This is a genomic window from Mesorhizobium sp. GW821-FHT07A06 (assembly GCF_059419085.1).
On sequence record NZ_JBWKRC010000001.1, the window covers coordinates 587,892 to 643,300 of the forward strand.

At 63.6% G+C, this 55,409-nt stretch carries 54 protein-coding genes and 1 pseudogene (1 of these 55 only partly in view); 33 read left to right on the top strand and 22 right to left on the bottom strand.

The window, feature by feature from the left end; translation table 11 throughout:
- The first annotated feature begins 83 nt into the window (after nt 1-83).
- From AC07SZ_RS02880 to lpxK, 6 genes are all read left to right on the top strand, one after another.
- Entirely contained in the window at nt 84-1,427 is a 1,344-nt protein-coding gene (locus AC07SZ_RS02880; RefSeq protein ID WP_056562887.1) for a TldD/PmbA family protein, read from the top strand.
- Nucleotides 1,414-2,229, top strand: a complete 816-nt coding sequence (locus AC07SZ_RS02885; RefSeq protein WP_494913158.1) for a 3'(2'),5'-bisphosphate nucleotidase CysQ — start codon at nt 1,414-1,416, stop codon at nt 2,227-2,229. The genes AC07SZ_RS02880 and AC07SZ_RS02885 overlap by 14 nt, the downstream gene beginning before the upstream one ends.
- A 76-nt stretch (nt 2,230-2,305) precedes the next feature.
- Nucleotides 2,306-2,551, top strand: a complete 246-nt coding sequence (locus AC07SZ_RS02890) for a DUF4170 domain-containing protein (protein ID WP_494913159.1) — start codon at nt 2,306-2,308, stop codon at nt 2,549-2,551.
- 5 nt (nt 2,552-2,556) lie between these two features.
- Nucleotides 2,557-3,348 (top strand): lysophospholipid acyltransferase family protein, encoded by a 792-nt coding sequence (locus tag AC07SZ_RS02895; RefSeq protein ID WP_056562879.1) that lies wholly within the window; start codon nt 2,557-2,559, stop codon nt 3,346-3,348.
- A complete protein-coding gene (gene waaA / locus AC07SZ_RS02900; RefSeq protein WP_056562876.1) occupies nt 3,345-4,661 on the top strand; it encodes a lipid IV(A) 3-deoxy-D-manno-octulosonic acid transferase in 1,317 nt (438 codons plus the stop codon). The genes AC07SZ_RS02895 and waaA overlap by 4 nt, the downstream gene beginning before the upstream one ends.
- Before the next feature lies 1 nt (nt 4,662).
- Nucleotides 4,663-5,688, top strand: coding sequence for a tetraacyldisaccharide 4'-kinase (gene lpxK / locus AC07SZ_RS02905; protein ID WP_494913160.1), 1,026 nt, complete (start codon nt 4,663-4,665; stop codon nt 5,686-5,688).
- Nucleotides 5,689-5,798: 110 nt separating this feature from the next.
- On the opposite strand, the gene AC07SZ_RS02910 is transcribed toward lpxK, so the two are convergent.
- Nucleotides 5,799-6,032, bottom strand: coding sequence for a DUF2093 domain-containing protein (locus tag AC07SZ_RS02910; protein WP_056562870.1), 234 nt, complete (start codon nt 6,030-6,032; stop codon nt 5,799-5,801).
- A gap of 77 nt (nt 6,033-6,109) precedes the next feature.
- Here AC07SZ_RS02910 and AC07SZ_RS02915 point away from each other — a divergent pair, with 77 nt between their 5' ends.
- Nucleotides 6,110-6,745 (top strand): hypothetical protein, encoded by a 636-nt coding sequence (locus AC07SZ_RS02915; protein ID WP_494913161.1) that lies wholly within the window; start codon nt 6,110-6,112, stop codon nt 6,743-6,745.
- Here AC07SZ_RS02915 and AC07SZ_RS02920 read toward each other — a convergent pair.
- A complete protein-coding gene (locus AC07SZ_RS02920; protein ID WP_494913162.1) occupies nt 6,698-7,723 on the bottom strand; it encodes a LysR substrate-binding domain-containing protein in 1,026 nt (341 codons plus the stop codon). The two genes, AC07SZ_RS02915 and AC07SZ_RS02920, sit on opposite strands and share 48 nt — an antisense overlap.
- A 90-nt stretch (nt 7,724-7,813) precedes the next feature.
- Between AC07SZ_RS02920 and AC07SZ_RS02925 the strand changes: the two genes are divergently transcribed.
- From AC07SZ_RS02925 to AC07SZ_RS02935, 3 genes are all read left to right on the top strand, one after another.
- The gene (locus AC07SZ_RS02925; RefSeq protein ID WP_494913163.1) at nt 7,814-8,707 is read left to right on the top strand and encodes a DMT family transporter; all 894 of its coding nucleotides are present in this window, start codon (nt 7,814-7,816) and stop codon (nt 8,705-8,707) included.
- Nucleotides 8,708-8,817: 110 nt separating this feature from the next.
- Complete coding sequence (locus AC07SZ_RS02930) at nt 8,818-9,099, top strand: hypothetical protein (protein ID WP_494913164.1); 282 nt, start codon at nt 8,818-8,820, stop codon at nt 9,097-9,099.
- Nucleotides 9,093-9,575, top strand: a complete 483-nt coding sequence (locus tag AC07SZ_RS02935) for a hypothetical protein (RefSeq protein ID WP_494913165.1) — start codon at nt 9,093-9,095, stop codon at nt 9,573-9,575. Before AC07SZ_RS02930 ends, AC07SZ_RS02935 begins: the two co-directional genes overlap by 7 nt.
- A 42-nt stretch (nt 9,576-9,617) precedes the next feature.
- Here AC07SZ_RS02935 and mutL read toward each other — a convergent pair whose 3' ends face one another.
- Together mutL and AC07SZ_RS02945 are read right to left on the bottom strand one after the other, a co-directional pair.
- The gene (gene mutL, locus AC07SZ_RS02940) at nt 9,618-11,507 is read right to left on the bottom strand and encodes a DNA mismatch repair endonuclease MutL (RefSeq protein WP_494913166.1); all 1,890 of its coding nucleotides are present in this window, start codon (nt 11,505-11,507) and stop codon (nt 9,618-9,620) included.
- Nucleotides 11,508-11,565: 58 nt separating this feature from the next.
- A complete protein-coding gene (locus tag AC07SZ_RS02945; RefSeq protein WP_494913167.1) occupies nt 11,566-12,528 on the bottom strand; it encodes a GlxA family transcriptional regulator in 963 nt (320 codons plus the stop codon).
- 112 nt (nt 12,529-12,640) lie between these two features.
- On the opposite strand from AC07SZ_RS02945, the gene AC07SZ_RS02950 reads away from it, so the two are divergent.
- A complete protein-coding gene (locus tag AC07SZ_RS02950) occupies nt 12,641-12,949 on the top strand; it encodes a putative quinol monooxygenase (RefSeq protein WP_056562850.1) in 309 nt (102 codons plus the stop codon).
- Nucleotides 12,950-12,999: 50 nt separating this feature from the next.
- Here AC07SZ_RS02950 and AC07SZ_RS02955 read toward each other — a convergent pair whose 3' ends face one another.
- Nucleotides 13,000-13,902, bottom strand: coding sequence for a LysR substrate-binding domain-containing protein (locus tag AC07SZ_RS02955; protein WP_494913168.1), 903 nt, complete (start codon nt 13,900-13,902; stop codon nt 13,000-13,002).
- A gap of 89 nt (nt 13,903-13,991) precedes the next feature.
- On the opposite strand from AC07SZ_RS02955, the gene AC07SZ_RS02960 reads away from it, so the two are divergent.
- The 4 genes from AC07SZ_RS02960 to AC07SZ_RS02975 all read left to right on the top strand — a co-directional run bounded on the left by AC07SZ_RS02960 (nt 13,992) and on the right by AC07SZ_RS02975 (nt 18,425).
- Nucleotides 13,992-15,542, top strand: coding sequence for a trimethylamine methyltransferase family protein (locus AC07SZ_RS02960; RefSeq protein ID WP_494913169.1), 1,551 nt, complete (start codon nt 13,992-13,994; stop codon nt 15,540-15,542).
- Between the two features lie 43 nt (nt 15,543-15,585).
- The gene (locus AC07SZ_RS02965; protein ID WP_494913170.1) at nt 15,586-17,235 is read left to right on the top strand and encodes an ABC transporter substrate-binding protein; all 1,650 of its coding nucleotides are present in this window, start codon (nt 15,586-15,588) and stop codon (nt 17,233-17,235) included.
- Nucleotides 17,236-17,332: 97 nt separating this feature from the next.
- Complete coding sequence (locus tag AC07SZ_RS02970; protein ID WP_056562835.1) at nt 17,333-17,812, top strand: DUF3828 domain-containing protein; 480 nt, start codon at nt 17,333-17,335, stop codon at nt 17,810-17,812.
- Nucleotides 17,813-17,816: 4 nt separating this feature from the next.
- Nucleotides 17,817-18,425, top strand: coding sequence for a hypothetical protein (locus AC07SZ_RS02975; RefSeq protein ID WP_494913171.1), 609 nt, complete (start codon nt 17,817-17,819; stop codon nt 18,423-18,425).
- A gap of 8 nt (nt 18,426-18,433) precedes the next feature.
- Here AC07SZ_RS02975 and queF read toward each other — a convergent pair whose 3' ends face one another.
- Complete coding sequence (gene queF / locus AC07SZ_RS02980; protein ID WP_056562829.1) at nt 18,434-18,895, bottom strand: preQ(1) synthase; 462 nt, start codon at nt 18,893-18,895, stop codon at nt 18,434-18,436.
- Between the two features lie 141 nt (nt 18,896-19,036).
- Here queF and AC07SZ_RS02985 point away from each other — a divergent pair, with 141 nt between their 5' ends.
- On the top strand, nt 19,037-21,082 hold the full coding sequence (locus AC07SZ_RS02985) for an oxidoreductase (RefSeq protein WP_494913172.1): 2,046 nt from the start codon (nt 19,037-19,039) through the stop codon (nt 21,080-21,082).
- 12 nt (nt 21,083-21,094) lie between these two features.
- On the opposite strand, the gene AC07SZ_RS02990 is transcribed toward AC07SZ_RS02985, so the two are convergent.
- Nucleotides 21,095-22,114, bottom strand: a complete 1,020-nt coding sequence (locus AC07SZ_RS02990; protein WP_494913173.1) for a LacI family DNA-binding transcriptional regulator — start codon at nt 22,112-22,114, stop codon at nt 21,095-21,097.
- A 114-nt stretch (nt 22,115-22,228) separates the two neighbouring features.
- Between AC07SZ_RS02990 and AC07SZ_RS02995 the strand changes: the two genes are divergently transcribed.
- The 3 genes and pseudogenes from AC07SZ_RS02995 to AC07SZ_RS03005 all read left to right on the top strand — a co-directional run.
- A complete protein-coding gene (locus tag AC07SZ_RS02995) occupies nt 22,229-23,422 on the top strand; it encodes a phytanoyl-CoA dioxygenase family protein (protein ID WP_494913174.1) in 1,194 nt (397 codons plus the stop codon).
- Between the two features lie 225 nt (nt 23,423-23,647).
- Nucleotides 23,648-24,073 (top strand): MarR family winged helix-turn-helix transcriptional regulator, encoded by a 426-nt coding sequence (locus AC07SZ_RS03000; protein WP_056562814.1) that lies wholly within the window; start codon nt 23,648-23,650, stop codon nt 24,071-24,073.
- Between the two features lie 76 nt (nt 24,074-24,149).
- Nucleotides 24,150-24,371, top strand: a pseudogene (locus tag AC07SZ_RS03005) (type II toxin-antitoxin system Phd/YefM family antitoxin); the annotation flags it as partial.
- A 250-nt stretch (nt 24,372-24,621) separates the two neighbouring features.
- Here AC07SZ_RS03005 and AC07SZ_RS03010 read toward each other — a convergent pair.
- Together AC07SZ_RS03010 and AC07SZ_RS03015 are read right to left on the bottom strand one after the other, a co-directional pair.
- On the bottom strand, nt 24,622-25,359 hold the full coding sequence (locus tag AC07SZ_RS03010; protein ID WP_081294699.1) for a polysaccharide deacetylase family protein: 738 nt from the start codon (nt 25,357-25,359) through the stop codon (nt 24,622-24,624).
- Between the two features lie 75 nt (nt 25,360-25,434).
- A complete protein-coding gene (locus AC07SZ_RS03015; RefSeq protein ID WP_494913175.1) occupies nt 25,435-27,504 on the bottom strand; it encodes a putative bifunctional diguanylate cyclase/phosphodiesterase in 2,070 nt (689 codons plus the stop codon).
- Between the two features lie 309 nt (nt 27,505-27,813).
- Here AC07SZ_RS03015 and AC07SZ_RS03020 point away from each other — a divergent pair, with 309 nt between their 5' ends.
- A complete protein-coding gene (locus tag AC07SZ_RS03020) occupies nt 27,814-29,001 on the top strand; it encodes a glycine C-acetyltransferase (protein ID WP_494913176.1) in 1,188 nt (395 codons plus the stop codon).
- Between the two features lie 52 nt (nt 29,002-29,053).
- On the top strand, nt 29,054-30,088 hold the full coding sequence (gene tdh / locus AC07SZ_RS03025; RefSeq protein WP_056562803.1) for an L-threonine 3-dehydrogenase: 1,035 nt from the start codon (nt 29,054-29,056) through the stop codon (nt 30,086-30,088).
- Between the two features lie 31 nt (nt 30,089-30,119).
- On the opposite strand, the gene AC07SZ_RS03030 is transcribed toward tdh, so the two are convergent.
- The 4 genes from AC07SZ_RS03030 to AC07SZ_RS03045 all read right to left on the bottom strand — a co-directional run bounded on the left by AC07SZ_RS03030 (nt 30,120) and on the right by AC07SZ_RS03045 (nt 32,952).
- Nucleotides 30,120-30,764, bottom strand: a complete 645-nt coding sequence (locus tag AC07SZ_RS03030; protein ID WP_494913177.1) for a CDP-alcohol phosphatidyltransferase family protein — start codon at nt 30,762-30,764, stop codon at nt 30,120-30,122.
- Nucleotides 30,765-30,771: 7 nt separating this feature from the next.
- Entirely contained in the window at nt 30,772-31,722 is a 951-nt protein-coding gene (locus tag AC07SZ_RS03035; RefSeq protein WP_494913178.1) for a phosphatidate cytidylyltransferase, read from the bottom strand.
- Nucleotides 31,719-32,357 carry a lysophospholipid acyltransferase family protein gene (locus AC07SZ_RS03040; protein WP_056562791.1) on the bottom strand — a complete coding sequence of 213 codons (639 nt, stop codon included), beginning with the start codon at nt 32,355-32,357 and terminating at the stop codon, nt 31,719-31,721. Before AC07SZ_RS03040 ends, AC07SZ_RS03035 begins: the two co-directional genes overlap by 4 nt.
- A gap of 151 nt (nt 32,358-32,508) precedes the next feature.
- Entirely contained in the window at nt 32,509-32,952 is a 444-nt protein-coding gene (locus AC07SZ_RS03045; protein WP_056562788.1) for a MarR family winged helix-turn-helix transcriptional regulator, read from the bottom strand.
- 114 nt (nt 32,953-33,066) lie between these two features.
- Here AC07SZ_RS03045 and hmgA point away from each other — a divergent pair, with 114 nt between their 5' ends.
- Genes hmgA through AC07SZ_RS03065 form a run of 4 tightly spaced genes read left to right on the top strand, consistent with a single transcriptional unit; the run spans nt 33,067 to nt 36,847 of the window.
- Nucleotides 33,067-34,380 carry a homogentisate 1,2-dioxygenase gene (gene hmgA / locus AC07SZ_RS03050; RefSeq protein ID WP_494913179.1) on the top strand — a complete coding sequence of 438 codons (1,314 nt, stop codon included), beginning with the start codon at nt 33,067-33,069 and terminating at the stop codon, nt 34,378-34,380.
- Between the two features lie 11 nt (nt 34,381-34,391).
- Nucleotides 34,392-35,279 carry an MBL fold metallo-hydrolase gene (locus tag AC07SZ_RS03055; protein ID WP_494913629.1) on the top strand — a complete coding sequence of 296 codons (888 nt, stop codon included), beginning with the start codon at nt 34,392-34,394 and terminating at the stop codon, nt 35,277-35,279.
- A complete protein-coding gene (locus tag AC07SZ_RS03060; protein WP_494913180.1) occupies nt 35,276-36,289 on the top strand; it encodes a fumarylacetoacetate hydrolase family protein in 1,014 nt (337 codons plus the stop codon). Before AC07SZ_RS03055 ends, AC07SZ_RS03060 begins: the two co-directional genes overlap by 4 nt.
- Nucleotides 36,290-36,310: 21 nt before the next feature.
- Entirely contained in the window at nt 36,311-36,847 is a 537-nt protein-coding gene (locus AC07SZ_RS03065) for a DinB family protein (RefSeq protein WP_494913181.1), read from the top strand.
- On the opposite strand, the gene AC07SZ_RS03070 is transcribed toward AC07SZ_RS03065, so the two are convergent.
- The 3 genes from AC07SZ_RS03070 to hppD form a co-directional block, all read right to left on the bottom strand.
- Entirely contained in the window at nt 36,807-37,238 is a 432-nt protein-coding gene (locus AC07SZ_RS03070) for a type II toxin-antitoxin system VapC family toxin (protein ID WP_494913182.1), read from the bottom strand. The genes AC07SZ_RS03065 and AC07SZ_RS03070 overlap by 41 nt on opposite strands.
- Nucleotides 37,235-37,459: a type II toxin-antitoxin system Phd/YefM family antitoxin gene (locus AC07SZ_RS03075; RefSeq protein WP_137929805.1), complete on the bottom strand. Its 225-nt coding sequence runs from the start codon at nt 37,457-37,459 to the stop codon at nt 37,235-37,237. The genes AC07SZ_RS03070 and AC07SZ_RS03075 overlap by 4 nt, the downstream gene beginning before the upstream one ends.
- Nucleotides 37,460-37,529: 70 nt before the next feature.
- Nucleotides 37,530-38,645, bottom strand: a complete 1,116-nt coding sequence (gene hppD, locus AC07SZ_RS03080; protein ID WP_056562773.1) for a 4-hydroxyphenylpyruvate dioxygenase — start codon at nt 38,643-38,645, stop codon at nt 37,530-37,532.
- Between the two features lie 138 nt (nt 38,646-38,783).
- Between hppD and AC07SZ_RS03085 the strand changes: the two genes are divergently transcribed.
- A complete protein-coding gene (locus AC07SZ_RS03085; RefSeq protein ID WP_032933331.1) occupies nt 38,784-39,251 on the top strand; it encodes an Lrp/AsnC family transcriptional regulator in 468 nt (155 codons plus the stop codon).
- Here AC07SZ_RS03085 and AC07SZ_RS03090 read toward each other — a convergent pair.
- The 4 genes from AC07SZ_RS03090 to aztA form a co-directional block, all read right to left on the bottom strand.
- Nucleotides 39,248-39,586 carry a protein tyrosine phosphatase family protein gene (locus tag AC07SZ_RS03090; protein WP_056562770.1) on the bottom strand — a complete coding sequence of 113 codons (339 nt, stop codon included), beginning with the start codon at nt 39,584-39,586 and terminating at the stop codon, nt 39,248-39,250. The two genes, AC07SZ_RS03085 and AC07SZ_RS03090, sit on opposite strands and share 4 nt — an antisense overlap.
- A gap of 245 nt (nt 39,587-39,831) precedes the next feature.
- On the bottom strand, nt 39,832-40,773 hold the full coding sequence (aztC, locus tag AC07SZ_RS03095; RefSeq protein ID WP_056562767.1) for a zinc ABC transporter substrate-binding protein AztC: 942 nt from the start codon (nt 40,771-40,773) through the stop codon (nt 39,832-39,834).
- Nucleotides 40,774-40,801: 28 nt separating this feature from the next.
- Nucleotides 40,802-41,677: a zinc ABC transporter permease AztB gene (gene aztB, locus AC07SZ_RS03100; protein WP_056562764.1), complete on the bottom strand. Its 876-nt coding sequence runs from the start codon at nt 41,675-41,677 to the stop codon at nt 40,802-40,804.
- Entirely contained in the window at nt 41,677-42,498 is an 822-nt protein-coding gene (gene aztA, locus AC07SZ_RS03105; protein WP_494913183.1) for a zinc ABC transporter ATP-binding protein AztA, read from the bottom strand. The genes aztB and aztA overlap by 1 nt, the downstream gene beginning before the upstream one ends.
- Before the next feature lie 215 nt (nt 42,499-42,713).
- Here aztA and AC07SZ_RS03110 point away from each other — a divergent pair, with 215 nt between their 5' ends.
- A complete protein-coding gene (locus AC07SZ_RS03110) occupies nt 42,714-43,058 on the top strand; it encodes a RidA family protein (protein ID WP_056562755.1) in 345 nt (114 codons plus the stop codon).
- 47 nt (nt 43,059-43,105) lie between these two features.
- Here the strand turns inward: AC07SZ_RS03110 and hutC are convergent, their stop codons facing one another.
- The gene (hutC, locus tag AC07SZ_RS03115; RefSeq protein WP_056562754.1) at nt 43,106-43,852 is read right to left on the bottom strand and encodes a histidine utilization transcriptional repressor HutC; all 747 of its coding nucleotides are present in this window, start codon (nt 43,850-43,852) and stop codon (nt 43,106-43,108) included.
- Nucleotides 43,853-43,858: 6 nt separating this feature from the next.
- On the bottom strand, nt 43,859-45,214 hold the full coding sequence (locus AC07SZ_RS03120) for a formimidoylglutamate deiminase (protein ID WP_494913184.1): 1,356 nt from the start codon (nt 45,212-45,214) through the stop codon (nt 43,859-43,861).
- Between the two features lie 98 nt (nt 45,215-45,312).
- Between AC07SZ_RS03120 and hutI the strand changes: the two genes are divergently transcribed.
- From hutI to AC07SZ_RS03150, 6 genes are all read left to right on the top strand, one after another.
- Nucleotides 45,313-46,545: an imidazolonepropionase gene (gene hutI / locus AC07SZ_RS03125; RefSeq protein WP_494913185.1), complete on the top strand. Its 1,233-nt coding sequence runs from the start codon at nt 45,313-45,315 to the stop codon at nt 46,543-46,545.
- A complete protein-coding gene (gene hutH, locus AC07SZ_RS03130) occupies nt 46,542-48,083 on the top strand; it encodes a histidine ammonia-lyase (RefSeq protein WP_172374048.1) in 1,542 nt (513 codons plus the stop codon). Before hutI ends, hutH begins: the two co-directional genes overlap by 4 nt.
- Entirely contained in the window at nt 48,083-48,901 is an 819-nt protein-coding gene (hutG, locus tag AC07SZ_RS03135; protein ID WP_494913187.1) for an N-formylglutamate deformylase, read from the top strand. Before hutH ends, hutG begins: the two co-directional genes overlap by 1 nt.
- A 32-nt stretch (nt 48,902-48,933) precedes the next feature.
- Nucleotides 48,934-50,604: a urocanate hydratase gene (gene hutU / locus AC07SZ_RS03140; protein WP_494913189.1), complete on the top strand. Its 1,671-nt coding sequence runs from the start codon at nt 48,934-48,936 to the stop codon at nt 50,602-50,604.
- Nucleotides 50,605-50,616: 12 nt separating this feature from the next.
- Nucleotides 50,617-51,195 (top strand): HutD/Ves family protein, encoded by a 579-nt coding sequence (locus tag AC07SZ_RS03145; RefSeq protein WP_494913190.1) that lies wholly within the window; start codon nt 50,617-50,619, stop codon nt 51,193-51,195.
- A gap of 287 nt (nt 51,196-51,482) precedes the next feature.
- A protein-coding gene (locus AC07SZ_RS03150; protein ID WP_494913191.1) for a glycoside hydrolase family 94 protein crosses the window boundary here: on the top strand, nt 51,483-55,409 show its beginning. 4,653 nt of this gene lie beyond the right edge of the window; the window shows 3,927 of its 8,580 coding nt (coding positions 1-3,927); it begins with the start codon at nt 51,483-51,485; its stop codon lies off the right edge, out of view.

The following is a 55,409-nucleotide window of genomic DNA, read 5'->3' on the forward strand; positions in this document are numbered from 1 at the left end:
GCCTTCGCCATTGCACAAGCCGGATTGGAACAATAGATGGTGGGCGGCGGCCATGGGCTGGCCGTAGCAGCAGGATCACAGGCATGACCGATACGCTTGATGCAGCAAAGTTGACCGACCGTGTCGCGGCCCTGGTCGAAGCTGCCAAAAAGGCTGGCGCCGATGCCGCCGACGCGGTTGCCGTGCGCGGCCGCTCGACTGGTGTTTCGGTGCGGCTCGGCAAGGTCGAGGGCACGGAATCATCCGAGAGCGAGGATGTCGCGCTGCGCGTCTTTGTCGGCAAGCGGGTGGCCAGTGTCTCGGCCACCGCTGCGTCCGACCCGGCAGCGCTTGCCGAGCGCGCCGTGGCCATGGCGAAAGTCTCGCCCGAGGACCCGTATCAGGGGCTGGCCGATCCGGCGCTGCTGGCAAGGCAAACGCGTGATCTCGACCTGTTCGATGCCACCGAAGTGTCCGCCGACCAGTTGAAGGAAGCAGCCCTTGCGGCGGATGAGGCAGCACTTGCCGTCAAGGGCGTGACCAATTCGGCCGGCGCCAGCGCCGGTGCCGGTCTTGGCGGCCTGGTGCTGGCCACCTCGCACGGGTTCCTTGGCCACTATGTCGGCTCGCGTTTCTCGCGCTCGGCCAGCGTCATCGCCGGCGAAGGCACTGGCATGGAGCGCGACTATGAATTCTCCTCGCGCCAGCATTTTGCCGATCTCGACGCGCCGGCGGATATCGGCCGCAAGGCCGGCGAGCGCGCCGTGCGCAGGCTTGGCGCGCGCAAGGCGGCGACCGGACCGATCGACGTGGTGTTCGATCCGCGCGTGGCGCGCGGCATCGCCGGCCATATTGCCGGCGCCATCAATGGCGCCTCGGTCGCGCGCAAGACCTCGTTCCTGCGCGACATGATGGGCAAGCAGGTAGCCGCATCCGCGATCACCGTCACCGACGAGCCGCTCAGGCCGCGTGGTCAGGCCTCGCGTCCCTTCGACGGCGAAGGCGTCGAGGGCGAAAAGCTTCTCATGATCGACAAGGGCGTGCTCAACCACTGGTTCCTGTCGACTTCGGCGGCGCGCGAACTGGGACTGATCACCAACGGGCGCGGATCGCGCAGCGGCTCCTCCGTTTCGCCGTCCTCCACCAATTTCGCCATCGAGCCGGGCGAGCGCTCGCCCGAGGATCTGATCAAGTCGCTCAAGACCGGTTTCTATGTCACCGAGGTGTTCGGCCAGGGTGTCGACATGGTGACAGGCGAGTACAGCCGCGGCGCTTCCGGCTTCTGGATCGAGAATGGCGAACTGGCCTATCCGGTCGCCGAGGTCACCATCGCCTCCAACCTGAAGACGATGTTCCTCAACATGGTGCCGGCTGATGACCTCGACCGCAATTTCGGCACCGCCGCACCGACGCTCCTGATCGAAGGCATGACCCTTGCCGGAGCCTGAGCCGATCACCGCCGGTGCCCTTTCTGACGCCGCTGGGGATCTGCCGCTGCTGCAGGATGCTGCCCGCGAAGCGGGTCTCATCGCCATGCGCTACTTCGGCAACAGCCCGCAAGTCTGGATGAAGGGCGGCACCTCGCCGGTCAGCGAAGCCGACCATGCGGCGGACGCCTATCTGCGCGGCACCCTGCTGGCGGCGCGGCCGGACTATGGCTGGCTGTCGGAAGAGACGGTCGACGATCCGGCGCGGCTTTCGGCGCGCCGCACCTTCGTCGTCGATCCGATCGACGGCACGCGCGGCTTCCTGGAAGGCCAGCGCACCTGGTGCGTCAGCGTCGCCGTCGTCGAGCAGGGCCGCACGCTCGCCGGCGTGCTCGAATGCCCGGCAATGGACGAAACCTACTGGGCGCTGCCCGGCCAGGGCGCGTTCCGCAGCGGCAAGCGCATCGCCGTGCGCGCGCTTGGCGACAAGGCCGAGATATCAGGGTTGAAGCAGTTGATCGACCTGGTGCCGGCCGGCTGGCAGAAGCGGCTGACACGGGCGCCCTACAGCCCGTCGCTGGCCTATCGGCTCGCAATGATCGCCAACGGCACGCTCGACGCCACCTTCGTCAAGCCGAACGCGCATGACTGGGACATTGCCGCCGCCGATCTCATCCTGCGCGAGGCCGGCGGCCAATTGCTCGACCCGAATGGCCGCGCGCCGCTCTATGCCGGGGAGGTGACCCGCCACGGCGCGCTCGCCGCCGGCAGCGGTGAATTGCTGGCGGTGCTCGTCGACGTCATCGCCGGGCTGGATGCGTGAAAGCATTTTCGAAGGTTCCAAAGTCGGCGGCTTTGGTCTAGACCTGTCACAAACTCACAATATGTGAAGGACCGACATGACCGCGGAAGACGGTAAGATACAGCTTTTGCATCTGGTGTTCGGCGGCGAACTGAAGAAACTTGGGGGTACCGAGTTCCGCGATCTCGATGGGCTCGACATTGTCGGCATCTATCCAGACTATCAATCCGCGCACACAGCGTGGAAAGCCAAGGCGCAAGCCAGCGTGGACAATGCCCATATGCGTTATTTCGTCGTTCATCTGCACCGCCTGCTGGATCCCGACAGCAAGGACGCCGGTTGACTTCGATGGAGCAGGACCTGGCGAAAGGGCCAGCCAGCGACGCCGCGCCCAAGGGCAGGGGCGGCAGACGCACGACCAAGACCTTCTGGCGCAAGATACGCGAACCGCTCGCGCAGTCGCGATTCGTCAAGAACGCCATTGCCAGCCTGCTTGCCCAGTTCGTGCGCCTGGTTCGCCTGACCAGCCCGCTGGTCGCCGGATCGGCGCGCTTTTCGGGCGGTGCCTACGCCGAATTCGAGCCCGGCATCATCGCTTTGTGGCACGGCCAACATCTTTTGACGCCAGCCTATTATCCGAAGCGCAAACCGCTGGTCGCCATGGTGTCGCGCAGCGCCGATGCCGAGCTCAACGCACTGATGCTGGAGAAATTCGGCATCGAGGCGGTGCGCGGTTCGGGCGGCCGTGACAATGCCAGGCATCTCGACAAGGGCGGGGCCAAGGCTTTGATCGCCCTCAAAAAGTCGCTCACGGCTGGCAAGAACGTCGCCATGATTGCAGACATTCCTCACGGCACGCCGCGCGACGCAGGGCTCGGCATCGTTCTCCTGGCGCGCCTCTCGGGCCGGCCGCTCCTGCCTGTCGCCATTGCCACCAGCCGCCGCAAGGTGCTGGAAAAAAGCTGGGACAAGACCACCATCAACCTGCCATTCGGCCGTTCCGCGGTGACCATCGGCGAGCCGATCTTTGTGGCGGCGGACGCCGATGACGCCGAAATGGAGCGCAAGCGCCAGGAAATCACGACCGCGCTCAACGCCGCGACCGCCGAGGCCTACCGTCTCGTGGATGGCCGGCGATGAGTGGCCGCTGGGCGCGTGCCATGTTGGGGGCATACCGTTTCGCAGGTGCCGCGGCCTATCCGCTGGTCGGGCCGTATGTCGCCTGGCGCACCTCGCGCGGCAAGGAAGACCGCAACCGCCGCCGCGAGCGCTACGGCGTCGCTGGGCGTCCTCGCCCCGAAGGGCCTGTTATCTGGATCCATGCCGCGAGCGTCGGCGAAACCATAGCCGTCGTGCCCTTGGTCGAAAGCATTCTCGACTATGGCGTCAACATCGTGCTGACGACCGGCACCGTGACATCGGCCCAGGTTGCCGACGAGCGGCTCGGCGACCGCATCATCCACCAATATGTGCCACTCGACCTGAAGCCGGCGGTCAGCCGCTTCCTCGATCACTGGCGGCCGGACCTGGCGATCATCGCCGAATCGGAAATCTGGCCGATGACCATCCTCGAGCTTGGCGCGCGCCATGTGCCGCAGGTGCTGGTCAATGGCAGGCTTTCCGACCGCTCGTTCAGCTCCTGGAAAAAGCGCGCCAACATCGCCGAGGCTCTGTTTGAGAACCTTGCCCATGTCGTTGCCCAGTCGGATGTCGACGGCGAACGTTTCCGCGCGCTGGGTGCCCGCCCGGTCACGGTGTCGGGCAACCTCAAGGTCGACACCAACCCGCCTCCTGTCGACGAACGGGCGCTGGCCAACTTGCAGCGGCAGATCGGCGGCCGTCCGACCTGGGCGGCGATCTCGACCCATGATGGCGAGGAGGTGGTCGCGGCGGAGGTCCACGCCACGCTGCACAAGCGCCACCACGGCCTGCTGACCATCGTCGTGCCGCGCCATCCCGATCGTGCCGAGGCCCTTGCCGCGCAGATTTCGGGCATGGGGCTGAAGATCGCGCGGCGCAGCAAGGGCGATCGTATCGGACCCGACACCGATATCCTGCTCGGCGATACGATCGGCGAGATGGGCCTCTATCTCCGGTTGACCGAGATCGCCTTCGTCGGCCGCTCGCTGACCTCCGAGGGCGGCCAGAATCCCCTCGAACCGGCCATGCTCGACACCGCGGTTCTTGCCGGCCGCAATGTACAGAATTTTCGCGAAGCCTATCAGCGGCTGATCGACAGCGGCGGCGCCAAGCTGGTGCGCGATCGAGACATGCTGGCCGGCGCCGTCAACTTCCTTCTGACCAACGAAGTGGCGCGCCATGAGATGATGGCGGCAGGGGTCGCGACCGTCGATGAGATGCGCGGCGCGCTGGCGCGCACGCTGAAATCGCTCGAACCCTATATCCAGCCGCTGGTCGTCAAGTCGCGCCTGAAGGGCGCGAACGGGCGTTAAGGTGGCCTCTGAAGCACCACCATTCTGGTGGGAAGAGCCGGACTGGAAAGTCCTGGCGCTGTCGCCGCTGTCGGCCGTCTATGCGCTCGTAGCCGGCCGCGGCATGCGGCGGGCCCGGCGCGAGAAGATCGAGGCGCCGGTTCTGTGCGTCGGCAATTTCACCGTCGGCGGCACCGGCAAGACGCCGGTCGCCATCGCGCTCGCCGAACAGGCCAGGCGCATGCGGCTGAAGCCCGGTTTCCTGTCGCGCGGCCATGGCGGCTCCTTCGCCGAACCGCATGTCGTTGATATCAGTCATGACAGCGCCAGGCATGTTGGCGACGAGCCGCTGCTATTGGCCGAACACGCGCCTGTGGCCGTGACGCCGAACCGCGCCGCCGGCGCCCGGCTGCTGCTGGAAAGGCACGGCTGCGATTTCCTGATCATGGATGACGGGTTTCAGAGCGCGCGCATCCACATCGATTATGCGCTGGTCGTCGTCGACGCCCGCTACGGGATCGGCAATGGCCGCGTCATTCCGGGCGGCCCGCTCAGGGCCAGGGTCGTCGACCAGCTGGTCTTCACCAGTGGGCTGCTGAAGATGGGCGAGGGCACCGCCGCCGACGCCGTGGTGCGCCAGGCGGCCCGCGCCGGCCGACCGATCTTCGAGGCCCATACGGAGCCCAGCAGCAAGACAAGGCTTGCCGGCAAGCGCTTCCTGGCCTTCGCCGGCATCGGCCATCCCGACAAATTCTTCGACACGGTGCGCGAGGCCGGCGGCGAAGTTGTTCTTTCAAAGCCCTTTCCGGACCATCATTTCTACGCCGAGGACGAGCTTGCCGAACTGGCGGCGACGGCACGCACCGAAGGCCTCGGCCTCATCACCACCGCCAAGGACGCCGCCCGGTTGCGTCACGGCGCCCCGCAGGGCTTTCTCGACGGTCTCGACGTGCTGGAAATCGACACGGTTTTCGAGCTCGACCACGTGCCCGAACGCATCATCGAGGAAACGCTCGATGCCTGGCGGCAGCGCAAGCTGAGAGGCTAGAACAAGGAAAAGTGTGAAGCGGTTTTCCCGGGAGAAGCGTGTAGCGCTTCCCTTGGGAATTGCGTCAAAACAAAGAGCTGGGACGGTTCGGCGTGAAACGATGAACCATTCTAGCTTCGCTTGCGCAGCTCCGGATGCACTTCGATTTCGCGGCGCAGCGAGGCGGCGGCGTTGACGTAGGGCTCCTGCCTGGCGACGCTCCAGTATTTCAGCTCGTCCAATGGGATGTTTTCCCCGGTCACGGCGCAGCGCACGAACGAGCCGGGGCTGGTGACCTGGAAATCGCCATCGAGGTAGCGGATGCGGGCTTCCTTGCCGCCCGGGCCTTCGAAACGGTTCATCATGCGGTGGTGCCGAGGTTCATGGAGATTTCATCGCCACAAATCTCCGGCCAGGTCAAGCTCGCGACAAGCCTCGGACAATGCTGAGGCGCTACGAGAGGCTGAAAAGCGCTTTGATCGGGGGCATGATGGATATTTCTTCCGCCCGCCTGGCTTCCTTGCTCAAGGAGGCGATGACGCCGCAACCCGTGCCGTTGGCAAAGGCAGATCCGGTCAGGACGGCCCTGGTCAGGGAACTGGTCCAGCCCCCGGCACCGTCCCTGTTCGCGGAACGTACGGCTCCGGCCCTGTTGGCAATGCCAGCGGCGCCAATGGCCGTCAAATCGCAGCAGATTGCGTCGGCTGGCATCGTTGAGGCCTATCAGGCGCAGATCGAGACGAGGGACGAGGCGGCTTTGGCAACCGTCGTGGCCAGGAAAGCGGCGCCTCAAACCGAAACGCGGCGAGGCGCCTTGCCACCCACCGCAACCGCCAACGACAACGCTCCCGCCAGGGCTGCGGGAGTGTCCTTGCTGTCGTTTATTCCACCGCAGGTTCCGGTCCCGAAGAATGCCGCCGCCCTGGGTGCTCCGGCGGGACAGCGAAGGCCGGGCATTCAATCCGGTGGTGCGGCGCCGAACCCCGAGCGCCTGCTGGTGAGGATCGGCTTTGTTTCGATCATGACCGGTCTATTGGCAACCGTGATCTTCGGGTTCGTTCTGTTGCTGCTGCGCTGAGTTGCGAACCGGTTGGTTGCGAACCGGTGATGGGGCGGCCGGCCTGGAGACCGATCGCTCCGCCTCGATAAACGCTTCGATCTTCTCGGGCGCCAGTCCGGCCTGCCGCGCGATGCGGCGGGCGAGATCGGCCGCGGCCGTGCGTGGCCGTCCCATTGGCCGGTCGAGCCAGTAGGATACCGGATTGAGCGCGGTGCGCTCTTCGACCGCGGTGATGCGGCCCGATTTCAGCTGATGCCCGGTCAGCGGCGGACGTGCCAAAGCGATGCCGAGCCCGTAGGCGGCGGCGTCCAGCACCAGATTATAGTCCTCGAAGCGCCTGTCCTGTGGGCGCGGACGGTAATCCATGCCTTGTGCCGCGAACCAGGCGCGCCAGCCTGAGGCGTCCGAATCGTTGATCAGGGGGAATTTGAGCAGCCGGGCCGGATCGCCGCGGCCGATCTCGCGTGCAAGCTCCGGCGAGGCGACAGGGAAGACATGCTCCTCGAAAAGCTGCACCGAGACGCGGCCCGGAATGCCGCCGCGGCCGCAGCGGATCGACAGATCGATGCCCTCATCGGCAAGGTCGGCCTGGCGGATGTCGACATCGAGCACGATGCGCAGCTTGGTGGGATTGTTCTCCAGGGCCGCCATGCGTGGCATCAGCCATAGCCCGCTCACCGAGGGGATCGAGGTCAGCCGCACCACCGCCGTGCCGCGCGGCTCGACCCAGCGGTCGGAATGGGTCGATATCAGCGCGAAAGCCTCGGACGTGCGCAGATGCAGCCGGTTGCCCTCGATCGTCAGCGTCACCCCGCGCGCGCCGCGATCGAACACCTTCAGCCCCAGCCAGTCCTCGAGCTTGGCGATCTGCCGGCTGACCGCGCCATGGGTGATGTTGAGCTTTTCGGCCGCCGCCGAGAAACTGCCTGTACGCGCCGCCGCATCGAAGGCACGCAGGGTTTCGAGCGGCACCATTGTGTCCGAGCTGTGATCCATAGTCACAGGTGATCCTCGATTTGGTCGTTTGTCAACAAGCGGGAAAGGGCGTTTTGTGGCTTTCAAGACGAAGAACACGAGGACAGTGAGATGAGTGCGATGACGGGCACGTTGAATCAGACACAGCGGATGGACACCACCGCCGCCATCGCCGTGGCGTTGACGGTTGTCGGTTGGGCGTCCGCCTTTCCGGCGATCCGTGCCGGCCTTGCCGCCTTCCAGCCGCTGGAACTCGGTGCCCTGCGCTTTGCCATCGCCGCGGTGCCGGCGGCGATCTTCCTTGCGGCCAAGCGCCCGGCGCTGCCCAAGGTCGGCGAATTGTGGCGCTTCGCCTTTGGCGGCGCCATTTTCGTCGCGCTCTATACGGCCATGCTCAATTTCGGCGAACTGACCGTCTCGGCGGGAGCCGCCGGCTTCATCATCAATGTCAGCCCGATCTTCACCGCCATCATGGCGATGGCGCTTCTGGGCGAGCGTTTCTCGCCTCTAGCCTGGCTTGGTACGGCCATCTCCTTCGCCGGCATCGGCATCATCGCCGTGGCCGACGGCCATGGCTTGCACTTCAATGCCGGCGCACTGCTGGTGCTCGGCTCCGCGCTCTGCTCGGCCGTCAACACCATCGTCCAGAAGCCGCTGTTTGCCCGCCACCATCCGCTGACCATCGCGGCGTCCAACATGGTGCTCGGCGCGCTCTGTCTGGCACCCTTCCTGCCTGCCGCCTTTCAGCAGGCGGCTGTCGCCAACGCCGCCGGTCTCGGCGCCGTCATCTATCTCGGCATCGTGCCGAGCCTGATTGCCTATGCGGCCTGGGCGACGGCTCTGTCGCGCCTGCCGGCAGCGCGTGCGTCGAACTTTCTCTATCTGGTCTCGCCCATGTCCGCCCTGATCGGTTTCTTCTGGTTGGGTGAAGTGCCGACGCTGCTCGGCATCCTCGGCGGCGCGCTGGCGCTGGGCGGCGTCATCGTGGTGAATTTGAAGAGGTAAAACAGAAGGTTGGAGGCGTTTGCGGAATCAAATCCGAAACCTTATCCGCCAGCATGCAGACACCCGGAGGAAGGGCCGTTATGGTGAGCCGCTTTCACTGGGGGGACGGAATGGGAAAACTGCTCATATCGGCGCTCTTTTGCGTTTTGTCGCTGACCGGGGAAGCCGTTGCGGGCTGGTATCACGTCGAAAACTACGAAGGAACCATCGGGCCCGATCCGGTCCATTTGTCGCTGCAGAGATATGACAGTTTTGGCAGCGGCATTACCGTCCAGGGAAGTTACTTCCGCGACACGGAACAGAGGCCGATCGCAGTGTATGGCACCGTCAACGGCACCAAAGTCTCGCTTTGCGAGATCGCGGATGACAAGGAATTCTACGGGTCATGGTAATGGGGTCAAAGACGCCGGTCGACACCGCCGGATGCCCGATCGTCCTTGATGTCAACGCGGACGGCGCGACGGGAAGCTTGAGCAAGGGCGCCGACGAATTGCCCGTCATTCTCAAGAAGGTCGCGAGCCTTGATGACACCGGCGACGCAAAGATCGTCGGGACCGTCGAGATTCCCTTCTGGGCCGAGACCGCCGCCGACAGGTTTGCCGGCGTTTATGCGAACACCAGCGCCAGTATTTGCATGACGAAAATGCAGGTGATCAAAAAGAGCACCGGCAAGGTCGTCCAGCAAATCCGCTTCGATGACGATGATTGCAATGCGGGCATGCTGATGACGCCCATCTACATGAACGTTCAGAAGTCGGTGGAGCACGGCAAGGACATCATTTCGGTGAATTTTCGCGGTGGCGGCGCCGGCTACACGACGGACTACGTCTTCAATCGCGCGACCAGGAAATATCAGAAAAAGAACTGACGTGGGGCATCGGGCCTTGGTGTTGGCGGTCGGAGGGCACACCTACCGCCGACCGAACAGCCGCTCGATGTCCGCCAGTTTGAGCTCGATATAGGTTGGGCGGCCATGGTTGCACGTGCCCGAACCCGGCGTCGCCTCCATCTGGCGCAGCAGCGCGTTCATCTCCTCGGCCTTGAGCAGGCGGCCGGAACGCACCGAGCCGTGGCAGGCCATTGTGGCGGCGATCTTGTCCAGCCGCTCCTTGAGCGTTTCGATCGTGTCGTTGTCGGCGATCTCGTCGGCGAGATCACGCACCAATTGAGGGACATTGGTTTCGCCCAGCATCGAGGGCGTCTCGCGCACGGCAACGGCGCCCGGGCCGAAACGCTCAATGCCCAGGCCGAAGCGGGCCAATGTCTCAGAATGCATGGCGAGCCGCTCGGCATCCTCTTCCGGCAGATCGATGATCTCGGGCAGAAGCAGCATCTGCGAGGGCACGGGGCGCGAATGCAGGGCGTTCTTCAGGGCTTCATAAACCAGCCGCTCATGCGCCGCGTGCTGGTCGACGATGACGAGCGAATCCCTGGTCTGGGCAACGATGTAATTCTCGTGCACCTGGGCGCGCGCGGCACCCAGCACCGTGCCAAGCAGCGTCTCGGCCGCCTCGCTCTGCCCGGCGCGCGCATCGGCGCTGGCAAGAGGGCCGGTATCGAACGCGGCCTGGCCGGGCTCACCGAAGCCGCCATGCCTTGCGCCGGCGCGTTCAAAGCCAGAGCCTTCGAATTGCATGTCGAGAGGCCGCTGCGGCGAGCGCGAGGGGTCGAAACCGGCGGAGCCGGATGCGTGGAATGCTGCTTCGTAGCTGCGATGGCCGTTGGCCGGGCCGCCATGATTGTAGGGTGCGGCGCCCGGCCGGAACGCCGCCATCATGCCGGCGGCTCCGGTCGTGGCCGAGCGGATGCCGGCGTCCGCCAGGGCCTGGCGGATGGCGCCGACGATCAGCCCGCGCACCAGGCCCGGGTCGCGGAAGCGCACATCGGCCTTGGCCGGGTGGACATTGACGTCGACGATGGCCGGATCGAGCGAAAGGAACAGCACCGTTACGGCGTGGCGGTCGCGCGGCAGCACATCGGCGAAGGCGCCGCGGATGGCGCCGGCGATCAGCTTGTCGCGCACCGGCCTGCCGTTGACATAGGCATATTGCTGCAGCGCATTGGCGCGGGTGAAGGACGGGATCGACACATGGCCGGTCAGATGCACGCCTTCGCGCATCGCGTCGATGGCAATGGAATTGTCGGGAAACTCGCCTCCCATCACCTGGGCGACGCGACGCAGGCTGCCTTCCTGACTGTCGTCGGTCGCCGGCAATTCCAGCGTCGAGCGGTCGGAACCGGCCAGCGTGAACCGCACGGCCGGAAAGGCGATGGCGATGCGCTTGACGACATCGCTGATCGCCGAGCTTTCGGCGCGCTCGCCTTTCATGAATTTCAGCCTCGCCGGCGTGGCGAAGAACAGGTCGCGCACCTCGACCGTGGTTCCCCGATTGGCCGCCGCCGGCCTGACGGGCAGGACGCGGCCGCCCTCGATGCCGATTTCGGCGGCGCTGTCTCCCAATGCCGTGCGCGAGCGGATCGACAGCCGCGACACCGAGCCGATCGACGGCAGCGCCTCGCCGCGAAAGCCGAGCGAGCGGATGTCGTTGATATCCTCGGTGAGCTTGGAGGTGCAGTGGCGGGCAATCGCCAGCGCCAGCTCCCGCTCGGCGATGCCGGAACCGTCATCGGTGACGCGGATCAGATTGAGCCCGCCGCCTGCCGTGACGATTTCGACGCGCGAAGCGCCGGCATCGAGCGCGTTCTCGACCAGCTCCTTGACCACGCTGGCCGGACGCTCGATGACTTCGCCGGCGGCGATCTGGTTGATCATCGTTTCGGAAAGCTGGCGAATGGGCATGGGGCACTATAGGCGGATTCGGGCTTCGCGGGAGGGGCAGAATTGCGTTGGCGGTGGATCAGTTGGCGGTGCGGATTTCGCGCACACCCTTGCGCAGCCGCCGGCGCAGCAAATTGCGCAACGTCACCCCCTCGCTATAGCCGACCTTCGCGGCGATCTCGTCGACGCTGTCGGATGTGGTTTTCAACAAATGCACGGCCTGCTCGACGCGCAGATCCTGAAAATAGGACAGCGGCGTCTTGCCGAGCACGTCGTTGACCCGTCGCGACAGCGTGCGCTTGCTGGCGCCGAGTGCCGTGGCTGCTTCGTCGAGATTGAACCCAGCGGCGAGATGGTCGCGCGCCCAGCGTTCGAAGCGTTCGACCAGCGGGTTGGAATGGGCAAGGTGGTCGGAGATCGCATAGGCCGATTGCAATGGCCGGCTGTCGACGATGAGGTATTTCGCCGTCAGCGCAGCGAGTTCCGGGCTTGTCTGGCGAATGATCATCAAAGCGAGATCGATGTGGCCGAGTGCGGCTCCGGCGGTTGCGAACTGCCCGTCATTGATCAGCATGCGCGCGGCATCGAGCCGCACTTGTGGGTAAAGTTGCCGGAACATCGGCGCCAGCCACCAGGTTGTCGTTGACCGCCTGTGGTCGAGCAGGCCGGTTTCGGCCAGGATGAAAGTGCCGATACAGGCAGCTCCGATGAGTGTGCCTGTTTCGGCGGCAGCGCGCAACGCCTTGGTAGCGTCGGCGATATCGCTGCGTTTCAGGGCGTCGGCAAGCGGGCCTGGCATCTTCTGGCCGATCGCCGGGATCACCAGCCAATCGGGATCTGGCTGGCTGCCCATCGCGACGACCGGCACTTGAAGGCCCTGTGCCGTGCGGACCGAGGCGCTCACCCCGACGATAGTCGTTGTGAAGCGGCTGGGCGGCGACACCAGCATCCCGACCAGTTCGTTGGCGGTGCCGAACACGTCGAGCATCGTGGCCAGTCCGGTGTCGAAGACGCCATCAAGCGCAAGGACGGAAATGTTCATGGCGATAATGGTATCAAAGATGTCATTTTTGCCAATACGCTTTGGGGCTCGATGCTGCAACTGTTGTTTGCGACGGCCGCCTCCGGCCGCACAAACGACGAGGAGAAGACAAATGATCAAGCTCGCATTGTTCGCACGCTTCGAAGCCAAGCCGGGCAAGGAGAAGGATGTCGCCGCGTTCCTCAAAACCGGACTGCAGCTGGCCAATCGGGAAGCAGGAACACCGATCTGGTTTGCCTTGCAGCTTTCGCCAAGCGTCTTCGGCGTGTTCGATGCCTTTCATGACGAGGCAGGGCGGCAGGCCCATCTCACTGGCGAGATTGCAAAGGCGCTGATGGCCAATGCCGAAACACTGTTCGCTGGCCCGCCGACCATAGACAAGGTGGACGTGCTGGGCCTCAAGAATGACGGTTCGGTCTGATCGTTCCAGCCTGCGAATGCAATCCGGCCACGCGCCGGATTGCATTGAACTCACGCCTGCGCCACCAGCCAATCCCTTACCTTGCGGGCATTCTCGCTGAGGTCGCGGTTTTTCGGCCAGATGACGTAGAAAGCGATGCCGGTCCTCATCACATGCTCGGTGACCGGCACCAGCAGGCCGGATGCCACGAGCCGCTCGACGAGATGCCGCCAGCCGAGCGCGATGCCTTGCCCTTCCATGACCGCCTGGATCACGAGGGCATAGTCATTGATGCGCAGTCCGCGTTCAGCATTGCGCAGGCTGGTTCCGGCGGATGCGAACCATTCGTCCCAGTTGGGGGCCTCGCGATAGGGTTCCTCAAGATGGATGAGCCGGTGCGCGGCCAGTTCCGCGACGGTCCCGGGCAGGCCGAACTTGGCGAGATAATTGGGCCCCGCGACCGGAAAGATCTCCTCGTCTGAGAGTGGCATCGAATGATAGTCCGGCCATTGTCCGGGCACGCCTCCGCGCACGCCGAGCGGGATGCCCTCGGCGATGATGTTGAGGTCGCGGTCGGCGGTCTGGATGCGCAGATCGATGCCCGGCAATTCGTCGCGGAACTGCTGCAGGCGCGGCATCATCCAGAAGGAGCCGAAAGCGGTTGACGCGGCGAGCGTCACATGGCCGCCGGTCGCCTGCAGGCGCAGATCCTCGGCCGACTTGCGGATGTGCGACAGGCCCAGCGAGACATCGGCGTGGAAGCGTTCGCCGGCTTCGGTCAGGCTGACCTGGCGATGACGACGCTGGAACAGCTTGGCGCCGAGCTGCTCTTCCAGCCCGCGCACGGCATAGGAGACGGCTGCCTGCGTCATGCCGAGCTCGCGCCCGGCGGCGGTGAAGCTCGACAGCCGGCCGGCTGCCTCGAAGACGATCAGGCTGCCGGCGGAGGGCAGGAGGTGGCGCAGGCTTCGCATAAGCACAGCTTATACAGAAGATCAGGATTTTCCAGCGTCACAGCCATATTTCGGGTCGCTAACGTGTATGGCGGGAAGAAGGAGGCTCCATGAACGCACCGGCCGTCGAATTGACCGAACAGACCCACCGCCGCGGCGGTGGCCGTCTTGGCCGCAAGGCGCTAAGAAGCGCGCCGATCGCTTCCTTTCCGACCTTGGTGCGCAAGATCCCCGCCTATGAGATCGTGCCTGACGAGGCGGTGGAACTGATCCACGAGGAATCGCTCAAGATCCTTGAGGAGGTGGGCTGCGAATTCCGCGACGACGGCGCGATCGAACTCTGGAAGGCGGCCGGCGCCGATGTCAGGGACACGCGTGTCCGCATCGACCGCGCGCTGCTGATGGAGCTCGTCTCGAAGGTTCCATCGGAGTTCACGCTCCATGCGCGCAACCCCGAGCGCACGGTGCGCGTCGGCGGCAAGAACTCGATTTTCGTGCCGATGTATGGCGCGCCCTACGTCCGCGACCTCGACAATGTCAGGCGCTACGGCACGCTCGCCGACCTCAACAATTTCCACAAAATGGCCTACATGGCGCCGGCGCTGCATTCCTCGAGCTCGGTCATCTGCGAGCCGATGGAGATCGCGGTGCCGAAACGGCATCTACACATCATCCACTCGGCCCTGAAGCATTCCGACAAGCCGTTCATGGGCATAGTGACGTCGAAAGAGCGCGCCGAGGACACGATGGCGATGGCTGGCATCGTCTTCGGCGAGGAGTTCGTACGCGACAACCCTGTGCTGGTGGCGATCACCAACTGCAATTCGCCACTGGTATGGGACGCCACCATGATCGATGCCATGCGGGTCTACGCGAGCCACAATCAGCCGCTGATCCTGGCGCCTTTCGCGCTGTGCGGCGCCTCGACCTCGGCTTCCGCCGTCGGCGCGGTGGCGCAGGTCAACGCCGAGGCGCTTGCCGGCGTGGCGCTGACCCAGCTGATCCGCCCAGGCTCGCCGCAGATCTACGGCCAGTTCATGGTCACGGTCGATATGAAGACCGGCGCGCCGATGGGCGGCACGCCGGAGGCCGCCCAGATGATGTACCTGATGGGTGCCTTGGCGCGGAAATACCGGCTGCCATGGCGCACGTCTGGTTTCCATGTCGGCTCGAAGCTGAACGACGCCCAGGCTGGCTACGAATCGAACATGCTGATGCATGCCGCCATCCTCGCCGGCGCCAACTATATCTGGCATTCCGCCGGATGGCTGGAAGCCGGCCTGACCTGCGGCTACTCGAAATTCGCGACGGACTGCGAGCAGCTTGTCGGCTGGTACAAATACGCGGGCGGGCTCTCCTTCGACGATTTCAAGGAAGCGATGGCGGCGATCCGCGAGGTCGGGCCGCAAGGCCATTTCCTCGGCACCCAGCACACGCTCGAACACTTCGAGTCCGCCTTCTTCATGCCCTCGATCATGGACTTCAATTCCTATGAGCAATGGAATGCCGAAGGGGCGAAGGATCACGACACGCGCGGCCGTGAGAAAGCGCGCAACATGCTGGCCGATTATGAGGAGCCGAAGCTGGACGAGGGGATCGCCGAGGGTCTCAGGGATTTGATCGCGCGGCGCGAGGAGAAGCTGCCGGATACCGTCAGTTGAGAAAGAACGGGCAACGACCCGACGGAACCAATGGGAGAGAGAAATGGCATTCTTCAGAAGCAATGGCGATAGCGTCCCTAGCGCTATCGAGGCGATGGCGGAAGACGCGCGCGCGGGCCGCATGGACCGGCGTGAGTTCCTGGCCCTGGCAAGCGCCTTCGGCGCATCGACGGCTTTGGCCTATGGCATGATCGGTCTCGCCGCCCCGCAGCAGGCTCTGGCCGAGGAGCCGAAGAAGGGCGGCACGCTGCACGTCTCGATGTCGGTCAAGGCGCAAAAGGATCCGCGCACCTATGACTGGGTGGAGCTTGCCAATATCTCGCGCAGCTGGCTGGAGCCGCTGGTGCGCTATACCAGACAGTTCACCTTCGAGCCGGTGCTGCTTGAAAGCTGGGACATCAACGACGACGCAACCGAATACGTCCTGCATGTGCGCAAGGGCATCACCTGGAACAATGGCGATGCTTTCAACGCCGACGACGTGGTTCACAACCTGACGCGCTGGTGCGAAAAAGGCGTCGCCGGCAATTCGATGGCCGCCCGTGTCGGCGCGCTGATCGACGCAAAAACCGGAAAGGCGAGGGATGGCGCGATCACCAAGGTCGATGACAGCACGGTCAAGCTGAAGCTCAGCGAACCCGACATCTCGCTGATCCCGAACTTCACCGACTATCCCGCGCTTGTCGTGCACCGCAACTTCGACGCCGACGGCGCCGATCCGATCAAGAAGCCGGTCGGCACGGGACCATTCGAACTGGTCTCCTACGATGTTGGCCAGAAGGCGGTGGTGAAGCGCCGCGAGAACGGCAAATGGTGGGGCGGCGAGGCGCCGCTCGACGGCATCGAGTTCATCGACTACGGCACCGATTTCAACGCCACGGTCAACGCGTTCGACTCCGGCGAGATCGACCTCAATTTCGAATCGCCCGCCGACTTCATCGACATTCTCGACAAGATGGGCCTGCAGAAATCCGAGGTCGCGACGGCGACGACACTCGTTGCCCGCACCAACGTCACCCATAAACCCTATGACGACAAGCGGGTGCGCAACGCACTGCAGATGGCCGTCGACAACAACGCCGTACTGCAACTCGGCTACAATGGGCGCGGCACGGTCGGCGAGAACCACCATGTCAGCCCGATCCATCCCGAATATTATGCCCTGCCGAAGAAGGAGCGCGACGCCGCCGGCGCCAAGAAGCTGATGGCGGAAGCCGGCCAGGCCGACTTCGAGCACGAGCTGATCACCATCGAGGACGATTGGCAGAAGAACACCGGCGACGCGATCGCCGGTCAGCTGCGCGACGCCGGCATCAAGGTGAAGCGCACGGTGCTGCCGGGGTCGACCTTCTGGAACGACTGGACGAAGTATCCCTATTCGATGACCATCTGGTACATGCGCCCGCTCGGCGTTCAGGTGCTGGCGCTTGGATATCGCACCGGCGAGGCGTGGAATGAATCCGCCTATTCCAATCCCGACTTCGACGCCAAGCTCAAACAGGCGCTTTCGCTGATCGACGTGGCCAAGCGCAAGGAAGTGATGAAGGACGTCGAGCAGATCCTGCAGGATTCGGGCGTCATCATTCAGCCGTTCTGGCAGAAGCTCTTCAGCCACACCAACAAGAAGGTCAGGAATTACGGGGTCCACCAGACCTTCGAAATGGATCTCCAGAACGTCTGGCTCGCCGGCTGAAAGGAGGCCGGGCAGGGACTTCATGAGCCGCAAAAAAGCCGATATGCAGGATGCGTGGTGTTGGTAGCTTCAAGCCATCAAAAGCCGGAGATTCTGCATGAGACGGACAGTGCTTCTTGCCGCCCTTACGACAGCCTTGCCAGCGGCCGCTCTGGCGGGGCCGGCGTCCGACGCCGTGAAGTTCTTCTATGTCCCGGCGGTGAGATTCGAGGCCGACGCACAGTACCGGGACCGCTTCACCGAGCCGGTGACGAAATTGTTCGATCTCAACGACCAGGCGACCAAGAAAAATCCCGACCAGGTCGCATGTATCGACTTCGATCCTGGCCTGGATGCGCAGGATTTCGATCAGAAGACCGTCTCCAAGACCTTGAAACTGTCCGAGACGGTGGACGGCGATACGGCACAAGTGGTGGCGAGCTTCAGCCTTTTTTCGGACGGAGACGATTCAAAACGCGAAATGAACTGGTCGCTGAAGAAGGTCGGCGGAAAGTGGAAGGTCTCGGACATTGCCTCGAAGACCAACGATTGGACGCTGAGCCAGCTCGAATGCATGGCGGGTCAAGATCCGGAGTGATGCGATGGCCCGTCGCGTATTCTTGGCTCTGTCGGCAATGTGCCTGCTGGCGGCGGGTTTGAGCGAGGCTGTTGGCCAGGGACTGTTCGGTGCCCCGCCGGCAAACGCCCCGGCGCAGGCCACGCCGGGCGGTGGCGATGCACCGCCTGCAAACCCACCCGGCAACGCGGTGGAACCGGCAACGCCACCGCTGGCATGGCCGCCGTCCGAGCCGGCCGCGCCCGTGTTGCCGGGCTCACCGACGGCGGTGGTCAAGCCGTTCTACGACCATCCCGGGCTGGAGCTCGATCCGACCCAGCGCAAGAATTTTGTCGATCCGGCCAAGGCAGTGCTCGACAAGAGCGATGCGCTGCGGGCTTCGGGACAGGGCGAATGCCTGGACCCCAACATGGCGCTCGACAATGCCGACTACGACAAGCTCGCAATCGACAAGAGCCTGAAGAGCATCGAAGCCGTGAATGGCGACCAAGCCAAGGTGGTGGTCGCCTTCGTCGTCGAAGGCCATCAGCACCGGCTGGAGTGGAAGTTCAAGAAGGTCGGCGGCGACTGGAAGATATCGGACCTGCTGTCGGTGACGGGCGAATGGGCGCTCAGCCAATATCAGTGCGAATGATGGCTGGACTAGCCGCGCCCGCGGTAGGGGGCCACTCCAGTGTCCGGCAGCCAGGCGCCATCGGGTGGCGCGCCGGTCTGCCAGAAAACGTCGATGGGTATGCCGCCGCGCGGATACCAGTAGCCGCCTATGCGCAACCACAGTGGCTTTGTGGCCGCCACGATGCGACGGCCGATCATGACGGTACAGTCTTCATGGAAGGCGCCATGGTTGCGAAACGAGGTCATGAACAGCTTCAGAGACTTCGATTCCACCAGAGCCGCATCGGGTGCGTAGTCGATGACGATATGGGCGAAATCCGGTTGGCCGGTCACCGGACACAGCGAGGTGAATTCCGGGCAGGTGAAACGCACGATCGCCGGCGGACCGTCGCCGCGCGAAAACGGCACGGTCTCCAGGACCGCCTGTTCGGGGCTCTGTGGCGTCTCGACGTGGGCGCCGAGCTGGGTAAGGGTCTTGGTATCGATCATGGGCGGGATCTCTTTCGATTTTCGCCGCTCCTTAGCATCGGACCGAAGAGTGCGCAGCGGTTTTCGGATAAATCCGATGCTTAAAATAGGAACTGGAGCAGCAAATGTCGCTCCAACGCAATTTGAAACGGCAGGAAGAGTATGACCACCAGCGACCCGCTTCTCCAACCCTACCAGCTCAAGCATCTGACGCTGAAGAACCGGGTGATGTCGACCAGCCATGAGCCGGCCTATTCCGAGGACGGCATGCCGAAACAACGCTACCGGCTCTACCATGCCGAAAAGGCCAGGGGCGGCATGGCGCTGACGATGACCGCGGGCTCGGCGATCGTCTCGCGCGACAGCCCGGCCGCCTTCGGCAATTTGCATGTCTATGACGACCGCATCGTGCCGTGGCTGGCCGAGCTCGCCGACGCCTGCCACGAGCATGACTGCAAGGTGATGATCCAGATCACCCATCTTGGCCGCCGCACCGGCTGGAACAAGGCCGACTGGCTGCCGGTGCTCTCGGCTTCGCCGGTGCGCGAGCCGGCGCATCGCGCTTTTCCCAAGACCATCGAGGACTGGGACATCGAACGCATTGTCGCCGACTATGCATCGGCCGCGCAACGCTGCCAGGCCGCCGGCCTCGACGGCATCGAGTTCGAGTCCTACGGCCATCTTATGGATGGCTTCTGGTCGCCGGCCACCAATCATCGCGACGACGAGTATGGCGGCTCGCTCGACAACCGGCTGCGCTTCACCAACATGGTGCTGGATGCGGTGCGCGCGGCGGTCGGCGAAAAATTCGTCGTCGGCATCCGCATGGTCGCCGACGAGGATTTCGAGAAGGGCCTGTCGAAGGAAGAGGGGGTCGAGATCGCCAGGCGGCTCGCCGGCTCCGGCAAGGTCGATTTCCTCAACATCATCCGCGGCTCGATCGAAAGCGACGCGGCATTGACCAAGGTCATTCCGGTGGCCGGCATGCGGTCTTCGCCGCATCTCGATTTCGCCGGCGAGGTGAGGGCGGCGACAAAGTTCCCGACCTTCCACGCGGCGCGCATTTCCGATGTCGCCACCGCCCGCCATGCGATCGCCACCGGCAAGCTCGACATGGTCGGTATGACCCGTGCGCACATCGCCGATCCGCACATCATCAGGAAGGTGATGGAGGGCCGCGAGCACGAGATTCGTCCCTGCGTGGGCGCCACCTATTGTCTCGACCGCATCTATGAAGGCGGCGAGGCGCTGTGCGTGCACAATGCGGCGACCGGCCGCGAGGCCGAGATTCCGCACATCATCGTCAAGACCGAAGGGCCGAGAAGAAAGGTCGTTGTCGTCGGCGCCGGGGCCGGCGGACTGGAGGCGGCACGTGTCGCGGCCGAGCGCGGCCACCAGGTGACGGTGCTTGAAGCCTCTAGCCAGGCCGGCGGCCAGGTGCGTCTGGCGACGCAGAACCCGCGCCGCAAGGAACTGATCGGCATCATCGACTGGCGGCTGGCCGAACTCGACCGGCTCGGCGTCGAAATCCGGTACGACACCTGGGCGGAGCAGGATGACGTCCTGGCGCTGGCGCCCGATGTGGTCGTCGTGGCCACCGGCGGCCTGCCGCAAAACCCGCCGCTGACAGCGGGCGACACTCTCGTCACTTCGAGCTGGGACATCATGGCCGGCAGCGTCAAGCCGGCCGAGAACGTGCTCATCTATGACGACAATGGCGGCCATCAAGGCATGGGCGCGGCCGAGTTGATCGCCAACAGCGGCGCGAGGCTGGAACTGGTTTCGCCGGAGCGTTTCTTCGCTCCTGAAATGGGCGGCATGAACCACGTGCCTTATATGCGCGCCTTCCAGGAAAAGGGCGTCACGATCACCATCAACACGCGCCTGCGCTCGGTGCGCCGCGAGGGCAACCAACTGGTCGCGGAACTCGCATCGGACTTTGCCGACGGCTGGCGCGGGGAGCGCAGGGTCGACCAGGTGGTGGTCGAGCACGGCACGGCGCCGCTCGACGATCTCTATCTCAGCCTGAAGCCGCTGTCGAAGAACGGCGGGGCGGTCGACTACGAACGTCTGGTCGGCGGCGGCGACATTTTTCCTGCGCGTAATCCAGGGGCGGGCTTCGTGCTGTTCCGCATCGGTGACGCGGTCGCCTCGCGAAACATCCATGCCGCCATCTACGACGGGATCAGGTTCGGCCTGCGGATCTGATGCACCGTCGGCTCAGGCCGGCATGTTGAACGGCGTGATGATCTGGATATTGGACGCGCCTGGCGCGACCGATTTCGGCAACGCGCCCTGTGCCCGCATGATGTGGATGCAGGCCGAACGCATGTCTTGCCTGAGATCGTGATGCAGTACGGCCGAGATGTGCCGGCCTCGCAGCAAGTCGATATTGTCGGCGTCGAGATCGTGGCCGATGAACACAAGGCAGGGCCGCTTCATTTCGGCGAATGCCTGCACGATTGAGGCGTTTCCGCCGCCGATCGAATACACGGCCGCAACATCGGGATGATGTGCCAGCGCGGTGCGGACCAATTCGCCCGTCGCGCGATCAATGCCGTGGCCTTCGCTGATGTCGACGATCCCAAGGTCGGGGAAGTTTTCGCGCAAGGCGCGGCGAAAGCCGATTTCGCGCTCCTCCTCGCCCCGGAATCGGTTGCTGCTCAAGGTGACCAGGACATCGGCACGACGCTCGCCAAGCCATGCGCCGATCAGATAGGCAGCCGTTTCGCCGGCGGCGCGGTTGTCGATGCCGACATAGGCCAGCCTCCGGCTGTTCGGCAGATCGGTGACCAGCGTCACCACCGGTATTCCCGACCGGACGACCCGGTCCACCGCGGCCGCTATCTCCGGAATATCGGGCGCCTTGAGGAAGATCCCGTTGCTGCCGCGCCGGGCGATCGCGTCGAGCAGTGCGACGGTGTTCGCTGCCGCGCGCACTTCGGCCAGGTGGTGGCGCGCGCGGAACACCGCCGGATGGAGGCCCGGCATCTCGGCCTCCAGCGCGGCGCGCACCGCCTCGGTGAAGCGCATGGGAGCCTCCATGACGAGATCGAGAATGAACTTGCGGCCCGACAGGCCGAGTTGGGAGCGTTGCGTTTCCAGTTCCCGGATCGCCTGCTCTACGCGGCGTATTGTGTGCTGACGCACGCCGCTGCGCCCATGCAGGACCCGGTCGACCGTGGCGATGCTGACGCCGGCCTGCAGGGCGATGTCCTTCGCCAGAAACGGATGCGACATTGGCCGCCTCGATCAATCTTGAGGTGTTTTTGAGGTGTTTCAGCTGTATGCCACCTCTCAGCCAGAGCTATACTTCCGCCATCCAGTCGAAACAAGACCAAAGGGGAGGATGCCGTGAAGGCCGACAATTATGCCAAGCTCAGATCCGATCGTGTCTGGCTTACCGCCGATGTGTGCAGCATCGACGATTTTGCCGCGACGACGCAGAGGACGACAAATCCGGCAGACTATCCGTTCGCGTCCGAGGTGCGGAAGAACGTCCTGATCTACGATGGTGCGCCTGTTCGTGCGGCCGCCGGCGATCCGGCCCGGCGCAAGGCGCTTCTGGCCGAATGGGTCGAGGCGATGACCGATGGTCCGGGTGTCGTCGTGTTTCGCGGTGCCTTCGAGGATGTGGCGCCAGTCGACGCAGCCACCGAAGCGTTCAATGCCATCATCGCCGAGGAGCGTGCGGCCGGGGCAGGCGGCGGCGATCATTTTGCCAAGCCCGGCGCCAACGACCGGGTGTGGAATGCGCTGGAGAAGCTGTGCCTGCGCGATCCCGCGACCTTCGCCGCCTATTACGGCAACGATATTATCGCGCTGATATCGGAAGCCTGGCTCGGCCCGGCCTATCAGGTGACGTCGCAGGTGAACAATGTCAGGCCGGGTGGCGCATCGCAGTCCGCGCACCGGGACTATCATCTCGGTTTCCAGACCGCGCCCATCATCGAACGCTATCCGGTGCACGTCCATCGGGTCTCGCCGGTGCTGACGCTGCAGGGGGCCGTCGCTCATTGCGATATGCCGGTGGAAAGCGGCCCCACGCTTTATTTGCCCTATTCGCAGACCTACCTGCCTGGCTACCTGGCGATGAACCGCCCCGAATTCCAGGCCTATTTCGCCGAGCATCATGTTCAGCTGCCCCTGAAAAAGGGCGACGCGGCCTTCTTCAATCCGGCACTGTTCCACGCCGCCGGCACCAATCGGTCGGCCGACATCCAGCGCATGGCAAACCTGTTGCAGGTCTCATCGGCCTATGGCCGCGCCATGGAGAGCGTGGACCGGACCCGCATGAGCGCGGCCCTCTATCCCGTTCTCCAGCGTATGCTGGACGATGGCAGCCTGACCAGGCAGGCGGCGGGCAACGCCATTGCGTCGTCGGCGGAAGGCTATTCCTTTCCGACCAATCTCGATCGCGACCCGCCGCTCGGCGGCCTTGCGCCGGAGACCCAACAGGCGCTTTTCCATCGTGCTCTGGATGCAGGATGGGAGCCGGCGGTCTTCGTGGAGGCACTCGAGAAACAGGCCTGCAAAAAACTGACCTGAGAAAGCGGCTTCGGCAATTGCAAATGTTGGTGGCGCGCGGTCCGGACCGGCATACGAGAGCCCATGTATGCCGGCCCGGCCGCGCGCCCGCACGCCGTTGGCTTATCGCCTGATAACGTGCGATCTTGTGAGCTTGCGGTGCGGACGACGCTCAGACCATCCTGGCGATTGCCATGCAAACGCGAGCCTGTTCCATCCGCGGAAAACACCGTCTAGTGTCCGGCAATGACGCCCTTTGAACGCCCGCCAGTCGGCATGAATCTCGGCCGCACCGCCAAGCTCGTTGCGCAGGCCTTCGACGCCGCTTTGGTTGAAGCGGGCGGCACATTGCCGGTCTGGCTCACGCTGCTGTCGGTCAAGTCGAGCAAGCTCGCCAATCAGCGCGAACTCGCCGGGATGATCGGCATCCAGGGCGCGACGCTGACCCACCATCTCAACGCGATGGAGGCGCAGGGCCTGCTGACGCGCCGCCGCGATCCCGTCAACCGGAGGGTCCATCTGGTCGAATTGACGGAAGCCGGAGAAGAGCTGTTCGAGACGTTGCGACAAGCCGCACTCGCCTTCGACAAGCGGCTCCGCAAAGGATTGCCCGACGAGCGTCTGGCGGAGTTTGCGCAGGTGCTGGCGGCGCTGCGCGACAATGTCGGTTGACCCCGGTCGGTCGACAGCCTTGTTTTACCCAACTTGCCTTGCTGTATGACCACTATGGTCATTTCTGGAGCGGAGCATGCGCGAGATTCCGTTGAAGGATGCCAAGGCAACGCTTTCGGCGGTGGTTGACCAAGCCGTCGCGGGGAAACCTGCTGTCATCACCCGTCACGGACGCAAGCAAGCTGTCATTCTGTCTTTCGAAGACTACGAAAGGCTCTCGCGCGTGCCCAGTTTTGGTCAATTGTTGGCGGCTTTTCCCAGCGACGTTGACGATATTCCGTCTCGACCCCGCAAACCTTGCTGCGCAGATGGTGGCAAGCGGTCCAGCACCTCTGCGGAGAAAGAGTGCTTCCCTTCGACCTGCATGCCGCATGCGGCTGGGCTACTCCTGGATCGGGCGAGGGCGCACAGGCCTGGATTTGAGGATATGGTGATCGCGGCAACCGCCGAGGTCCATGGCTTGACAATACTGACGGATAACGAACCTCATTTTGCCCGCTTGGGGTGCCGACGCTTAATCCGTTGAAAAATTTGCCGTCTTTGCCCGCTCAGTCATAGCTCTGGATTGTTCCAAACGCATAGCGGCGCAACTTCAGTGCGGTGATCAGGTTGGTGAGCTGCGTCTTGCCGTCGAAACTGTCCTGGAACATCTCGTCATGCATCAGGAGGATCAGCTTGCCCGGTTTGGCGAAGCGGCCATAGCCGAACAGGTGATCTATTTCGCTGACCAGATGGTCGACGCTCTGGACCGGCTCGCCGTTATCCTTGTGCACCCACTCGTGGTCCCAGCCGTAGAGATAGAAGCCGGACGCCGCGACGAATTCGTAGTCGGGATCCTCGCGGCCGGCTTGCGCCGGCCCAAGCGAGTTGTCGTCCTTCGACATCGAAGGCAGCCGGAATACATCGCGACCCGGCAGCCGCGCGTGCACCGCGGGCTTCAGGCCCAGCACGGCATTCGCCATCAGCATGTCGGCAACCACACCTTCCGTGTCGCTGTAGAAGTGCCGGTAGTGATTGTAGGCGTGGCTGTAGCTGTGGTTGCCGATCGTCACCAGCGGCATCGCCTTGGCGCGCCGGACCAGGGCCTTGTTGGACACACTGGCCTCGGCATGCATGCCGACCATGAACAGCGTCGCAGGAACCTGTTCCGCCGCCAACACATCGAGGATGTTGCTGGTGCCGTTCAGCGGACCATCGTCGAAGGTGAGATAGATGGTGCGATCCGCCCCATGAGCCGGCAGCGCGGACATCAGCATGGCCGCCAGCACAAGCCGAAAGAATGTCATAAGCCGCTGTATCCGTTTGCGATCACGACAGGCCGCCATTTCGGCGGACGGTTGTCAAGGCGGGCCAGGTTTCGGCTATGCCAGACTGCCTTGCAGCACCGTCAGCCTGGCCTTCTTCGGCATGCGCGCGGTCAGCCATTCGAGCGCCTTGTCGTGCGGCATCGGGAAGGCGATGGAATAGCCCTGTACCTGGTCGCAGCCGATCGCCATCAGCGAGTCGAGTTCGGCCTCGGTTTCAGCCCCCTCGGCGACAATCGAGATGCCGAGCCCGCGGGCAAGCTCGGTGATGGCGCGCACGATCTTGGAGTTGTCCCCATTCTCATGGATGTTCTGGACGAAGCGGCGGTCGATCTTGAGCCGATCAATCTCGTTGGGATTGACGTGGCTGAGCGACGCATAGCCGGTGCCGAAATCATCGAGTTCCAGATGCACGCCCGCGGCCCTGATGTGGCGCAGCTTGGCGGCGATGCCTGTCTTCTCGTCGTCCAGAATGACGGATTCGACGATTTCCAGCGAGAGTTTCTGCGGCGGCAGCCCGGCCTTTTCCAGCGTATCGAACAAGAACGCATCGAAATCGTGCTCGCGCAGTTCGGTGCCCGAAACGTTGACGGCAAGCCGGCCGAAGGCAATCCCGGCACGGTTCCACTCGGCGGCTTCGTTGATCGCCTTGCTGATCACGATGCGGCCGATCTCCGGCATGAAACCGCATTTCTCGGCGACAGGAATGAATTCGCCCGGCGAGATCATACCGCGCTCGGGATGGTTCCATCGCACCAGGGCTTCGATACCGCTGATGGCGCCGTTGGTCAGGGAGACCTGCGGCTGGAAATAGACCTGGAACGCTTTTTCTGAAATGGCGACCTTGATGTCGTGCTCGAGTTGCTTGCGGTAGTCGAGTTCGCGGCGCAACTCCTCCGAGAAGAACGAGAAGTTGCCGCCGCCCATCTTCTTGGCGGAGTAAAGCGCCAGATCGGCATGGACGAGCAGGTCCTGCGCATTGTCGGCATCGATCGGATAGACGGCGATGCCGCCGCTGGCACCCGGAAGAATCGTGGTGCCCTGGAAAATGATCGGCTCGTTGATATGCGCCAGGATCCGCCGTGCCAGCATGTTGATGTCCTCGGTGCTGCCCGCGCCATTGAGGATCATCACGAATTCGTCGCCACCGAGCCGCGCGCACAGATCCGACGCGCGGCACGAATCGCGCATGCGCTGCGCCGTCACCACCAGGACATAGTCGCCGGCGGCGTGGCCGAGCGTGTCGTTGATCTGCTTGAACCGGTCGAGGTCCAGCTGGACCACTGCCAGGCGTTCGCGTCGCCGGTGCGCACCCTTGATGAGCGTGTCGAAATGGTCGGTCAGGAAAGTGCGGTTGTGCAGGCCGGTCAGGCCGTCGTGAACCGCGATGAAGGCCATTGAGTTGCGCGCATCGACCAATTCCCGCGTCTTGCGCAGGATCGCATTGGACATCGGCCTGAAGATGAACAGTGCCACCAGCAGGATGACGCCGAGTGTTGCGTAGAACAGCGTGCGGTGGAGGGCGAGCAGCTTTTCGGAGCGCTCGTCGGCCTCGGCGCTGATGCGCTGGCCAAGGGCCGCATAACCCGACAAGGTTGCATTGGCGACCGACGTATCGAGGTTGACGCGTTCAGCGCCGCCCTTGTAGCCGTCATTGTCGAGATTGAGTTTCGATTCAAATGCCGAGATCAGACGGTCGCCATTGGCGATCAGCCCAACCGAGAAATAGTCGAGATGGAAGGGCTTGGCGAAAAGCACGCTCTCGATCGACTTCGCATCGAGCTTGGCCGGCGATTGCGGATCTGCCCCCGTCTGCTTGAGCAGCAGATCGTAATTGGTCTCGAACTCCGCCGTGGCTTGCTTGAGTGCGCTGACCAGCGCCGGCTGCTTGTCGCGCGACGCGGCACCCGTTGCGCTGGCAAGGAAGACGATGCGCTGCGACAATGTCTTCTGCGTGCCGACGATATCGAGCAAGGTGTGGTTGTGCTGCTGCGTGGCAATCGTCTGCTGCAGCAGGACGAAGGAGGCTGCCACCATGGTGGCAATGATCAACAGCGCCAGCCAGTAGCCAGCCTTGATCAGCAGTATGAGCTTGCCTGAAACGGTTTGCACCGGCTGCTGCGACATTTTCGGGGGCGGCCCTCTCGCCAACGGATTCCTGTATGGTCACCATTGAGCCACAAACGTTAACAGGATTGGAAATCGACAGCCGGCCCGGCAAGGGGAGAGCCGGGAAGATCGCTAAATGGTTATCGGCTCCTTTCGCCGCCGACCTGCATTTGAGCATTGCTTGTCGCGTACGCTATCGAACGGCCGCTCGGGCGATGCCAGTCGCGTCCCGGTTGATGCTGTCCGACCACCCGACCCGGTCGCTTTTGCGATGGATTTTTTGCGCAAGCGGGACGACAGTCTGCGCACGTCAAACGAGGCCTGATCATGACCGCAGCATTTCTCTCCCATATCGACAATGAGCTTGCAGGGCTGAAATCAGCCGGGCTCTACAAATCAGAGCGGGTGATTTCCTCGATGCAGTCGGCGCAGATCGAGGTCGGCGGCGAGAAAGTGCTGAACTTCTGCGCCAACAACTATCTCGGCCTTGCCGACAGCGCCGACCTGCGAAAGGCGGCTACGCAGGCGCTTGATCGCTACGGCTACGGCATGGCCTCGGTGCGCTTCATCTGCGGCACGCAGGAGGAACACAAGCAGCTCGAGGCGACGATTTCCTCCTTCCTCGGCCTGGAAGACACCATCCTCTACGGCTCCTGTTTCGACGCCAATGGCGGACTGTTCGAGACGCTGCTTGGAGAGGAAGACGCGATCATTTCGGATGCGCTGAACCACGCCTCGATCATCGATGGCGTCAGGCTGTCCAAGGCCAAGCGCTTCCGCTACGCCAACAACGACATGGCCGATCTCGAAGCGCGATTGAAGGAGGCGAAGGATTGCCGCTTCCGACTGATCGCCACCGACGGCGTGTTCTCGATGGACGGCATCATCGCCAACCTGAAAGGCGTCTGCGACCTTGCCGACAAATACGATGCGATGGTCATGGTCGACGACAGCCATGCGGTCGGCTTCGTCGGCAAGAATGGCCGCGGCTCGGCCGAGCACTGCGGCGTCGAAGGCAGGGTCGACATCATCACCGGCACGCTGGGCAAGGCGCTCGGCGGCGCTTCCGGTGGCTACACCTCCAGCAAGAGCCAGGTGGTCGACTGGCTGCGCCAGCGCTCGCGGCCCTATCTCTTTTCCAACACGCTTATGCCGGCGATCGCCGGCGCCTCGATCAAGGTGTTCGACCTGATCCGCAATGGCGACGCCTTGCGCGAACGCCTATATGCCAATGCGGCGCGGTTCAGGTCGCAGATGGGCAAGCTCGGCTTCACGCTGGCCGGTGCCGATCATCCGATCATTCCGGTGATGCTGGGCGAGGCGACATTGGCGCAGGAAATGGCGGCACGCATGTTGAAGCGCGGCATCTATGTCATCGGCTTCTCGTTCCCCGTGGTGCCGAAGGGCCAGGCGCGAATCCGCACCCAGATGTCGGCGGCGCATTCCAGCGCCGACATCGACCGCGCGGTGGAGGCGTTCGGCGCGGTCGGCAGGGAACTGGGCGTGATTTCCTGAGCGGCCGGCGCCGAAAAGCGATTCCGGATCAAGAGATTCAAGGGACAAGAGAATGTCGAACATGATGAAGGCGCTGGTGAAGGCCAAGGCCGAACCGGGCATCTGGATGGAAGAAGTGCCGGTGCCGGAGATCGGCCCCAATGATGTGCTGATCAAGGTCAAGAAGACGGCGATCTGCGGCACCGACGTTCATATCTACAATTGGGACCAGTGGGCGCAGAAGACGGTGCCGGTGCCGATGGTGACCGGCCATGAATTCGTCGGCACCGTCGCCGATTTCGGCGCGGCCGTCACCGAATACAAGGTCGGCCAGCGTGTCTCGGGCGAAGGCCACATCGTCTGCGGCCATTGCCGCAACTGCCGTGCGGGCAGGGGGCATCTGTGCCGCAACACGCTCGGTGTCGGCGTCAACCGGCCAGGCGCTTTCGGCGAGTATCTGGCGATCCCGCAGCATAATGTCGTTCCGATCCCCGATGACGTGCCGGACGAGGTCGCGGCGATCTTCGATCCGCTGGGCAATGCCGTCCACACGGCATTGTCCTTCGATCTGGTCGGCGAGGATGTGCTGGTCACCGGCGCCGGGCCGATCGGCATCATGGGCGCGCTGGTTGCGCAATGCGTCGGTGCGCGAAAGGTGGTCATCACCGACATCAACCCGGTTCGGCTGGCGCTGGCGAAAAAGCTGGGCGTCCAGCATGTCGTCGACGCCTCGAAGCAAAAGCTGCGCGACGTCATGCCGGCGCTCGGCATGACCGAGGGTTTTGACGTCGGCCTCGAAATGTCGGGCGCCGCCCCGGCCTTCCGCGACATGATCGACACCATGAACAATGGCGGCAAGATTGCCATCCTGGGCATTGCGCCCACCGGCTTCGAGATCGACTGGAACAAGGTCATCTTCAAGATGCTGCATCTCAAGGGCATCTACGGCCGCGAGATGTTCGAGACCTGGTACAAGATGATCGCGCTGGTGCAGGGTCCGCTCGATGTCTCGGGACTGATCACGCACCGCATCGGCATCGACGATTTCCAGGCAGGCTTCGATGCGATGAGGAGCGGCAGTTCGGGCAAGGTCGTGATGGACTGGTAGACGCGTCCGGCGAGCGCAGCCAGGAAAGGCCTCAGGGGCGCTCGCTTCTCAACCAACGCACTTGTCGCCATGCGCGGCGCAGCGCGGTTGCGGCGGAGCCGATCGCGATGATGGCAAGCGCGAGTGTCAGGATTTCGTTGCGGCCATGCCAGAGGAATTCCACTGATGACAGCAGCGCAGCAATGGTTGCAACCGCCATGCGATGCGGTTTGGCCATCGGGCCGGAGAAATCGCTCGGTGCTTCATTGGCCCGCCCGAGTTCCCGCACATAGGCGGTGAGAACCGAAAAACAGGCGGCTGCCCAGCCAAGGCCAGGCATGGCGATGCCGTAGCCTATGCCCACCATGATGGCGATGTCGGCGATCCTGTCCGGGAACTCGTTCCAGAACGGCCCATCGGCCGACGCCTTGCCGCCTTCGACGGCGACCATGCCGTCGAAAAGGTTGCACAGTAGGCGTAGTTGGCAGAACAGCGCGGCACCAGGCAACAACAGCAGACGCGCCATGCCGTCGCTCTGCCCGCCAAGCCAGAAGGCGGCGCCGGCCAGCGCGCCGGCGAGGATGCTGGCCTGCGAAATCTGGTTGGGGGGCACCGAGAGTGCGGCGAGACGTCTGGCCGCCGCCTGTGCCCAGCGCGTGTCGCGGCTTGCAAGGGGTCTGCGGTCGCCTGTGTTCATGACTGCCTCATCCCGGCGACCAGAAGTAACGCGTGAGGTGGAAGAAGATCGGAGCGGAGAACACCACCGAATCCAGCCGATCGATCAGGCCCCCGTGGCCGTCTATCAGATGGCCCCAATCCTTCACGCCGCGGTCGCGTTTGATGGCGGACATCACGAGGCCGCCGAAAAAACCCATCACCGTGATCAGGAAGGCCATTGCGCCGGCCTGGAGCGGAGAGAACGGCGTGATCCACCACAGGCCAGCGCCGACGAGGCTGGCGCAGGCGATGCCGCCGACGAACCCTTCAACAGTCTTGGACGGCGAAAGCCTTGGTGCGATCTTCGTACGCCCGATCATCTTGCCCCAGATATATTGCAGCACATCGCTCAACTGAACGACGATGACAAGGAAGGCTATCAAAAGCACATTGCGGCCCTCGTAGCCGGGAATGTGCAACGTCAGAAGAGCCGGCACGTGCGAGGCGCAGAAGACGCAGATCATTAGCGCCCATTGCACCTCCGCGATTCGGACCAGGAAGTGCTGTGTGTCGCCTCGCACCGCCGAGATGATGGGCATCAACAGGAAGGCGTAGACCGGAATGAAAACGGAAAAGATTTCGTAGTCCTCGATCCAGAGCAGGACATACTGCAACGGCAGCACGACGAAAAACGCGGTGGCCAGCGCCCAGTGGTCGGCACGCCGCGTATTGGTCAGCGTCACGAACTCGCGAAGGGCTGCGAAGGAGCAGAAGCCGAAGAGGAGCAGAACGCCGATGCGCCCAGCGACGAATGCGATGGCGATGAGGATCGCCATCACCCACCAGGCATTGATGCGGGCGTTGAGGTTCTCGATGGCCGGGTTCGAGCCCTCTGGCGACAAGCGTCGCTCCAGGATCTGGCCGACGAAAGAGGCCGCAAGCAGGATCCCGAAGACGCCGAGCACGAGAACCATCATGTCGAATTGGGTCGAGCTCATTCCGCTACCTTTTTCGGCGCCAGCGCGAGTAGCGCCTCCCGTGCCCGCTCGAGAAACGTATCCTTGTCCTCGCCATCAACCAGATGCATTGGCTCGCCGAACGTCACCGTGCAGATCAGCGGTATGGGAACGAACTCTCCCTTCGGCATCACCCGGTTGAGATTGGCGATCCACACCGGCACCAGTTCGAAGTCCGGATGCAATGCCGCCAAATGGAACAGGCCGGATTTGAAAGGCTGCAAGGACGCATCGGACTGGTTGCGCGTGCCTTCCGGGAAGAGGATCAGCGAAGAGCCTTCCTTCATCGCTTCCCCCATGCTCTCGACAGGATCCATCGTGCGTGCGTCGCGATTGCGATCGATCAGGACTGCGTTGAAAACGTCGCGCCCGATGAAGCTTCGGAGTTTTGATTTCAGCCAGTAGTCGGCACCCGCTACGGGACGGACCCGTCGACGCAGGCGCGGCGGCAGAACAGCCCAGATCAGAATGAAATCACCATGGCTGGAGTGGTTGGCAAAGAAGATCGAGCGACGGCGAGGCAGCCTGCCTTCGTGCCAGAACGGCCGCACGGCGGTGATGGCACGCGCAAACAGCAGGACGATCACCGCCACCGGCTTGGCAATCAGCGACTTCATCCATCCCCCAATTCGCTCATGGATCATCCGCCAGCTGACATGCAGGCGCAGAAAATCCGCTACCGGACAAGCAGGGACCGCGAGACCCGTGGCTGCCTGAACGCGCGACCCCTTCGCGGCGACCGTCTTATATCTCCTCCGGCGACGGCGGCTATCTCCTATCCAATGCGGTTTCCAGCGACAAGACGCCCTTTACGATGGAAGTCCGTTCGTCGGCGCTCAACTGGGCCAGCAGCGCCTGCTCGAACGCCTTCGCCAACGGTACCATCTCACGATAGGCGGCAAGGCCCGCTTTGGTAAGCCTCAAATGCTCGACACGGCGATCGTTCTCATCAGGTGTCCGGATGAGCCAGCGCCGCCTTTCAAGCTCGGCCACCGCGCGTGACACCTTGGTCTTGTGCATGGCCGACTGCTCGCCGAGCTCCGTCGCGGTCATCGTCCCGCGCTGGCCAAGTCCGGAGAGCGTTCGCCATTCCGGCCGTGTCAGCCCGTGACTGTCCTTGTATATCCGCGAGAATTCGCGGCTGACCGCATCGGCAAGACGATACAGCCGGTAGGGCAGGAAGCTTTCGAGCTCCAGGATCTCCGGGTCCATGGTTCATTTCCCTAAGCGCCATGGTGGCATTGATAGTTACATTTTCGATGGTTACAAATGAAACCAGTTTGGTCAATCCGGCTGGCGCCTGCCGGATGCGCAAGGGAGGAAGCGATGGCCTTTTCCTACATGCCGGGCTTCGGCAACGATTTCGAGACCGAGACCTTGCCGGGGTCGCTCCCGCAGGGGCGGAACTCCCCGCAGCGGCCGGCCTACGGCCTTTACGCCGAACAGCTTTCCGGTTCGCCCTTCACCGCGCCGCGCGGCACCAATGAGCGGTCCTGGCTCTATCGCATCCGGCCGAGCGTCAAGCACACCGGCCGCTTCAAGGCGGCGAGCTATCCCCTGTGGAAGACCGCTCCCAATGTCGGTGACCACGAACTGGCGCTTGGCCAGTATCGCTGGAACCCGGTACCAATGCCGAAGGAACCGACCGATTTTATTCAAGGCATGCGCAGCATGACCACGGCAGGCGATGTGCTCGGGCAGACCGGCATGGCGGCCCACGTCTATGTCGCCAACACATCGATGGTCGACGATCATTTCTTCAATGCCGACGGTGAGTTGCTGGTCGTGCCGCAGGTCGGCGCCTTGCGCTTCGTCACCGAAATGGGCGTCATCGAGCTTCGGCCCGGCGAGATCGCCGTTTTGCCGCGCGGCCTCGTCTTCAAGGTCGAATTGGTCGACAGTCAAGTACGCGGCTATGTCTGCGAGAACTACGGCGCCAAGCTGACCTTGCCCGATCGGGGCCCGATCGGCGCCAATTGCCTGGCCAACCCGCGCGATTTCAAGACGCCCTGTGCCTGGTTCGAGGAGAAGGAGACGCCGTGCCGGCTGATCGTGAAATGGTGCGGCAATTTCCATGTCACCGAGATCGGCCATTCGCCGCTCGATGTCGTCGCCTGGCATGGCAACTACGCGCCCTACAAATATGATCTGGCGACGTTTTCGCCGGTCGGCGCCATCCTGTTCGACCACCCCGATCCGTCGATCTTCACCGTGCTGACCGCGCCGAGCGGCGAGGAAGGCACGGCCAATATCGACTTCGTCATCTTCCCGCCGCGATGGCTGGTGGCAGAGGATACGTTCCGGCCGCCATGGTACCACCGCAACATCATGAGCGAGTTCATGGGCCTGATCCATGGCCAGTACGATGCCAAGGAAGAAGGCTTTGTTCCCGGTGGCATCAGCCTGCACAATCTGATGCTGGCCCATGGCCCGGATGCCCCTGGCTTCGAAAAAGCCTCGCGCGCGGATCTGAAACCGGTCAAGCTCGACAACACCATGGCCTTCATGTTCGAGACCCGCTTCCCGCAGATGCTGACCCGCTATGGCGCCGAACTGGAAGCCCGCCAGGACAACTACATCGATTGCTGGGCAGACCTGAAGAAGCGTTTTAATGGCACGCCGGAGGGCGACTGGTCTTGAGCCGCAAGCCAATGCCGGATCGGTTGGTGCTGCTGGGCTCCAAGGGCGGCCCGGCGCTGCGGCCAGGCGGGCCGTGGCCGAGTTCGTCACTGCTTGAGATCGGGGGGCGAACCATCGTCGTCGATTGCGGACTTGGCGTGACGCGGGGGCTGGTCGATGCCGGCATCAGCCTTAAGGCGCTCGACCTGATCTTCATCACGCATCTGCATTCCGATCATGTGCTGGAACTGGGGCCGCTGATCCACACCGCCTGGACGGCGGGGCTGGCGACGCCGATCAGCGTGTTTGGTCCGCCCGGCACCGGCCACTACTGGCGGCGCTTTTGCCAGGCGATGGAATTCGACATCGAGATCCGCATCGTCGACGAGGGCCGGCCCGACATTCGCGAATTGGTTTCGATCGACGAGTTCGGCGAGGGCCAGGTGGTCGAGCAAGGTGGCCTGAAGGTCACGGCGCTGCGTGTCGACCATCCGCCGGTTACAGACTGTTTTGCCCTGCGCGTCGAGCATGGCGGGAAAAACGTAGTCTTTTCCGCCGATACGGCCTTCTTTCCACCGCTCGCCGATTTCGCCAACGGTGCCGACCTTCTCGTCCATGAAGCCATGCTGCAGGAAGGCATCGAGCGGCTGGTCGCCAGAACCGGCAATGGCGCCCGGCTCAAGGAACATCTGCTCGCCAGCCACAGCTTTGCCGAGGAAGCCGGGCGCATCGCCAGCGATGCCGGCGTCAAGAGGCTGGTGCTCAACCACCTCATCCCCGCCGACGATCCCGAGATCGGCGAGGCGGACTGGCTTGCCGCTGTCAGGAATACATGGGCCGGCGACTTGACGATCGCTCGCGACGGCCTTGTTGTGGGGTTAAGCGGCGCCAAGGCTGCACAAGGAGAGGAAACCGCATGAAGCTTGCCACATTGAAGGACGGGACGCGCGACGGGAAACTCGTCGTCGTCTCGCGCGACCTGACGCAGTACACCGATGCCTCGTTCCTGGCGCGCACGCTGCAGGCCGCACTCGACGACTGGCGCAGGATCTCGCCGCATCTGGCGACCATAGCGGAATCTCTGGAGAACAACGCCGTGCCGTCCGCGCGCTTTCACGAGCACGACGCACTTTCGCCGCTGCCGCGCGCCTATCAGTGGGCTGACGGGTCCGCCTATGTGAACCATGTCGAACTGGTGCGCAAAGCGCGCGGCGTCGAGATGCCGGCGAGCTTCTGGACCGATCCGCTGATCTATCAGGGCGGCTCGGACTCCTTTATTGCGCCGCGCGATCCGATCCGCATGGCCGACGAGGCCTTCGGCATCGACATGGAGGGCGAAGTCGCCGTCATCGTCGATGACGTGCCGATGGGCGCAAGCCCCGATGAAGCGCGCGCCGCGATCCGGCTGGTCATGCTGGTCAACGATGTCACGCTGCGCGCGCTGACCGGGCCGGAACTGGCCAAGGGTTTTGGTTTCTTCCAGTCAAAGCCGTCCTCGGCCTTTTCACCTGTCGCGGTGACGCCGGATGAATTGGGCGACGCCTGGGATGGCGGCAAGGTCAGCCTGCCGCTGCTTGCCGATCTCAACGGCAAACCATTCGGCCGCGCCAATGCCGGCGTCGACATGACCTTCGATTTTCCGGCGCTAATCGCGCATGCCGCCAGGACAAGGCCGCTGGTATCAGGCACCATCATCGGCTCGGGCACGGTTTCCAACAAGCTCGACGGCGGCCCGGGCAAGCCTGTCTCGGCTGGCGGCGCCGGCTATTCCTGCATCGCCGAACTGCGCATGATCGAGACCATTGAGAGTGGCGAACCCAAGACGCCGTTCCTGCGCTTCGGTGACACGGTGCGGATCGAGATGAAGGACAAGGCCGGACATTCGATCTTCGGCGCCATCGAGCAGAAGGTCGAGAAATACGAGGGGTAGGGGCTAAGAGAGGTTTCAGCGATGAATCTTCTGGATCATCTGCGCCGCATGGCCGGGAACAATCTCTGGTCTAACGACCGGCTCTATCGCGCCGTGCTGGCGCTCAAGCCCGGTGAGTTCGAGGCCGAGCGCACCAGCTTTTTCCCGTCGATCAAGGCGACGCTCAACCATGTCCTTGCGGTCGACTATCTCTATCTCGATTTTCTCGAAGAGGGCGGCGTCGGTGCCGCAGCCCATGATGATTTTGTGCCTCTCGACGAGCCCCATGCGTTGTTTGCCGCGCAGATCGCGGCCGACCGGCGTCTGATCGCCTTCTGCGACGGCCTGTCGGAGGCCGATCTCGACCGCCCCGTGATCACCGACCGGCGTGAGGACGGCATGATCCCCGAGCGCATCGGCGATATCCTTGCCCATGTCTTCCTGCACGACATCCACCATCGCGGTCAGGTGCACGCAATGCTGTCCGGCACCTCGGTTGCGCCGCCACAGCTGGACGAGTTTTTGCTCGATTATGACATCAAGCTGAGGAGGGCGGAGGTCGAGCGGCTGGGGTTGTGAGCCGGTTTTCGCCTAAGGCCAGAGCGACGCCGTAACGGGCGAAATGCGGGTCAGATGTTAGGATGGTCAGGTTCTCCACCTGCGCCTGCGCGATCAGCAGTCTGTCGAACGGATCACCATGGTGGTGGGGTAGGCCGCTGACGGTATTCGCATGATGCAAAGTTACGGCGAGCGGCTGAAATCGCATCCTTGGAAGCAGCGTTGGCAGATCGTCCGGCGCATCGAGTTTTCCGATCGAACGTTTGATGGCGATTTCCCACACGCTTGCCGCGCTGGCGAACACCACCGCGTCCGAAGCCAGGATAGCGCGGTGTTGTTCGCAGAGACGTCGGTCGTCCGAAATCGACCAGAGGATTATATGGGTGTCGGCGAGATACTGGCCGACCGTCATTTCACGTACTCGTCCCATTCGGGACCGAGTTCGTCAAAATCGTCCGCAATCCAGATCTTGCCCTTCAAGGCGCCGATACGCGGCAGCGTTTCGGCGGCCGCCGGCGGTACAATGCGCGCGGCCACTTTGCCGTGGCGTGTAAGTATGATCTCCTCGCCGGCTTCAGCGCGGCTGACGAGTTCAGACAATTTAGCCTTGGCCTCGGCGATGGAAACATTCATAGCGCGATCCTTTATGACCATAATTTAGGTCATAATTGATCGCGCCGCAAGAAGTTCGGTTCGAGGCAGCCTACGCCGCCTTGCCGTCGACCCTGATCACGCCGCGCTTGATTTGGTCCTGCTCGATCGATTCGAACAGCGCGCGGAAATTGCCTTCGCCAAAGCCTTCGTCACCCTTGCGCTGGATGAACTCGAAGAAGATCGGCCCGATCACCGTCTTCGAAAAGATCTGCAGCAGGATCTTGGTCATGCCGCCGTCCACCACGCCTTCGCCGTCGATCAGGATACCGTGCTTCTTCATCCGTTCGATCGGCTCGTCATGGCCGTTCACCCTGGCATACGACATGTCGTAATAGGTTTCCGGTGGGCCTGGCATGAACTTCAGCCCGTTGGCGGCGAGCTTGTCTGTGGCGGCGTAGATCTCGTCGGTGCCGACCGCGATGTGCTGGATGCCTTCGCCATTGTACTTCTTCAGGTACTCGGCGATCTGGCTGGTCTCGTCCTTGGATTCGTTGAGCGGAATGCGGATCTTGCCGCAGGGCGAGGTGATGGCCCGGCTGACCAGGCCGGTGATCTTGCCGTCAATGTCGAAGAAATGGATCTGCTTGAAGCCGAACAGATTGCGGTAGAAATCCCACCATTTGTCCATCTGGCCGCGATAGACATTGTGGGTCAGGTGGTCGAGGAAATAGAAGCCGACGCCTTGCGGCCGCGGGTCGCGCGCGCCGAGCCATTCAAACTCGGCATCGTAAGCCGAGCCCTTTTTGCCGTAGGCGTCGATGAAATAGAGCAGCGAACCGCCGATACCTATGATTGCCGGCACGTCGAGCGCCTTGTCGTCACCTTCGTAAGGCGTGGCGCCCTTCGAGACGGCGTGGTCGAAAGCGTGCTTGGCGTCGACCACGCGCCAGGCCATCGAGGCGGCGCAGGGCCCATGCTTGTCGGCGAATTTCATCGCATGCGAGCCCAGCTCGGCATTGACGACATAGTTGATGTCGCCCTGGCGCCAGACGGTGATGTCTTTCGTGCGATGCTTGGCCACCGTCACATAACCCATGCGGGTAAACAGCTCGGCCAGCTTCTGCGGCTCCGGATGCGCGAATTCGACGAACTCGAAACCATCGGTGCCGGCAGGGTTTTCCTTGCTGATCTTGGCGGGCGGGGCATCGTGCGGGAAGGGACCCATGGTATTCCTCCGGAAGCTGGCTCGGCCTGAAACGGCCATCTGACGCCATCATAGCGCGGAGCCGGCGCATGGTGCTTGCATTCAAACGCTTGAAATGATCATCTCATGCGTGAAGCATGCATGTTGAAAGACAAAACCATGGATGAGACGCGCATTGATCAATTTGATCGCAAGATAATGGCGCTTCTGCAAGGTGATGCGCGGCTGACCAACAATGATCTCTCGGAGCGGGTGAACCTGTCGGCATCACAATGCTCGCGCCGTCGCCAGCGGCTCGAGGAAGACGGCTATATCAAGGGCTATCGGGCGGTGCTCGACCGCGACAAGCTCGGCTTCTCGCTGGTCAACGTCATTTCCGTGACCCTGGCAACCCACAACCGCGACAACGCCCGGCGCTTCGGCGAACTGGTGGCGCGGCTGCCGGAAGTGCAGGAGGCGCACGCGCTGACCGGCGAGATGGACTATATCCTGAAGGTGGTGACGCCTGACCTGAAGTCGCTGTCTGAATTCGTCAACGGCGTGCTCCTGCCGCACGAATCCGTGCAGCATGTGAAGACGGCGATCGTGCTGGAGACGCTCAAGGAAACCGGCGCGCTGCCGATTTAACCCTTCGACTGCTGGATCAGCCCATAAAGGTTAGTGCAACGCGCGCCGGAGCGGCAATAGGCGAACACCGGGCCTTCCAATTCATCCAGTGCTTCGGCCTGGTCCTCGACATTCTCGGCGGTGATCTGGCCGCTGATCACTGGAATGTAGCGGAAGGCGAGGCCCGCGGCTTCGACCGCCGCCTTGAGCGTGTCGGCCGAAGGCTGGCCGGGCTGTTCGTCATCCGGCCGGTTGCAGATGACGCTCTTGAAGCCGGCGGCCTTGATGGCCGCGACGTCTTCGGGCTGGATCTGGCCCGAGACCGAATAGTCTTCGCTGATCTCGCGGTATTCCATGGCATCATCCTCGCAATCTGGTTTGTCGGGAGTCTTGCCACTCCCCGACGTGGCCGGCAATCCGCGCCGATAGAAATCATTCAACTGAGATAGACGCATCCAGCGGAGAATCCAACTCAAGCGGCCCAGGCCGGGAACGGATCGGGCGGCCCGCTCCACAGCTCGGGCCGGAAGTCGTCGGCCTCAACCAGATTAGCAACAAAAAAAGGCGGAGACTGGCTCCACCTTTCCGAGCATGGCGCTCCTCAGCTGCCGAGGATGGCGCCTTTGATCTGGCGGATGTTGTTGTGCATCATGTCGATATAGGTCGAGCCCGGGCCATCGGGCCGCGACAGCGCATCCGAATAGAGCGTGCCACCCACCTTGATGCCGGTCTCGCTGGCGATCTGCTCGATCAGGCGCGGGTTGGTGATGTTCTCGACGAAGATGGCCGCCGCCTTGTCCTGCTTCACCTGCTCGACCAGCTTGGCGACATCGGCGGCCGACGGCTCGGAATCGGTCGAAATGCCTTGCGGGGCAAGGAAGATCAGGCCGTATTCGTGTTCGAAATAGCCGAAGGCGTCATGCGAGGTGATAACGACGCGCTTCGCCTCGGGGATCGACTGGATCGCCGCCTTCACTTCGCCTTCCAGCGCATCGAGCTTCTTGGTGTAGGCGGCGGCATTGGTCTGGTAGCTGACGCAGCCCTCGCTGTCGGCCGCGCAGAAAGCCTCGGCGATGTTCTTCACATAGATCTTGGCATTGGCGATCGACTGGAATGCGTGCGGATCGGTGACGGTCTTGCCGCCGCCCGTGCCGGCGCCTTCGGCCGCGTCGGCGTCGGCGAATTCAGGCTTGAAGTCGATCGGCGTCACGCCCTTGGTCAAGGTGACGATAGAGGCTTTGGTGGCGCTGGCATCGACCAGCCGCTGCAAAAAACCTTCGAAATGCAGGCCATTGACCAGCACGATGTCGGCCCTGGCCATGGCGACTGCGTCGGCCGGGCTCGGCTCATAGACATGGGCGTCGCCGTCCGGGCCGACGATGGTGGTGATGTCGACACGGTCGCCGCCGACATTCCTGGCGAAATCGGCGATGACGGTGAAGCTGGCGACCACTTTCAGCGGTGCAGCGAAGGCCGAAGAAGCGCTAAAGGCGGTTAATGTTATAACGCTCATCGCCAAGGCGGCACGGATCGATCTCAGCATGGACGGGTCTCCTTTCGAGGGGCGGGGGTCAGGCTGTTCTGTGACGGTGATGGATGATGCGGGCGCGCAGAATCCCGCGCGTGCCGAACAGGATCGATGCGAAATAGACGACGCCGGCCGACAGGATGATGGCCGGGCCGGACGGCAGCGAGGCGTGATAGGACAAAAGCAGCCCGGCAATGCAGGAGGCAAAGCCGATCAGCACGGCCAGCACGCACATCGGCTCGACGCGCACCGTCCAGAAGCGGGCGGCGGCGGCCGGCAGCATCATCAACCCGACGGACAACAAGGTGCCGAGCGCCTGGAAGCCGCCGACGAGGTTGAGCACGACCAGGCCAAGGAAGATGAAATGCACCGGGCTGCCCATGCGGCTGACCGAACGCAGGAACAGCGGATCGAGGCATTCGGCGACCAGGGCCCGCCAGAAGACGGCGAGACTGACCAAGGTTATCACGACGATGCCGCCGATCAGTGTCAGCGCTTCGTTGTTGAGCGCCAGCACGGTGCCGAACAGCACATGCATGAGATCGACGCTGGAGCCGCGGATCGAGACCATCAGCACGCCGATGGCGAGCGAGATCAGGTAGAAGGCCGCCATCGAGGCGTCCTCACGCTGGATGGTGAAGCGCGAGACGGCACCGGCGCCGAGCGCGACGATGATGCCTGCGATCAGCCCGCCAATGGTCATCGGCAGGATTTCGAGGCCGTAGAACAGGAAGCCGGCGGCCGCACCCGGCAGGATGGCGTGCGCCATGGCGTCACCGGACAGGCTCATGCGCCGCAGCATAAGGAAGACGCCGATCGGGCAGGCGCCGAGCGACAGCATCAGCGAGCCGAACAGCGCCCGCTGCATGAAGGCGAAATCGGCAAAGGGCGCGATGAAAAGACCATGGAGCGTGTCCATCAGGCAGCCCTCGGTCCGGCGCCGTGATGATGGTGGCCGTGATCGTGGCCTTGATGATCGTGGCCATGCGCATTATCGTCGGTGTGCTCGTTCGGTTCGCACCACGGCGCGTTTTCTTCCCAGGCTTCATGGAAGCGGCGCGCGCGCAGCAGATTTTCCGGCTTCAGCGTCTCGCGCGTTTCGCCCCAGGCGATCGGCTGGCGGGCCAAAAGCAGGGTCTCGGGGAAATTCTGACGGACCAGATCGAGATCATGGACGACGACCATGATGGTGCGTTCTTCGCCATGCCAGCGCTTGATCAGGGCGATCAGGTCACCGACGGTCTTGGCATCGACGGCGTTGAACGGTTCGTCGAGCAGGATGAGGTCGGCGTCTTGCAACAGCACGCGGGCGAACAGCGTGCGCTGCAACTGGCCGCCCGACAGCGTGTCGATCGGGCGCTCTTCGAAGCCGCCGAGGCCGACCGCCATCAGCGCCTGGCTGACCGCCGCGCGATCTTCTGATGTGTAGCGGCCGAGCATGCCGCGCTTCGGCCAGAGGCCGAGCGAGACCAGATCGACGACGCGGGCGGGAAAGGAGCGATCGAGTTCCGATTGCTGCGGCAGGTAGGCGGCGCGCACGCCGGGCGCGCGAACAACCTCGCCGGCCATCGGCTTCAGCACGCCGACAATACCCTTCATCAGCGTCGATTTGCCGGATCCGTTGGGCCCGACCACGGCCGTCAGCGAGCCCTTGCGGATCACGCCGTCGAGGTGATGGATTGCCGGGTGACTGTTGTAGCCCAGCGTCAGATCACGGAATGTCAGGCAGGTCTGGGTCATGTCGTTCCGGGCGATGCCATGTCTGGCAGGGATGGCGGTTTGGATATGTGATGTTATTACATTAGTCAACAAGCCAATCGTGCGGAATTGCGAACGGCGGCTCAACTTGCCGTGAATCTCACTCTTGCTGGTCCAAGGGGAATTGGCCCGGCGGCCTTGCCCGAAGCGAACCGCAACTCTAAACAGTCGCCACCTGTAACAGGAAGGAACCTCCCATGAGCATTCGACGCATCGATGTTGGCCCGCGCATGAGCCAGATCGTCATTCACGGCAACACGGTCTATCTGGCCGGCCAGGTCGGCGAACCCGGCGGCAACGTCGCCTCGCAGACCCGTGATATTCTGGCGACCATCGACGAATTGCTGGCCAAGGCCGGCACCGACAAGACCAAGATCGTTCAGGCGATCATCTGGCTGGCCGACATGGGCACCTTCGCCGAGATGAATTCAGAATGGGACAAGTGGGTGCCGCAGGGCCACACCCCGGCCCGCGCCACGGGCGAAGCCAAGCTCGCGGGTCCGGAATATCTGGTCGAGATCATTATTACGGCGGCGATCTAAACGCGGCGCCGGAACTGCCAATCTCCCCCCACGTGGGGGGAGATCACTCACCCCTGCGAAGGCGTAAACCTCGCCACCAGCGTGTGGCTTTCCGCGGGATAGACAAACCGGACATGGGTGACCGGGTGTTCCGCGCTCCAGGTGCGGCGCTCGACCACAAGGCAGGGCGCGCCGGGATCGATGTCGAGCGCGTCGGCAATGGTCTCATCCGCGGCCATGGCGCGGATGCGGTGTTCGGCCTCGCTCCAGGGCACGCGGCCGATCAGCCAGGGCCCGGCGGCGATGTCCAGGAACTCTTCGTCCCCCGCTTCCGGAACAGCCGAAAGATTGATCAGACGCTGCTCGAGCGCGAACGGCCGCTCGCCGGCAAAATGCAGGCCTTCGACCCACAGCAATGGCCCTGCCGCGGACAGCCCCAGCAGCGCTCTGTCCTCCGCGTTGCCGCGCCGCTTCAGGCGCTCCAGCCGTTCGTAGCGATAGGGCAGGCCGAGCGCTTCGACCTCGATCCTGATGTCGTGAAGTTCCAGCACCGCCGCCTGCGACTGCGGCTGGCGTACAAAACTGCCGGAACGGCGGCGGCGCTCGATCAGGCCGGCCTTTGCCAACTGCGACAGCGCCTTGTTCACAGTCATGCGCGAGCATTTGTATTCGGCGGTCAGCTCGTGCTCGAACGGGATACGGTGACCGGGCGCCCAGGCCCCGGACAGGATTCTTTCGCGGATATCGGAGAGGATGCGCTGGTGCAGCGAGACGGTCTCGCTGTCCTCGATCTCTGTCGTTTCGGCCATGCTCATCTTGGATCAGCCCTCGGACAGCGCCGTCATCACCTTGCGGAATCGCTCGCCTACCACGTCTCGCTTCAGATGCCTGCCGCCGCTGACCTGTTTCTGCCCATGCACCCAGACGCAATCGACCTTGCTGCCATTGGCGAAGATCCAGGCGTCGAGGATGGCGTCACCGGACTTGCCGGCCAGTGAGGGGGTCTTGGCATCGAGCGAGACGAGATCGGCGGCCGCGCCGACGGCGATCCGCGAGGCACCGGCACCGAGCGCGCCGCCGCCGCCCTCGAGCGCCGCGTCGAACAGCGCCCGCCCAGTCGAGCCACCGGCCACCGCGAGCACGTTGCGGGCGCGATGCGCCAGGCGCTGCGAATATTCGAGCTGCCGCAATTCGTCGGGCAGGCCGATCAGCACGTTGGAATCGGAGCCGACACCGAAACGGCCGCCATGCTCCCTGAACAGCGGCGCCGCGAACGTCCCGTCGCCGAGATTGGCCTCGGTGATCGGGCAAAGACCGGCGATGGCGCCGCTCCTGGCCATGCCTGTGGTTTCGGTATCGGTCATGTGGGTGGCATGGATCAGGCACCAGCGCTGGTCGACATCGGCATGGCCAAGCAGGAATTCGACCGGGCGTGCGCCGGACCAGGCAAGGCAGTCCTCGACTTCCTTGACCTGTTCGGCGACGTGGATGTGGATCGGCCCATTTGGAGCCAAGGCAGCGACCTGGGCCAGTTCTTCGGGCGTCGCGGCGCGCAGGCTGTGCGGCGCCACACCGACGACGGCTTGATTCAACGCGCGAACCGATTCGCTAGACTTCTCAACAAGCCGGGAGAACCGATTCACATCGTTGATAAATCGGCGCTGGCCTTCATTTGGTGCGGCGCCGCCGAAGGAGGAGTGCGCGTAAAACACCGGCAGCAGCGTCAGGCCGATGCCGGTTTCGCCAGCCGCGGCCGCGATGCGCTCGGCCATCTCGGCGAGATTGGCATAGGGTTTCCCGTCGCGGTCGTGATGCAGATAATGGAATTCGCCGACGCGGCAAAAACCGGCCTCGAGCATCTCGACATAAAGCTGAGCGGCAACCGCCTCGACCTGGTCCGGCGTCATCGACAGTGCGAAACGGTACATCACCTCGCGCCAGCTCCAGAAACTGTCGGCGGAGGGGCCGCGAAGCTCGGCAAGACCAGCCATGCCGCGCTGGAATGCGTGGCTGTGCAGATTGGGCATGCCGGGCAACAGGATGGAGTGGCGCTCGTCGCCCACTGACGCGGTGGCTCCGGACGCAACGGCCGTAATGCGTCCGCCGGAGCAGGTGACCCGCACATTGTTGTGCCAGCCATTGGGAAGAAGCGCCTGTTCCGCAAAGATGTCAGTCACTTTTCTCTCCGCTTTCCCGTCTCTCGTGCGATGATGCCACTTGCAGTGCGTTTCAATATGTATATACATAATCGCCACCGATTGAAACGGAAAAGATGATGGCTGCAGAGAGCAAAAGCCGGGCAGGGGATCTTCGTCTGTGGCGCAATGCGCGTCTGGCGACCTTGGCCGAAAGTTCCGCCGGTCTCGGTATCGTCGAGCATGGCGCCGTCGCCGCGCGGGAGGGCCGCATTGTCTATGCCGGGCCGGAATCCGAGCTCCCCTCGGCGCTTGCCCGAGGCGAAACGGTCGATTGCGAAGGCCGCTGGATCACGCCCGGCCTGATCGACTGCCACACCCATCTGGTCCATGCCGGCAATCGTGCCAACGAATTCGAGATGCGGCTGGCTGGCGCCACCTATGAGGAAGTCGCCAGGGCCGGCGGCGGCATCGTGTCCTCGGTCAAGTCCTTGCGCGCCGCCAGCGAGGACGAACTGGTTGCCCAGACGCTGCCCCGCCTTGATGCGCTGATGGCCGAGGGGGTCACATCGGTCGAGGTCAAATCGGGCTACGGGCTCGATGTCGACAATGAGAAGAAGTCGCTGCGCGCCGCCCGCCGGCTGGGTGGCGAACGGGCGGTGACGATTCGCACGACTTGTCTGGCCGCCCATGCGCTGCCGCCCGAAGCCAAGGGCGACAAGGACGCCTTTATCGACCTTGTTGCCGGAACCATCGTGCCGGCGGTTGCCGCCGAAGGCCTGGCCGACGCGGTTGACGGTTTTTGTGAAGGCATAGCGTTCTCACCGGAACAGATGGCACGCGTATTCGATGCGGCAAAGGCAGCCGGTCTTCCCGTAAAACTCCATGCCGACCAACTGTCCAACCTGCATGGCGCCGAACTCGCCGCGCGCTATGGCGCACTGTCGGCCGATCATCTCGAATACACCGATGAGGCCGGTGCCGTGGCGATGGCCAAATCAGGCACCGTGGCCACGATCCTGCCGGGCGCCTATTACTTCATTCGCGAGACGAAGAAGCCGCCGATCGGCCTGTTCCGCCAGCACGGTGTCAGGATGGCTGTCGCCACCGACAACAATCCCGGCACCTCGCCACTGACATCGCTGCTTTTGACCATGAACATGGCGGCGACCCTGTTTGCATTGACGGTCGATGAATGCCTGGCGGGCGTTACCCGCGAGGCCGCCCGCGCACTAGGCCTGTTGGGAGAAACCGGCACGCTGGAAGCGGGAAAATCCGCCGACCTGGCGATCTGGGACATCGAGCGCCCCGCCGAACTCGTTTACCGCATGGGCTTCAACCCGCTTCATGCCCGCATCTGGAGAGGACAATGACCGAACTGACCTTGAAGCCCGGCAATGCGACGCTGGCCGACTGGCGCGCCATCTACCGTGGCGCCGCATTGCGGCTGGACGATGCGTGCCGCCCCAAGATCAAGGCGAGCGCCGAGGCTGTCGCCAGGATCGTTGCCAAGGGCGAGCCGGTCTATGGCATCAACACCGGCTTCGGCAAATTGGCCAGCGTGCGTATCCCAGCCGGCGATCTCGAGACCTTGCAGCGCAACATCGTGCTGTCGCATGCCGCCGGCGTCGGCGAACCGATGCCGGTTGCCGTTGCCCGGCTGATGATGGCGCTGAAACTTGCCAGCCTGGCGCAGGGAGCGTCCGGTGTGCGCTCCGAAACCATCGAGTTGCTGGAAGCGATGCTCGCCAACGATGTCATCCCCGTGGTGCCGGCGCAAGGCTCCGTCGGCGCTTCCGGCGACCTCGCGCCGCTGTCGCACATGACGGCGGTGATGATCGGTGTCGGCGAATGCTTTACCCCGCATGGCCGCTTCCCGGCCAAGGTCGCCTTCGTCTCGCACGGCCTCGAGCCGGTGACGCTTGGCGCCAAGGAAGGTTTGGCGCTGCTCAACGGCACGCAGTTCTCGACCGCCTATGCGCTGGCCGCTCTGTTCGAGGCCGAAGTGCTCTATCAGTCGGCGCTGGTCGCCGGCGCGCTGTCGACCGATGCCGCCAAGGGGTCCGACGCGCCTTTCGATCCGCGCATTCATCTCTTGAGAAAGCACCGTGGCCAGATCGAGACGGCGGATGCGCTGCGCAACCTGATGGCCGGCAGTGCCATCCGCGAGTCGCACCGTCTCGGCGACGAGCGCGTGCAGGATCCCTATTGCCTGCGCTGCCAGCCGCAGGTGATGGGTGCCGCGCTCGACGTGCTGCGCAAGGCCGCCGATACGCTCGAAACCGAGGCCAATGGCGTCACCGACAATCCGCTGATCTTCGCCGAGGACGATACCGCGCTCTCCGGCGGCAATTTCCACGCCGAGCCGGTGGCCTTTGCCGCCGACATGATCGCGCTTGCCGTTTGCGAGATCGGCTCGCTGTCGGAACGCCGTATCGCCATGCTGGTCGACCCGGCACTGTCTGGCATGCCCGCCTTCCTGACACCGAAGCCCGGCCTCAACTCCGGCTTCATGATCCCGCAGGTGACGGCGGCGGCGCTTGTCTCGGAAAACAAGCAGAAGGCCTATCCGGCCAGCGTCGATTCGATCCCGACCTCGGCCAACCAGGAAGACCATGTCTCGATGGCCGCGCACGGCGCGCGCCGTCTGATCGGCATGGTCGAGAATGCGACGGCGGTGATCGGCATCGAGTTGCTGGCCGCCGCGCAGGGCTGCGATTTCCATGCGCCACTGGCGTCGAGCGCCGCGCTCGAAGCGGTGCGCAAACTGGTCCGGGCCGAAGTGCCGCATCTCGACAATGACCGGCATTTCCACCCTGACATGGAGAAGGCAATCGCCATGGTGCGCAGTGGCGCGACGGTCAAGGCTGCCGGCGCGGTGGCGCTGCCCTCGATTGCGGGAGCGGCGTGATGGCCGCCACACCCTGGCTCACCGTCAGCCAAGGCACAGCACCCCTGCTGGTGTCGATCCCGCACACCGGCATCGACCTTGCCGGCCTTGAAAACCGGCTGGTGTCGCCCTGGCTCGGCCGCCGCGACTGCGACTGGTGGATCGACAATCTCTATGACTTCGCCGGCAGCCTCGGCGCCACCGTCGTCCACACCGCGATCTCGCGCACCGTCATCGACGTCAACCGCGATCCTTCGGGTGCTTCGCTCTATCCCGGCCAGGCCACCACCGGTCTGTGCCCGACCGAAACCTTTGATGGCGATCCGCTCTACCGCGAGGGCGAAGAGCCGGGACCGTCGGAGGTCGACGAGCGTCGCGAAAAGTTCTTTGTGCCTTATCATGCCGCCTTGCAGGCCGAGATCCACCGGCTGCGTGGCCTTCACGACAAGATCGTCCTCTACGATTGCCACTCGATCCGTTCGGTGCTGCCGCGCCTGTTCGAAGGCACGCTGCCGGTGTTCAACCTCGGCACCAATGACGGCAAGAGCGCCGACCCGAACCTGCAGGCAACAGTCAGCCAGATCATGGCCGAAACCGGCGAAACCTCTGTCGTCAACGGGCGCTTCAAGGGCGGCTGGATCACACGCCACTTTGGCCAACCGCAACAGGGTGTCCACGCCTTGCAGATGGAACTCTCAAACCGTGGCTACATGCGCGAGCCGGAAGAAAAAGGAACGCCGGACAATTGGCCGGTACCCTACGATGCCGAGTTTGCGGCGCCGATCCGCGCGACGCTGAAGACCATCCTCGAAACCGCGATCGACTGGGCAAAGCGCTGACGCGCCGCCCGTCTTGCTTGAAAGGGACAATGATGAACAATCCCCGCCACAACATCCGTGAAGTCCGGGCGCCGCGCGGCGACAAGCTCAACGCCAGGTATTGGACGACCGAAGCGCCGCTGCGCATGCTGATGAACAATCTTGACCCCGACGTCGCTGAAAATCCCAACGAGCTGGTCGTCTATGGCGGCATCGGCCGGGCGGCGCGCACCTGGAATGATTTCGACCGCATCGTTGCCTCGCTGAAGACGCTTGGTGAGGACGAGACACTTTTGGTGCAATCCGGCAAGCCGGTCGGCGTGTTCCGCACCCACGCCGACGCGCCCCGCGTGCTGATCGCCAACTCGAACCTCGTCCCGCACTGGGCGACCTGGGAGAAATTCAACGAGCTCGATAAGAAAGGTCTGATGATGTACGGCCAGATGACGGCCGGCTCCTGGATCTATATCGGCACGCAGGGCATTGTGCAGGGCACCTACGAGACCTTCGTGGAGGCCGGCCGCCAGCATTATGGCGGCAATCTCAAGGGCAAATGGATCCTGACGGGCGGCCTCGGCGGCATGGGCGGCGCCCAGCCGCTCGCCGCCGTCATGGCCGGCGCCTGCTGCCTGGCGATCGAATGCAATCCGGACTCGATCGATTTCCGCCAGCGCACTCGCTACGTCGACGAGAAGGCCGAGACGCTCGATGAAGCGATGGAGATGATCGAGCGCTGGACCAAGGCCGGCGAGGCGAAGTCGGTTGGGCTGCTCGGCAATGCCGCCGAGATCGTGCCGGAAATGTTCAGGCGCGGCATCCGCCCCGATATGGTCACCGACCAGACCTCGGCCCACGACCCGATCAACGGCTATCTGCCCAAGGGCTGGACGATGGCCGAGTGGCGCGAGAAGCGCGTCAGCGACCCGAAGGCGGTCGAGAAGGCGGCGCGGGCTTCCATGCGCGAGCATGTCGAGGCGATGGTGGCGTTCTGGAACGCCGGCGTGCCGACGCTGGACTACGGCAACAACATCCGCCAGGTCGCCAAGGACGAAGGGTTTGAGAACGCCTTTGCATTCCCGGGTTTCGTGCCGGCCTATATCCGCCCGCTGTTCTGCCGCGGCATCGGCCCATTCCGTTGGGCGGCACTCTCCGGCGATCCGGAAGACATCTACAAGACCGACGCCAAGGTGCGCGAACTGACGCCCGGCAATACCCATCTGCACAACTGGCTGGACATGGCGCGCGAGCGCATTTCCTTCCAGGGCCTGCCGGCCCGCATCTGTTGGGTCGGTCTTGGTGACCGCCACCGGCTCGGCCTCGCCTTCAACGAGATGGTTGCCAAGGGCGAACTCAAGGCGCCAGTCGTCATCGGTCGCGATCACCTCGATTCCGGCTCGGTTGCTTCGCCGAACCGCGAGACCGAAGCGATGAAGGACGGCACCGATGCCGTATCCGACTGGCCGCTGCTCAACGCACTGCTCAACACCGCTTCCGGTGCCACCTGGGTGTCATTGCACCATGGCGGCGGCGTCGGCATGGGTTTTTCACAGCATGCCGGCATGGTCATCGTCGCCGACGGCACGCCCGATGCCGCCAGGCGCCTGGAGCGCGTGCTGTGGAACGACCCGGCGACCGGCGTCATGCGTCATGCCGATGCCGGCTACGAAATCGCCATCGAGTGCGCCAAGGAGCATCAGCTCAATTTGCCCGGCATCCTCGGGTGATAGGCTGAGATCATGCGCATTCTTCGTGCCGCCGACTACCGCGTCATGCCGTGGAAGAACGGCGGCGGCACGACAACCGAGATCGCCGTTTCGCCCGACGGGGCGGGCCTCGATGAGTTCGACTGGCGCGTGTCGATGGCCCGTGTCGAAGGCAGCGGGCCATTCTCCACCTTTGCCGGCATCGACCGCACACTGTCGGTGCTGGAGGGCGAGGGCATCGTGCTTGATATCGCCGGCCGGCCGGCGGCGCGGCTGACACCGGCTTCCCAGCCTTTTTCCTTTCCAGCCGACCAGCCGACCAGCGCCGCGCTGATCGCAGGCCCGATCACCGATCTCAACGTCATGACCCGCCGTGGCCGCACACTGCATTCGGTCGAGCGCTTGGCGATTTCGCGGCCTGTGGAAATCGCGACCCAGGCCGGTTCGACCCTCATCCTGTGTCACAAGGGCGAAGCCGTCTTCCACGAGGCCGGGTCAATTCGCCTCGGGCCGCTCGACACGCTGCTGCTCGGGCCGGATGCCCCGGCGCTGAGGGTCGAGCCTACTCGGGATACGACGCTGTTCGTGGTCCGCGTAACCATCGCGGCCTGACGCCTTCGCGCCAACGGTTACCGCCTGTTTCCAAACATGATCGTGCTGCCGGCGAAATATAGCGTAAGCTCTTGCCGGCATCACGAAAAAGCCCGAATCCTCTCCGCCGATCGATCTCGACGGGAAGAGGGGCGCTCGTCTTGGAATTTTGCCGAGAGATGACGCCCTGTCGCGGTGCGGAAACAAACTTTCGGCAAGTGGGATTATGCAACCAATTGCATTTGAACCGGTTTTAGGGCCATTGCCGTGGCGGTGACGCCGCTGAGTGCCCGCTTACGGATTTTTCAATGAATATTCAGACGAACCCAGCCCAGATCGAGAAGACCAGCGCCAGCTTCCCGGCCATTACGGAAGAGCCGATAAGGTCGACATTCCTGCCGGAGGAACGGCTCCGGCTGCTCGGCGAAAGCCTGGCAAAAGGCGATCTCACCGACCTGTTCGGGCTTATCCCGTTCGACTTCCAGGCGCGTATCCGCGACAGCGCCAAGAAGATCCTCGAAGTCTACCGTTCGACCAATGCGGCACAAGCCAAGGGCGAAACGATCACCCCGGCCGCGCAATGGCTGCTCGACAACAATTACCTCGTCGAAGAGACCATTTTCCAGGTCAAGCGCGATCTGCCACGCCGCTTCTACCGCCAGCTGCCGACGCTGAAGCTGCCTGATGGCGGCACCGTGCCGCGTGCGCTGGCACTGGCCTGGACCTATGTCGCGCATTCGGACAGTTCCGTCTCCGCGACCATGTTCAAGTCCATCGTCCAAGGCTTTCAGTCGGTCGAGCCGCTGAAGATCGGTGAACTCTGGGCACTGCCATCGCTTCTGCGCTTCGTGCTGATCGAGAATCTCCGCCGTCTGGCGGTCAGGGTCAATCGCACCCGCCAGATGCGGCAGATCGCCAACGATGTGGCCGACAAGGTGCTGGCGACCGACGACAGCGCCGACCGGCAGGCTATCCTGGCCAATTTCAGCGCCCACGCGCAGGACACCACCTTTGCCACCCAGCTTCTCTATCGCCTGCGCGACGGGTCGCAGAATGCCGGCAAGGCCCTGGAATGGCTGGAAGGCGAGCTCGAAAAGACCGGCTCCGATGCCGAGGAGATAATCATCTCCGAGCATCACACGCTGTCCAGCGGCAATGTGACGACCGGCAACATCATCCGCGGCCTGCGCCTCATCAACGACGTCGACTGGACAGTATGGTTCGAGGGCGTCAGCCGCATCGATACCGTGTTGCGCGAACGCACCGATTTCGCCGCGCTCGACTTCTTCTCGCGCGACCAGTACCGGACCGCGATCGAGGAACTGGCGCGCCGCTCCGACCTGTCGGAATACCGCGTCGCCGAAAAGGCGATCGAACTGGCCGGCCACGCCACCGGCGAGACCGGCTCGAGCATTGAAGAGGGTGACACGCCAACGGCATCCGCTCACACCGATGTCGGCTTCTATCTCGTCGGTCCGCGCCGTCTGGAATTGGAAAAGGCGATCGGCTATCGGCCGACCATCAGCCAGACAGTCAAGCGGGCCTTCGCCAAGACCGGATGGCTTGGTATCGTCCTGCCGGTCTTCGCGCTGACGGCCCTGCTTCTTGTCCTCACCGGCAATGCGTTGGCCAATCTCGGCCTGTCGGTAACCTCGATCGTCCTGATGCTGGCGCTGTTTGCCGTGCCGGCGAGCGAGGGCGCGCTCGCCTTCTTCAACACCGTGGTCTCGCTGTTTCTCAAGCCGACACGCCTGATCGGCTATGACTACAGGCACGGCGTGCCGCCCGAGGCACGCACGCTGGTGGTCGTCCCTTCGCTGATCGGCTCGCGTGACGATGTCGAGGAGAACATCCGCAACATCGAAGTGCATTACCTGGCCAACCTGGTGGATGAGATCCATTTCGCGCTTTTGTCGGACTGGCCCGACAGCAAGATCGAGATCGATGCGGCCGACACCGAGATCCTCGAATACGCCCGCGCCGAGATCGCCCGTCTCAACGCCCGCTATCCCTCGGAAGGCGCGCCGCGCTTCTACATCCTGCACCGCCGCCGGCTCTTCAACGCTGCTCAAGGGGCCTGGATGGGCTGGGAGCGCAAGCGCGGCAAGCTGCATGAGCTCGACCTTTTGCTGCGCGGCGACAGCGACACCACCTTCCTGCCGCTGGATGTGCCGCTGCCGGAAAAAGTCGTCCATGTGATGACGCTGGACGCCGACACGCGTACCACGCGCGATGCAGTGGCGAGCCTCGTCGGCAAGCTCTGTCATCCGCTCAACCGCCCGCATTTCGACGCCACCAGGCGCGTCGTCACCGCCGGCTACACGATCCTGCAGCCACGCATCACCGCTTCGCTGACATCAGGCGACGAGGCCTCGTTCTTCCAGCGCGTGTTCTCGGCCAATCGCGGCCTTGATCCCTACGTCTTCGCCGTCTCGGATCTTTATCAGGACGTGTTCAGTGACGGCTCTTTCACCGGCAAGGGCCTCTATCACGTCGATGCCTTCGAGGCGGCCCTGCAGGGCCGCATCGAGGAAAACACCATCCTCAGCCACGATCTGCTCGAAGGCGCGCTGGCGCGCGCGGCGCTGGTCACCGACGTCGAACTGGTCGAGGACTATCCGACCCGATACTCGGTCGACGCCTCGCGTCACCATCGCTGGGCACGCGGCGACTGGCAGCTTCTGGGCTATATCCTTGATCCGCGCTCCGGCGTTCCGGCCCTGTCGCGCTGGAAGATGGTCGACAATCTGCGCCGCTCGCTGACGCCGATCTTCTGGGTGATGGCGGCGATCGCCGGCTGGACCCTGCTGCCGTTCACGCAGGCGGCACAGTGGCAGGCGCTGCTGATCCTCAGCCTGTTCATGGCGCCGACCTTCGACGTCGTCAACGCCATCCTGCCCAAGAGCGGCGACCAGACGCCGCGCGGCCATTTCTCGGCGCTCGCGCGCGACGTTGCCTTTGGCACCGCCATGGTGGCGCTGAAGATCGTGCTGATGGCGCACAATGCCTGGATGATGGGCGACGCCATCGTGCGTACGCTCTACCGGCTGTTCGTCAGCCGCCAGAACCTTCTGGAATGGCGCACCGCCTCGCAGGCGCACAAGGCCGGCGACAATGATGTGGGCTCCTATTACGGCATGATGTACGGTGCCGTGATCATCGGCTTCGTCGGCCTCGCCATTCCGGTGCTGGCCGATTCCACCGGCGCCTTCGTCGCCTTCTTCTTCGCCCTGTTCTGGATCGGATCGCCGGCGATCGCCAGCTGGATCAGCCGCTCGGCTGAAACGGAGGATCGTCTGCGCATATCGCAGGCCGACATCCATGCGCTGCGCACCGTGGCGCGGCGCACCTGGCACTATTTCGAAAGCTTCGTCACGGCGGAGCATCACAATCTGCCGCCGGACAATTTCCAGGAAAGCCCGGCGCCGGTCGTGGCACCGCGCACTTCGCCCACCAATGTCGGTGTCTACCTGCTGTCGGTCGTCTCGGCGCGCGATTTCGGCTGGATCAGCCTGTCCGATGCCATCACCCGCATCGACGCCACCATGACGACCATCGAGAGCATGCCGCGCCACCGGGGCCATCTCTTCAACTGGTACGACACCACGACGCTGAAGCCGCTCTACCCGCTCTATATCTCGGCTGTCGACAGCGGCAATCTCGCCGGCCACCTGGTGGCGGTGGCGGCTGCCTGTGCCGAGTGGGCGGAAGCCCCTTCCGTTCACCTCCAGGGCGACTTCGAAGGCATTCTCGACACGGTGACCATTCTGAGCGAAAGCCTCGATGAGTTGCCTGACGATCGCCGCCAGTTGCGGCCCTTGCGCCAGCGCCTCGCTGACCGCCTGGACGGCATGCGGCGTGCCGTGGAGACGATCAAGGCGCAGCCGGAAATGGCCTCGATCCGCACCATCAACCTTGCCGTGCTGGCGGGCGAGATCCGCAAGCTGGCCACCGCCATCCACACCGAGGCAGCGTCGGCACAGAGCGACGTCATCGTCGACTGGGCGGCAAGGCTGGAAGCGACCTGCGAGGCGCATGTCCACGACGCCCACAGCGACGACAACGCCGTCGAGGCACTGCGCGCCAAGCTACTGACCTTGCGCGAGCGCACGCGCCGTTTCGCCTTCGAGATGGAATTCGCCTTCCTGATGCGGCCGGAGCGCAAGCTGCTGTCGATCGGCTACCGGGTCGAGGAGCACCAGCTCGACGAAAGCTGCTACGACCTTCTCGCCTCC

Bases quoted from the DNA above. Each gene is read 5' to 3' on its own strand.
- AC07SZ_RS03145 (WP_494913190.1), top strand. From the start codon at position 50,617: ATGCGCATTCTTCGTGCCGCCGACTACCGCGTCATGCCGTGGAAGAAC.
- hutG (WP_494913187.1), top strand. From the start codon at position 48,083: ATGGCCGCCACACCCTGGCTCACCGTCAGCCAAGGCACAGCACCCCTG.
- AC07SZ_RS02965 (WP_494913170.1), top strand. From the start codon at position 15,586: ATGGCATTCTTCAGAAGCAATGGCGATAGCGTCCCTAGCGCTATCGAG.
- AC07SZ_RS03090 (WP_056562770.1), bottom strand. From the start codon at position 39,586: ATGGAATACCGCGAGATCAGCGAAGACTATTCGGTCTCGGGCCAGATC.
- AC07SZ_RS03040 (WP_056562791.1), bottom strand. From the start codon at position 32,357: ATGAAGTCGCTGATTGCCAAGCCGGTGGCGGTGATCGTCCTGCTGTTT.
- aztB (WP_056562764.1), bottom strand. From the start codon at position 41,677: ATGGACACGCTCCATGGTCTTTTCATCGCGCCCTTTGCCGATTTCGCC.
- hppD (WP_056562773.1), bottom strand. From the start codon at position 38,645: ATGGGTCCCTTCCCGCACGATGCCCCGCCCGCCAAGATCAGCAAGGAA.
- AC07SZ_RS02970 (WP_056562835.1), top strand. From the start codon at position 17,333: ATGAGACGGACAGTGCTTCTTGCCGCCCTTACGACAGCCTTGCCAGCG.
- hutH (WP_172374048.1), top strand. From the start codon at position 46,542: ATGACCGAACTGACCTTGAAGCCCGGCAATGCGACGCTGGCCGACTGG.
- AC07SZ_RS02930 (WP_494913164.1), top strand. From the start codon at position 8,818: ATGGGAAAACTGCTCATATCGGCGCTCTTTTGCGTTTTGTCGCTGACC.
- AC07SZ_RS03010 (WP_081294699.1), bottom strand. From the start codon at position 25,359: ATGACATTCTTTCGGCTTGTGCTGGCGGCCATGCTGATGTCCGCGCTG.
- hutC (WP_056562754.1), bottom strand. From the start codon at position 43,852: ATGAGCATGGCCGAAACGACAGAGATCGAGGACAGCGAGACCGTCTCG.
- AC07SZ_RS03060 (WP_494913180.1), top strand. From the start codon at position 35,276: ATGAAGCTTGCCACATTGAAGGACGGGACGCGCGACGGGAAACTCGTC.
- AC07SZ_RS03015 (WP_494913175.1), bottom strand. From the start codon at position 27,504: ATGTCGCAGCAGCCGGTGCAAACCGTTTCAGGCAAGCTCATACTGCTG.
- AC07SZ_RS03030 (WP_494913177.1), bottom strand. From the start codon at position 30,764: ATGAACACAGGCGACCGCAGACCCCTTGCAAGCCGCGACACGCGCTGG.
- AC07SZ_RS02935 (WP_494913165.1), top strand. From the start codon at position 9,093: ATGGTAATGGGGTCAAAGACGCCGGTCGACACCGCCGGATGCCCGATC.
- AC07SZ_RS02890 (WP_494913159.1), top strand. From the start codon at position 2,306: ATGACCGCGGAAGACGGTAAGATACAGCTTTTGCATCTGGTGTTCGGC.
- AC07SZ_RS02975 (WP_494913171.1), top strand. From the start codon at position 17,817: ATGGCCCGTCGCGTATTCTTGGCTCTGTCGGCAATGTGCCTGCTGGCG.
- AC07SZ_RS02895 (WP_056562879.1), top strand. From the start codon at position 2,557: ATGGAGCAGGACCTGGCGAAAGGGCCAGCCAGCGACGCCGCGCCCAAG.
- AC07SZ_RS02950 (WP_056562850.1), top strand. From the start codon at position 12,641: ATGATCAAGCTCGCATTGTTCGCACGCTTCGAAGCCAAGCCGGGCAAG.
- AC07SZ_RS02915 (WP_494913161.1), top strand. From the start codon at position 6,110: ATGCTGAGGCGCTACGAGAGGCTGAAAAGCGCTTTGATCGGGGGCATG.
- AC07SZ_RS02920 (WP_494913162.1), bottom strand. From the start codon at position 7,723: ATGGATCACAGCTCGGACACAATGGTGCCGCTCGAAACCCTGCGTGCC.
- AC07SZ_RS03055 (WP_494913629.1), top strand. From the start codon at position 34,392: ATGCCGGATCGGTTGGTGCTGCTGGGCTCCAAGGGCGGCCCGGCGCTG.
- AC07SZ_RS03070 (WP_494913182.1), bottom strand. From the start codon at position 37,238: ATGACGGTCGGCCAGTATCTCGCCGACACCCATATAATCCTCTGGTCG.
- mutL (WP_494913166.1), bottom strand. From the start codon at position 11,507: ATGCCCATTCGCCAGCTTTCCGAAACGATGATCAACCAGATCGCCGCC.
- AC07SZ_RS02960 (WP_494913169.1), top strand. From the start codon at position 13,992: ATGAACGCACCGGCCGTCGAATTGACCGAACAGACCCACCGCCGCGGC.
- hutI (WP_494913185.1), top strand. From the start codon at position 45,313: ATGGCTGCAGAGAGCAAAAGCCGGGCAGGGGATCTTCGTCTGTGGCGC.
- AC07SZ_RS03085 (WP_032933331.1), top strand. From the start codon at position 38,784: ATGGATGAGACGCGCATTGATCAATTTGATCGCAAGATAATGGCGCTT.
- AC07SZ_RS03035 (WP_494913178.1), bottom strand. From the start codon at position 31,722: ATGAGCTCGACCCAATTCGACATGATGGTTCTCGTGCTCGGCGTCTTC.
- AC07SZ_RS02945 (WP_494913167.1), bottom strand. From the start codon at position 12,528: ATGAACATTTCCGTCCTTGCGCTTGATGGCGTCTTCGACACCGGACTG.
- AC07SZ_RS02880 (WP_056562887.1), top strand. From the start codon at position 84: ATGACCGATACGCTTGATGCAGCAAAGTTGACCGACCGTGTCGCGGCC.
- AC07SZ_RS03075 (WP_137929805.1), bottom strand. From the start codon at position 37,459: ATGAATGTTTCCATCGCCGAGGCCAAGGCTAAATTGTCTGAACTCGTC.
- AC07SZ_RS02955 (WP_494913168.1), bottom strand. From the start codon at position 13,902: ATGCGAAGCCTGCGCCACCTCCTGCCCTCCGCCGGCAGCCTGATCGTC.
- aztC (WP_056562767.1), bottom strand. From the start codon at position 40,773: ATGCTGAGATCGATCCGTGCCGCCTTGGCGATGAGCGTTATAACATTA.
- AC07SZ_RS02990 (WP_494913173.1), bottom strand. From the start codon at position 22,114: ATGTCGCATCCGTTTCTGGCGAAGGACATCGCCCTGCAGGCCGGCGTC.
- AC07SZ_RS02925 (WP_494913163.1), top strand. From the start codon at position 7,814: ATGAGTGCGATGACGGGCACGTTGAATCAGACACAGCGGATGGACACC.
- tdh (WP_056562803.1), top strand. From the start codon at position 29,054: ATGTCGAACATGATGAAGGCGCTGGTGAAGGCCAAGGCCGAACCGGGC.
- AC07SZ_RS03020 (WP_494913176.1), top strand. From the start codon at position 27,814: ATGACCGCAGCATTTCTCTCCCATATCGACAATGAGCTTGCAGGGCTG.
- AC07SZ_RS03045 (WP_056562788.1), bottom strand. From the start codon at position 32,952: ATGGACCCGGAGATCCTGGAGCTCGAAAGCTTCCTGCCCTACCGGCTG.
- AC07SZ_RS02985 (WP_494913172.1), top strand. From the start codon at position 19,037: ATGACCACCAGCGACCCGCTTCTCCAACCCTACCAGCTCAAGCATCTG.
- queF (WP_056562829.1), bottom strand. From the start codon at position 18,895: ATGATCGATACCAAGACCCTTACCCAGCTCGGCGCCCACGTCGAGACG.
- waaA (WP_056562876.1), top strand. From the start codon at position 3,345: ATGAGTGGCCGCTGGGCGCGTGCCATGTTGGGGGCATACCGTTTCGCA.
- hmgA (WP_494913179.1), top strand. From the start codon at position 33,067: ATGGCCTTTTCCTACATGCCGGGCTTCGGCAACGATTTCGAGACCGAG.
- AC07SZ_RS03110 (WP_056562755.1), top strand. From the start codon at position 42,714: ATGAGCATTCGACGCATCGATGTTGGCCCGCGCATGAGCCAGATCGTC.
- AC07SZ_RS02910 (WP_056562870.1), bottom strand. From the start codon at position 6,032: ATGATGAACCGTTTCGAAGGCCCGGGCGGCAAGGAAGCCCGCATCCGC.
- AC07SZ_RS03000 (WP_056562814.1), top strand. From the start codon at position 23,648: ATGACGCCCTTTGAACGCCCGCCAGTCGGCATGAATCTCGGCCGCACC.
- AC07SZ_RS03065 (WP_494913181.1), top strand. From the start codon at position 36,311: ATGAATCTTCTGGATCATCTGCGCCGCATGGCCGGGAACAATCTCTGG.
- hutU (WP_494913189.1), top strand. From the start codon at position 48,934: ATGAACAATCCCCGCCACAACATCCGTGAAGTCCGGGCGCCGCGCGGC.
- aztA (WP_494913183.1), bottom strand. From the start codon at position 42,498: ATGACCCAGACCTGCCTGACATTCCGTGATCTGACGCTGGGCTACAAC.